This is a genomic window from Herbaspirillum autotrophicum, assembly GCF_001189915.1.
In the GTDB taxonomy this organism is placed as follows: Bacteria; Pseudomonadota; Gammaproteobacteria; order Burkholderiales; family Burkholderiaceae_D; genus Herbaspirillum; species Herbaspirillum autotrophicum.
Genome location: NZ_LFLS01000017.1, coordinates 56,885 through 113,592, shown reverse-complemented (window position 1 = coordinate 113,592; position 56,708 = coordinate 56,885). Strand labels below are relative to the sequence as shown.

At 58.4% G+C, this 56,708-nt stretch carries 55 protein-coding genes and 1 pseudogene (2 of these 56 running past the window's edge); 17 read left to right on the top strand and 39 right to left on the bottom strand.

Annotation, left to right across the window (positions count from 1 at the left end; translation table 11 throughout):
- The 5 genes from AKL27_RS14745 to pdxR form a co-directional block, all read right to left on the bottom strand.
- Positions 1-655 carry the 5' portion of a hypothetical protein gene (locus AKL27_RS14745; protein ID WP_157056931.1) on the bottom strand. The gene continues 290 nt to the left of window position 1, outside the view, so 655 of the gene's 945 nt are visible here — the first part of the coding sequence; the start codon lies at positions 653-655; the stop codon falls past the left edge of the window.
- Between the two features lie 114 nt (positions 656-769).
- A complete protein-coding gene (locus AKL27_RS27190; RefSeq protein WP_198155975.1) occupies positions 770-1,183 on the bottom strand; it encodes a DoxX-like family protein in 414 nt (137 codons plus the stop codon).
- A 14-nt stretch (positions 1,184-1,197) separates the two neighbouring features.
- A complete protein-coding gene (locus AKL27_RS14735) occupies positions 1,198-1,668 on the bottom strand; it encodes a DUF2269 family protein (RefSeq protein WP_050463595.1) in 471 nt (156 codons plus the stop codon).
- A complete protein-coding gene (locus AKL27_RS14730; protein WP_050463594.1) occupies positions 1,665-2,765 on the bottom strand; it encodes a saccharopine dehydrogenase family protein in 1,101 nt (366 codons plus the stop codon). The genes AKL27_RS14735 and AKL27_RS14730 overlap by 4 nt, the downstream gene beginning before the upstream one ends.
- Positions 2,766-3,005: 240 nt before the next feature.
- Positions 3,006-4,451: a MocR-like pyridoxine biosynthesis transcription factor PdxR gene (gene pdxR, locus AKL27_RS14725; protein WP_050463593.1), complete on the bottom strand. Its 1,446-nt coding sequence runs from the start codon at positions 4,449-4,451 to the stop codon at positions 3,006-3,008.
- A gap of 115 nt (positions 4,452-4,566) precedes the next feature.
- Between pdxR and AKL27_RS14720 the strand changes: the two genes are divergently transcribed.
- Entirely contained in the window at positions 4,567-6,309 is a 1,743-nt protein-coding gene (locus tag AKL27_RS14720) for an NAD(P)H dependent flavin oxidoreductase family protein (protein WP_157056929.1), read from the top strand.
- Positions 6,310-6,319: 10 nt separating this feature from the next.
- On the opposite strand, the gene AKL27_RS27755 is transcribed toward AKL27_RS14720, so the two are convergent.
- Together AKL27_RS27755 and yjjJ are read right to left on the bottom strand one after the other, a co-directional pair.
- Positions 6,320-6,511 (bottom strand): hypothetical protein, encoded by a 192-nt coding sequence (locus tag AKL27_RS27755; protein WP_157056928.1) that lies wholly within the window; start codon positions 6,509-6,511, stop codon positions 6,320-6,322.
- Positions 6,508-7,869 carry a type II toxin-antitoxin system HipA family toxin YjjJ gene (gene yjjJ / locus AKL27_RS14715; protein ID WP_050463592.1) on the bottom strand — a complete coding sequence of 454 codons (1,362 nt, stop codon included), beginning with the start codon at positions 7,867-7,869 and terminating at the stop codon, positions 6,508-6,510. The genes AKL27_RS27755 and yjjJ overlap by 4 nt, the downstream gene beginning before the upstream one ends.
- A gap of 452 nt (positions 7,870-8,321) precedes the next feature.
- On the opposite strand from yjjJ, the gene AKL27_RS14710 reads away from it, so the two are divergent.
- Positions 8,322-9,752, top strand: coding sequence for a sensor domain-containing diguanylate cyclase (locus AKL27_RS14710; RefSeq protein WP_232310996.1), 1,431 nt, complete (start codon positions 8,322-8,324; stop codon positions 9,750-9,752).
- 2 nt (positions 9,753-9,754) lie between these two features.
- On the opposite strand, the gene AKL27_RS14705 is transcribed toward AKL27_RS14710, so the two are convergent.
- The 9 genes and pseudogenes from AKL27_RS14705 to AKL27_RS14670 all read right to left on the bottom strand — a co-directional run bounded on the left by AKL27_RS14705 (position 9,755) and on the right by AKL27_RS14670 (position 17,969).
- A complete protein-coding gene (locus AKL27_RS14705; RefSeq protein ID WP_083439056.1) occupies positions 9,755-10,771 on the bottom strand; it encodes an aromatic ring-hydroxylating oxygenase subunit alpha in 1,017 nt (338 codons plus the stop codon).
- On the bottom strand, positions 10,768-11,859 hold the full coding sequence (locus AKL27_RS14700; protein WP_050463591.1) for a GNAT family N-acetyltransferase: 1,092 nt from the start codon (positions 11,857-11,859) through the stop codon (positions 10,768-10,770). The genes AKL27_RS14705 and AKL27_RS14700 overlap by 4 nt, the downstream gene beginning before the upstream one ends.
- Positions 11,850-13,019 carry an ATP-grasp domain-containing protein gene (locus AKL27_RS14695; RefSeq protein WP_050463590.1) on the bottom strand — a complete coding sequence of 390 codons (1,170 nt, stop codon included), beginning with the start codon at positions 13,017-13,019 and terminating at the stop codon, positions 11,850-11,852. The genes AKL27_RS14700 and AKL27_RS14695 overlap by 10 nt, the downstream gene beginning before the upstream one ends.
- Before the next feature lie 142 nt (positions 13,020-13,161).
- The gene (gene egtD, locus AKL27_RS28450) at positions 13,162-14,067 is read right to left on the bottom strand and encodes an L-histidine N(alpha)-methyltransferase (protein ID WP_232310998.1); all 906 of its coding nucleotides are present in this window, start codon (positions 14,065-14,067) and stop codon (positions 13,162-13,164) included.
- Between the two features lie 99 nt (positions 14,068-14,166).
- A pseudogene (gene egtB / locus AKL27_RS28445) lies at positions 14,167-15,387 on the bottom strand (ergothioneine biosynthesis protein EgtB); the annotation flags it as partial.
- A 91-nt stretch (positions 15,388-15,478) separates the two neighbouring features.
- Positions 15,479-15,862: a DUF427 domain-containing protein gene (locus AKL27_RS14685; RefSeq protein ID WP_050463588.1), complete on the bottom strand. Its 384-nt coding sequence runs from the start codon at positions 15,860-15,862 to the stop codon at positions 15,479-15,481.
- Positions 15,863-16,152: 290 nt separating this feature from the next.
- Positions 16,153-16,614, bottom strand: a complete 462-nt coding sequence (locus AKL27_RS14680) for a DUF2846 domain-containing protein (RefSeq protein WP_050463587.1) — start codon at positions 16,612-16,614, stop codon at positions 16,153-16,155.
- Positions 16,607-17,014 carry a hypothetical protein gene (locus AKL27_RS14675; RefSeq protein ID WP_198155973.1) on the bottom strand — a complete coding sequence of 136 codons (408 nt, stop codon included), beginning with the start codon at positions 17,012-17,014 and terminating at the stop codon, positions 16,607-16,609. Before AKL27_RS14675 ends, AKL27_RS14680 begins: the two co-directional genes overlap by 8 nt.
- Positions 17,015-17,381: 367 nt before the next feature.
- Entirely contained in the window at positions 17,382-17,969 is a 588-nt protein-coding gene (locus tag AKL27_RS14670) for a hypothetical protein (protein WP_050463585.1), read from the bottom strand.
- Positions 17,970-18,250: 281 nt separating this feature from the next.
- On the opposite strand from AKL27_RS14670, the gene AKL27_RS14665 reads away from it, so the two are divergent.
- Together AKL27_RS14665 and AKL27_RS14660 are read left to right on the top strand one after the other, a co-directional pair.
- On the top strand, positions 18,251-18,631 hold the full coding sequence (locus AKL27_RS14665) for a hypothetical protein (protein WP_050463584.1): 381 nt from the start codon (positions 18,251-18,253) through the stop codon (positions 18,629-18,631).
- A gap of 92 nt (positions 18,632-18,723) precedes the next feature.
- Complete coding sequence (locus AKL27_RS14660; protein ID WP_050463583.1) at positions 18,724-19,089, top strand: 2OG-Fe(II) oxygenase family protein; 366 nt, start codon at positions 18,724-18,726, stop codon at positions 19,087-19,089.
- On the opposite strand, the gene AKL27_RS14655 is transcribed toward AKL27_RS14660, so the two are convergent.
- Positions 19,086-20,726 (bottom strand): acyl-CoA synthetase, encoded by a 1,641-nt coding sequence (locus AKL27_RS14655; RefSeq protein ID WP_050463582.1) that lies wholly within the window; start codon positions 20,724-20,726, stop codon positions 19,086-19,088. The genes AKL27_RS14660 and AKL27_RS14655 overlap by 4 nt on opposite strands.
- 87 nt (positions 20,727-20,813) lie before the next feature.
- The gene (locus tag AKL27_RS14650) at positions 20,814-21,524 is read right to left on the bottom strand and encodes a TetR/AcrR family transcriptional regulator (RefSeq protein WP_050463581.1); all 711 of its coding nucleotides are present in this window, start codon (positions 21,522-21,524) and stop codon (positions 20,814-20,816) included.
- Positions 21,525-21,740: 216 nt separating this feature from the next.
- On the opposite strand from AKL27_RS14650, the gene AKL27_RS14645 reads away from it, so the two are divergent.
- From AKL27_RS14645 to AKL27_RS14625, 5 genes are all read left to right on the top strand, one after another.
- Positions 21,741-22,955 (top strand): ABC transporter substrate-binding protein, encoded by a 1,215-nt coding sequence (locus AKL27_RS14645; protein ID WP_050463580.1) that lies wholly within the window; start codon positions 21,741-21,743, stop codon positions 22,953-22,955.
- A 99-nt stretch (positions 22,956-23,054) separates the two neighbouring features.
- Positions 23,055-24,662, top strand: coding sequence for a carboxyl transferase domain-containing protein (locus AKL27_RS14640; protein WP_050463579.1), 1,608 nt, complete (start codon positions 23,055-23,057; stop codon positions 24,660-24,662).
- Positions 24,663-24,716: 54 nt separating this feature from the next.
- Positions 24,717-25,511, top strand: coding sequence for an enoyl-CoA hydratase/isomerase family protein (locus AKL27_RS14635; protein WP_050463578.1), 795 nt, complete (start codon positions 24,717-24,719; stop codon positions 25,509-25,511).
- 43 nt (positions 25,512-25,554) lie between these two features.
- On the top strand, positions 25,555-27,564 hold the full coding sequence (locus AKL27_RS14630; RefSeq protein ID WP_050463616.1) for an acetyl/propionyl/methylcrotonyl-CoA carboxylase subunit alpha: 2,010 nt from the start codon (positions 25,555-25,557) through the stop codon (positions 27,562-27,564).
- Positions 27,561-28,235, top strand: a complete 675-nt coding sequence (locus AKL27_RS14625; RefSeq protein WP_050463577.1) for a glutathione S-transferase family protein — start codon at positions 27,561-27,563, stop codon at positions 28,233-28,235. The genes AKL27_RS14630 and AKL27_RS14625 overlap by 4 nt, the downstream gene beginning before the upstream one ends.
- Before the next feature lie 4 nt (positions 28,236-28,239).
- Here the strand turns inward: AKL27_RS14625 and AKL27_RS14620 are convergent, their stop codons facing one another.
- Entirely contained in the window at positions 28,240-28,902 is a 663-nt protein-coding gene (locus tag AKL27_RS14620) for a response regulator transcription factor (protein WP_050463576.1), read from the bottom strand.
- Positions 28,903-29,209: 307 nt separating this feature from the next.
- Here AKL27_RS14620 and AKL27_RS14615 point away from each other — a divergent pair, with 307 nt between their 5' ends.
- Positions 29,210-31,459, top strand: coding sequence for a TonB-dependent receptor (locus AKL27_RS14615; RefSeq protein ID WP_083439063.1), 2,250 nt, complete (start codon positions 29,210-29,212; stop codon positions 31,457-31,459).
- 17 nt (positions 31,460-31,476) lie between these two features.
- Positions 31,477-32,163, top strand: a complete 687-nt coding sequence (locus tag AKL27_RS14610; protein ID WP_050463575.1) for a Fe2+-dependent dioxygenase — start codon at positions 31,477-31,479, stop codon at positions 32,161-32,163.
- Positions 32,164-32,245: 82 nt separating this feature from the next.
- On the opposite strand, the gene hppD is transcribed toward AKL27_RS14610, so the two are convergent.
- Positions 32,246-33,331, bottom strand: a complete 1,086-nt coding sequence (hppD, locus tag AKL27_RS14605; protein WP_050463614.1) for a 4-hydroxyphenylpyruvate dioxygenase — start codon at positions 33,329-33,331, stop codon at positions 32,246-32,248.
- 496 nt (positions 33,332-33,827) lie between these two features.
- On the opposite strand from hppD, the gene AKL27_RS14600 reads away from it, so the two are divergent.
- Positions 33,828-34,697, top strand: a complete 870-nt coding sequence (locus AKL27_RS14600) for a hypothetical protein (protein WP_050463574.1) — start codon at positions 33,828-33,830, stop codon at positions 34,695-34,697.
- A 57-nt stretch (positions 34,698-34,754) separates the two neighbouring features.
- Here the strand turns inward: AKL27_RS14600 and AKL27_RS14595 are convergent, their stop codons facing one another.
- From AKL27_RS14595 to AKL27_RS14550, 10 genes are all read right to left on the bottom strand, one after another.
- Entirely contained in the window at positions 34,755-36,071 is a 1,317-nt protein-coding gene (locus AKL27_RS14595) for an OprD family outer membrane porin (protein ID WP_050463573.1), read from the bottom strand.
- A 389-nt stretch (positions 36,072-36,460) separates the two neighbouring features.
- Positions 36,461-37,804 carry a cytosine deaminase gene (locus AKL27_RS14590; RefSeq protein WP_050463572.1) on the bottom strand — a complete coding sequence of 448 codons (1,344 nt, stop codon included), beginning with the start codon at positions 37,802-37,804 and terminating at the stop codon, positions 36,461-36,463.
- Positions 37,805-37,826: 22 nt separating this feature from the next.
- Positions 37,827-38,801 (bottom strand): PDR/VanB family oxidoreductase, encoded by a 975-nt coding sequence (locus AKL27_RS14585; protein WP_050463571.1) that lies wholly within the window; start codon positions 38,799-38,801, stop codon positions 37,827-37,829.
- Positions 38,798-39,265, bottom strand: a complete 468-nt coding sequence (locus AKL27_RS14580; protein WP_050463613.1) for a RidA family protein — start codon at positions 39,263-39,265, stop codon at positions 38,798-38,800. The genes AKL27_RS14585 and AKL27_RS14580 overlap by 4 nt, the downstream gene beginning before the upstream one ends.
- 87 nt (positions 39,266-39,352) lie before the next feature.
- Positions 39,353-40,375 carry an ABC transporter substrate-binding protein gene (locus tag AKL27_RS14575; protein ID WP_050463570.1) on the bottom strand — a complete coding sequence of 341 codons (1,023 nt, stop codon included), beginning with the start codon at positions 40,373-40,375 and terminating at the stop codon, positions 39,353-39,355.
- Positions 40,376-40,408: 33 nt separating this feature from the next.
- A complete protein-coding gene (locus AKL27_RS14570; protein ID WP_050463569.1) occupies positions 40,409-41,776 on the bottom strand; it encodes an FAD-binding oxidoreductase in 1,368 nt (455 codons plus the stop codon).
- A gap of 59 nt (positions 41,777-41,835) precedes the next feature.
- On the bottom strand, positions 41,836-42,702 hold the full coding sequence (locus AKL27_RS14565) for an ABC transporter permease (RefSeq protein ID WP_083439055.1): 867 nt from the start codon (positions 42,700-42,702) through the stop codon (positions 41,836-41,838).
- A gap of 9 nt (positions 42,703-42,711) precedes the next feature.
- Positions 42,712-43,500, bottom strand: a complete 789-nt coding sequence (locus AKL27_RS14560; protein ID WP_050463568.1) for an ABC transporter ATP-binding protein — start codon at positions 43,498-43,500, stop codon at positions 42,712-42,714.
- A gap of 37 nt (positions 43,501-43,537) precedes the next feature.
- Complete coding sequence (locus AKL27_RS14555) at positions 43,538-44,353, bottom strand: creatininase family protein (RefSeq protein ID WP_050463567.1); 816 nt, start codon at positions 44,351-44,353, stop codon at positions 43,538-43,540.
- A gap of 258 nt (positions 44,354-44,611) precedes the next feature.
- Positions 44,612-45,253: a TetR/AcrR family transcriptional regulator gene (locus AKL27_RS14550; protein WP_050463566.1), complete on the bottom strand. Its 642-nt coding sequence runs from the start codon at positions 45,251-45,253 to the stop codon at positions 44,612-44,614.
- Positions 45,254-45,329: 76 nt separating this feature from the next.
- Between AKL27_RS14550 and AKL27_RS28160 the strand changes: the two genes are divergently transcribed.
- Positions 45,330-45,632 (top strand): hypothetical protein, encoded by a 303-nt coding sequence (locus tag AKL27_RS28160; protein WP_198155972.1) that lies wholly within the window; start codon positions 45,330-45,332, stop codon positions 45,630-45,632.
- A complete protein-coding gene (locus tag AKL27_RS14545; RefSeq protein ID WP_157056927.1) occupies positions 45,556-46,143 on the top strand; it encodes a phospholipase D family nuclease in 588 nt (195 codons plus the stop codon). The genes AKL27_RS28160 and AKL27_RS14545 overlap by 77 nt, the downstream gene beginning before the upstream one ends.
- Positions 46,144-46,177: 34 nt before the next feature.
- Here the strand turns inward: AKL27_RS14545 and AKL27_RS14540 are convergent, their stop codons facing one another.
- Positions 46,178-47,614 (bottom strand): sensor histidine kinase, encoded by a 1,437-nt coding sequence (locus AKL27_RS14540; RefSeq protein ID WP_198155971.1) that lies wholly within the window; start codon positions 47,612-47,614, stop codon positions 46,178-46,180.
- On the bottom strand, positions 47,611-48,294 hold the full coding sequence (locus AKL27_RS14535; protein WP_050463564.1) for a response regulator: 684 nt from the start codon (positions 48,292-48,294) through the stop codon (positions 47,611-47,613). The genes AKL27_RS14540 and AKL27_RS14535 overlap by 4 nt, the downstream gene beginning before the upstream one ends.
- A 382-nt stretch (positions 48,295-48,676) precedes the next feature.
- On the opposite strand from AKL27_RS14535, the gene AKL27_RS14530 reads away from it, so the two are divergent.
- A complete protein-coding gene (locus tag AKL27_RS14530) occupies positions 48,677-49,810 on the top strand; it encodes an SDR family oxidoreductase (RefSeq protein WP_083439062.1) in 1,134 nt (377 codons plus the stop codon).
- 405 nt (positions 49,811-50,215) lie between these two features.
- Entirely contained in the window at positions 50,216-50,428 is a 213-nt protein-coding gene (locus tag AKL27_RS14525) for a DUF2970 domain-containing protein (protein ID WP_050463562.1), read from the top strand.
- Here AKL27_RS14525 and AKL27_RS14520 read toward each other — a convergent pair.
- Genes AKL27_RS14520 through AKL27_RS14500 form a run of 5 tightly spaced genes read right to left on the bottom strand, consistent with a single transcriptional unit; the run spans position 50,409 to position 54,545 of the window.
- On the bottom strand, positions 50,409-51,038 hold the full coding sequence (locus AKL27_RS14520) for a hypothetical protein (RefSeq protein ID WP_157056926.1): 630 nt from the start codon (positions 51,036-51,038) through the stop codon (positions 50,409-50,411). The genes AKL27_RS14525 and AKL27_RS14520 overlap by 20 nt on opposite strands.
- A gap of 14 nt (positions 51,039-51,052) precedes the next feature.
- The gene (locus AKL27_RS14515; RefSeq protein ID WP_050463560.1) at positions 51,053-51,688 is read right to left on the bottom strand and encodes an SCO family protein; all 636 of its coding nucleotides are present in this window, start codon (positions 51,686-51,688) and stop codon (positions 51,053-51,055) included.
- 7 nt (positions 51,689-51,695) lie between these two features.
- Positions 51,696-52,295 carry a c-type cytochrome gene (locus AKL27_RS14510; RefSeq protein WP_050463559.1) on the bottom strand — a complete coding sequence of 200 codons (600 nt, stop codon included), beginning with the start codon at positions 52,293-52,295 and terminating at the stop codon, positions 51,696-51,698.
- Entirely contained in the window at positions 52,276-52,920 is a 645-nt protein-coding gene (locus AKL27_RS14505; RefSeq protein ID WP_050463558.1) for a cbb3-type cytochrome c oxidase subunit II, read from the bottom strand. The genes AKL27_RS14510 and AKL27_RS14505 overlap by 20 nt, the downstream gene beginning before the upstream one ends.
- A gap of 2 nt (positions 52,921-52,922) precedes the next feature.
- Positions 52,923-54,545: a cbb3-type cytochrome c oxidase subunit I gene (locus tag AKL27_RS14500; protein WP_050463557.1), complete on the bottom strand. Its 1,623-nt coding sequence runs from the start codon at positions 54,543-54,545 to the stop codon at positions 52,923-52,925.
- 289 nt (positions 54,546-54,834) lie between these two features.
- Between AKL27_RS14500 and AKL27_RS14495 the strand changes: the two genes are divergently transcribed.
- The gene (locus AKL27_RS14495) at positions 54,835-56,247 is read left to right on the top strand and encodes an aminotransferase-like domain-containing protein (protein WP_050463556.1); all 1,413 of its coding nucleotides are present in this window, start codon (positions 54,835-54,837) and stop codon (positions 56,245-56,247) included.
- An 11-nt stretch (positions 56,248-56,258) separates the two neighbouring features.
- On the opposite strand, the gene AKL27_RS14490 is transcribed toward AKL27_RS14495, so the two are convergent.
- Positions 56,259-56,522, bottom strand: coding sequence for a hypothetical protein (locus tag AKL27_RS14490; RefSeq protein WP_050463555.1), 264 nt, complete (start codon positions 56,520-56,522; stop codon positions 56,259-56,261).
- A 53-nt stretch (positions 56,523-56,575) separates the two neighbouring features.
- Positions 56,576-56,708, bottom strand: the 3' portion of a protein-coding gene (locus AKL27_RS14485; RefSeq protein ID WP_050463554.1) for a hypothetical protein. The gene runs 122 nt beyond the window's last position; 133 of the gene's 255 nt are visible here — the last part of the coding sequence; the start codon falls outside the window, past its right edge — the gene reads right to left on this strand; it ends in the stop codon at positions 56,576-56,578.

The following is a 56,708-nucleotide window of genomic DNA, read 5'->3' as shown; positions in this document are numbered from 1 at the left end:
TGCTGAGCAGGGTGGCGACTTGTTGCGGTACATCCGCTCCTTTGTCGGCAAGCCGGCCGCCACTCAGTGTGAGGGATCGCAATGACGAGAAAGGCTTCTCCTGCAATCGCTGTAGCTGGGAGAGTTTGATGTCGATCGTAGCGGTCACTGACGGCGGATCGAAGATTGCGGCAGCACCGGATCGGAATCGCCCGAGTGCACTGACATTTGACCAGATGGTGTCAGTCGTTCCTTGCGGCGTGATATCCAGACTGTGGAGCTTTCCTTTGGCCTGACCAAAGAAGACGAGCGCATCGTCCAATTCATTTCCATTTGATACCGAGATGTCGAAATGAAGTTGGTTACCTTCTGCATACGCTTGCCGGCATGTCAATTTCAAATTCAATTTGGTCGCGACATCGAGGCCATCTGCAATCTTGTTTCGCAGCTCGATCGGAAGCGAATAAAAGGGGACGCGCAGGTCGATCTTGGCCTCGCTGTTCTGCAACGGGTGGCGACTTGCGCCTTGTCCCGCAACCGACCCCGGCAAATGAGGTGCGCCGGTTCTCTGCGGTGCGGCCGAAGTCGTGGAGGAATGTTGCGCAGGTGTTTCTTCCGCCGCAGGAGAGAAATGCACATTATCTGCGGAAGATTGGTGGGGACTGATGTAAGTCATGCGTCGCTCTTGGAAATGATTTTCTTGCTGATAAGTGGCATCAAGAAGATTCTGGTTCCCGCGCTGTGCCGGACGTACTTGTGCTTCCGGGGTGAAAATTGCGTGGTTTTATTCTCAGTGCTTGCCTGAAATCAAATCCGGGTGTCGCTCCAACACGATGAGATAGTTCAGGCACGCCAGCACGGCGATGTTCTTGCTCAGCGGGCCGAACGGGTGAAGCAGGAATTCCGGTAGCCACACAGCAATGGCAATTGAATAAAAGACGATGATGACGCACTGTAGTTGCCACAGCCGGCGCGATGGAAAAATGGCGGAGGCAATGCCCATGCACAGATCAAGCAAGCATGCCGCGGCGAGTATCCATTGCGTGTGCCAGGTGAAACCGAGCAATCGCAACCATTCGAGTGAGATGGTTTGCGGGTAAAAGAACCATGAGGTGATCGCCGTCCAACACCAGATGCAGGCGATGCCTGGCCGCATGGTCCAATAGAGCCGTCGCAGATTGCGGGAAAAATTCCTGTCTTCCATTGGCGCTTGTGAGGTCAGAGTGTCGGTTTGTAAACCATCAGCCAGTACACCGCAATCAACGCTGCGAAAGCCGGAATGCCTAGCCAGAACCATGCCCGTGCATATTGCCAATATTGCGCTGGCAGCGCGGTCTGATCCCGATCGGCGCTGCGCGCCAGATTGCGCATGCGGATCTGGAGTACGACGACCGGCAGCCAGCAACAGCCGGCCACGATATACAGCAGCACGGCATACAGCACCCAGCCGTTCCACAGCGGGTAACCGGCCAGATATACCAGCGCAAGTCCGGTCAGCGGTTGCACGATCACCGCCGGCGTCGTGAAGATCCAATCGGCAAGAACAGTACGCTCAGTCACGATACGAATGGCGCGAATGTCACCGCTGCGATCAGTAATCCATTTGAAAAATGCAATCCCGATGCCAGTGCCGAACAAGATGTTGGCGCTGATGATGTGCAGCCATTTGATGAACAGATAGCCGCTCATGCCGGCACCTCGAGGACGTCAAGGTGTGCTATCGCAGCCAGGTAATCTTCTGCACTGATCACACCCATACAGGGCTTTGCTCCGGCCTCGAATTTTTCTCCGGCGGCGAGTTTTCTTGCCAGTGCAATCGATGCGCCGCAGGGAATGTGAGGGCCATGATTGCTGGCGGCCAGCAAATGCCATGTCAGTTCCAGCGGCTTGCCGTCGATGCCAACACCGCGCATCGACACAAACATGCCACCCTTGTCGCTGACCCAGGGTTCCAGCCACTGGCTGATGGTGTGTAACGGTTTGGCCAGCGGTACCAGGCTGGCCAGCAGGCCACAGCGCACCAGTTGAGATGCGGCCCAGACGAACGCATGTCCCGGCATGCTGGCGAATCCGGCATGAAAAGTGACCGTATGCACACCCGGGTAGCGCTGCGCAAACAGCTGCAGGTCGGGAACGTCACAACTTCCCAGCAGGCGGGCGCCGACCGGTTCCGGGAATACATGGCGCTGTGTGTCGAGCCAGCCATATACTTGGGTCCGGCGGCCATTCTGCAGCCGCAGAAATGCTTTTCCGCAATAGCCAAAGACACCACGCATGGTGGCGAGACCGGGAGCGCGCGCGCCCGATGCGATGCCGTGACGGATGGATTGCAGCTGGCTGAAGCGATGGAGATAGCGATCTGCCACTGCGGATGAAAGTGCCGGCAGCGAACTTGCTCCGCTCGTGACAAAAACCTCTTGTTCACGGGCGATATCATCAAGTTGCGTAATGCCGGCGACAAAGTCTCTGCCGTCGGCGAGATCAATATAGTTGGCACCGGCGGCAATTGCCGCGCGGGCGACGCCGTAGTCTTGCCCCTGAAATGGTCCGGCGGTGTGAATGACGGTATCGACTTTCCATTGCGCAAAGCGTTGTGCCAGATCGCCGGCATTGGCGTCAATCGCCAGTCCCTGATCGGAGCACAAGCCCAGACTGTTGGCCATGGCTTGCGCTTGACCCGCATTGCGTCCGGCGATCAGCAGATGAATGTTGTTGTCGGCAGCGAGTGCTGCACAGATGCGGCCGCCAAAAAAACCGTAACCGCCCAGAACCAGAATTGTGTGCATGTGGTCATCGTTTTAGCGTGAGAAAAATGACAGCGATATGTCGCAAGACTTTGCTGTCGGGGCCATCATAGCTGATGGCGGACATGACGGCGATCACAAGCTGCGGTGCACTGATCTGTCAGATGAATTTGTGGTCGAATGTCTATCTGTTTTTAGAAATCTTTCTAATGACCCGGAAAATTCGATGCCCGATATTTTTTTGGCAGCCCTCGGTTTGAGCGGCTCTCGCCGGCGTTCTCGTCAACGTTTCGGCCGGGCGTTTGCCAGTAGCAGACCGAAGCGCCGCAGGCGCTCTTCCTCCACAGCGCTGTAGCCGATCACGACGCCCGGTGGCAGCACCGTTTTGCGACAGAAATCAGCCAGTGCCTGCACGCCGACGCCGGCCCGCTTGCCTGCTTCGACCACATGCGCCATCTCCCATCCATCTGGCAGCCACCACAACAAATGAAAGCCGGCATGCTCGCCACTGATGCGCAGAGTGTCGGTCGCCGCCGCCTGCTGTAGCGCCTGCAGCAACACGTCGCGCCGGCGTGCATAGACGCCGCGCGCCTTGCGTACGTGGCGCGCAAAACCGCCGTCGTCAAGGAAGCGCGTCAGCGTCATCTGTTCGATCACGCTGTTCGCCCGCCCGGCCATGCGCTGGGCCTCGATGAACGCCGGTACCAAGGTTTTCGGCACGACCGCGTAGCCGATGCGCAACGCATTGAACATGCTCTTGTTGAAGCTGCCGCAGTGGATGACGCGATCGGCGTTGTCCATGCTTTTCAATGCGGCGAGCGGGGCGCCGTCGTAATTGAATTCGCTGTCGTAGTCGTCTTCCACGATCCAGGCACCGCTCTGTTCCGCCCAATCCAGCAGTTCCAGCCGGCGCGATACCGGCATGGTGATGCCCGTGGGTGATTGATGGGCGGGCGTGACGTAGACCAGCTTCACGCCTCGCTGGCGGCGCGCCTGTGCCGTCGCAAAGCCGTGGGTGTCGATGGGCAGCGGCATCACATGCGGCGTGTACTGGCCGAAGATCGGCACGGCATTGAGATAGCCGGGATCTTCAATCAATACCTTGTCCTGCGGTTTCAGCAAGATGCGCCCGCAGAGATTGAGCGCATCCCGGATACCTGAAAGAACGATGACCTGATGGGGATCGCAGCGGATATCGCGCGCCGCTCCGAGATAACGCGCAATCTGTTCGCGCAGCGGCGGCCAACCCTGGAACTGGTCGCTTCCGAGCTGCGCGGGCGTGATTTGTCGTGTGCTGGCGGCCAGGCCCTTATTCCAGCTTGCCAGCGGAAACAGCGATGCGTCGGCAGTGCGCGACGAGAACGGCGATCCGGTCTGATCCTGCCCCAAGGGTGTCGGCACCGGTTTTGCCGAAGCCTCTTGGTGCGGCTGCCCGCGGCGAAAGAACTTGTCCGGAATCACCGCCGCAACATAGGTGCCGGAGCCTACCGTCCCCGCGGTGTAGCCTTCGCTGCGCAACTGATCGTAAGCGGCCTCGACGGTGGAGCGCGAGACGCACCAGCGCTGTGCCAGGCTGCGCGTGGACGGCAGGCGTACGCCGGACAACAGCGCTCCCTTGAGAATGCGCTCGCGAATCTGGCGGTAGACCCAGGATTGCTTGGACTCTCCTGCGCCAGGTGGATCGAGGGGCAGGTCCAGGCTGGCTTCTTGGCGCTTGGCATCAGACATTGATTGATTCATGAAGTGGCTTGCTTGTATTTTGAAAAATGGCTCTATCCGACAGGCCATTCTATCGTTAAATTGCATGTCATGGCCCATCGGGGCCCGCCACTGAGAGAACACCATGCAAGAATTGGCTGCATCCACTTACACCGTCACCCTCGATACGGATACCTTCGCCACGAGTGACCAGACGTCCATTTTGGACGCGGCGCTGGCGCAAGGCATTGCGGTGCCATTTTCCTGTCAGCGTGGCGAATGCGGTTCATGCAGAGCCACCGTGCGCGAAGGCTGCTTCGCGTCCATTACTCCACCGAACGAGCGCACGTATGTGACCGCCGGCGATGAATTGCTGATGTGCCAATGTCGTGCGGCGAGCGACCTGACGCTCACGTTTCCGCATTGGCAGGCGCCGGCTCGTCCGCCCGGGATGCACAGCGTACGCGTGATATCGCGGCTGCCATTGGCGCAGGATGTGACGCAGCTGATCGTTGAACTGCAAGATGCAGAGTCATTCGAATACCTGCCGGGGCAGCATGTGCAGTTGCTGTTCGATGGCGGCAGCCACCGCTGCTTTTCCATTGCCAATACCCCGGGCGCGGCCGGACCCGTGCGGCTGGAGTTTCATATCCGTCGCCAGCCCGGAGGCGCCTTTACGGACGGCATCCTGCCACGGCTTGCGGCGGGCGATGCGCTGATGCTGGAAGGTCCGCTCGGCACCTGCGTCTGGCCGCAAGACGGCGGCAGCGAAGAGGTGGAGCATCTGGTATTGCTGGCCACGGGTACCGGCTTTGCGGGCGTGTTTCCGATCCTGATGGCGGCGCTCGATAGCCGGCGCATGAAGACAGTGACCTTGTACTGGGGCGGCCGGACCTCGGAAGACTGCTATGCCGCGCCATTGCTCGATGCACTGCAAGGCAAGCATGCCGGTTTGCGCTGGCATGCCGCGCTGTCGGACCAAGCAGACACAGCGGCCGATCCGCAACGGTGCCGTCACGTGCAGGAACTGGCCATTGCCGCCGGCCATGACTGGACGCGCAGCGTGGTGTATGCCTGCGGCAATCCGGCAATGGTGCGTGCAGCGCGCGGGCAACTCGTCGCGGCGGGGCTGCCGCAAGCGCGCTTCCTGTCCGAGGCATTTCTGCCGTCCGCCACGGATATCAATACCAGCCCGCCGCAGCATGAGGTTCACGCATGGGAACGCGTGGGCCAGCGCTTCACGATGGCCGGTATCCTCGACGCGCGTCAGCGCTCAATGGCCGCAGTGGCGGAAATCGCCGCCTTGCTGCGGCCTGGCATGAATACCCGCGAAGCCATCACCGTGGCGGACGCCCATTTGCGTCAGATGGGCGCGTCGAACAACTGGCATCCGACCTATGTGCGGTTCGGCATCGATACACAATCACCGGCGGTGCAGCCTACGGATTTTCAGCGCGTGCTGCAGCAAGACGACGTGTTCGTGGTGGACATCGGCCCGGTCTGGGATGGCTACGAAGGCGACTATGGCGACACCTTCGTCATGGGTACCGAAGCGGCGGGCGAACGCTGCGCTCAGGCCGCGCGCGATGTGTTCCGCCGTACCCGGCTCGACTGGCTGGCCGGCGCCAGCGGCGCCGCGCTGTATGATCGCGCCGACGCCTACGCCCGCGAGTATGGTTGTGCGCTCGTGCGGGAAATCCCGGGTCACCGCGTGGCAGATTTTCCGCACGCGCTGTACGGCAAGCAGAAACTGGCTGATGCCGACTTTGTGCCGGGCAACGGTATCTGGGTGCTGGAAATTCAGGTACGCGATCTGACGCTGCCGGTAGGTGCCTTTTATGAGGACGTGCTGCTGCACGACAACGCAATCAACCCGCAGCAACCCTGACGTCCCGTTGTCAGTCGATGGTCAGCGCGCTGCCGGTTTTTCCAGCGGCAGCGAGCTGATCAGATGCACCGTCAAAAAGATCACCGCCCGATATCAGAATTGTCTGCATGTTTGAATGTGGAGCAAAAGGCAATGATGGGCAGAGGGCCGCAAACTTCCGGCGCGCGTTGCTGCGCGGGAAACCATGATCAGGCTTCTTCAATCACGTTGCGCAATCAACAGTCGTTCCACGATGCCGGCATTGATGCCGCAGATGGCGCGAAATGCATCACTGATGCGCGCATCTTGTGCAGCCCGGCGCCAGAACACCAGTGCAGCGTCGGCAGCGCGCAGCCAGTCGCTGCGCTGTTTTGGCAAAGGCAAGGCCGGGGCAAATTTGCGGATGCTCAATTCGACTCCGCCTTGTGGCGCGTACTGCATCGGTAGCATGTCATAGGCGGGCGCCAGCGTCAGTCCCGGCAGGAATGCCAGGTTGCCATCGTGCATATCGGTATTGGCAATCAGGTGGCCGAAATGCGCAAGCAGATTGATCTGTTGCGCAGTCTCTTCCGCAATGTATTCTGCTTTCAATAATGCCTGTGCACCGTCCGACCACGGACCGGTCAATCCGAACAAGGCGGCATTCAACTCCAGCCAGGAGCATACGCCGGAGCGGCCGAATTCACCGTGGCGGTCAAAGCGGTCGACTTCATAAAAAGTGCGGCCATGCATTTGATAAATGCGGCTTTGCGCGGCACTGAGTTTGAGCGTATCGGCAATGGTGGCCAGCGCCAGATGTTCACACACCAGCAAATCCGACCAGCGCTGTTCCTGTGGTGAGCCGTCAGCGCCGGAGAATTTGACGATGACGTGCGCCGGTTTGCCATGTATCAACCGATGCACGGTAAATTTGGGAAACTCGCCGGCCGCCGATGAATCTGCGATGCCGAAGTTCAACGCTTGCAGTGCCCGCTGCGGATAGATCGTCGAGATTTCATCGTCGGACAGAAAATGGCTGCCGTTTTGCTGTTCTTGCAGAAAGCGGCGCAGCGCCTGTTCACCGAGAATGTAATCGCCGGGCTGGTCCCAGCCAAGCAGGCTCAATGCATGCAATACATCATCTTCGTTCCAGCGTTGCACATCCTGATCCATTTGCAGGATGGCAGCGAATTGGTGCGCGAAGTTGCGTCCGAGAAAACCTTGCGGCCGCATGTCGCCAAAAAAATAAGGCAAGCTGCGGAACCAGCCATCCGTCATCTCGTCATCCAGCGGCCACGGACATGTTTCCGTGAAACTCAGTGCGCAGCCCTCCGGGTAAACCGGTTCCAGCAAGCCGGCTTCATGCGCGCGACCTAAGGCATCAATGCGATACAGTGGAAGCGGGTTCGGATTGCCTCGAATGGCGCGCCGCGCCGCATATGCAGTGCGGCGTGCACGGCCGCGTGAAATGACCTGACCGTCCAATTCCGCAATCGCCCGCATCAATGACGGCCGGCTCACCCCGAGACGGCGCAACAGTTCGCCAGCTTGTTGCCGGTGCCAGGTACGCAGTGTTTCAAGGATGGTTTGAGCAATTGTCATGTAACGATAGTTTATTTGATATTTCGACGAATCATTATAGGCATATAAACTTGTCAGTGTGTATTTCGTGTAACTATTTATGTAACGATTCACGGATTTTGAAAAGCATCACTGGTGTCGGCTTACGCGGTGCAAGGCCTGCTGCGACCGGCTGCAAGAATGCGCGCTGCTCACACGAGTTTTGGCCAGACAGACAATGCGAAATTCACTTCCCGGCATCGCTGGCATTTGTCACGCTGATGTTGTCTTTCCCCTACGTTGTTCAATGGAAATATGTTTAAAGCTGAGCTTTTATGCGTTAATTCGCCTGTCGACAGTTTGAGTTGCAAATAAACGCGGGCGTCGACGTGTCAGCATGATACGGAGTCTGGATCACCGTACCGGGGTGTTGTTGCAAAGATAGGATTCGAAAAATTAAACGCTTACAAAAAGTTCTGCGGGGGAGTGGCGTCTTGCTGGCCGCCATGATGTTTGGTTTGTGCAGCTGGGTGCTTTACAAAAGCCATGACGAAGCGCGGCACTATGCTCTTGAAACGTCACAAAATCTGACTTTGATCGCGCAGCGCGATATCGCCAGAAATCTGGAGATATTGTCGTTGTCGCTGGATACGCTCGCGGATCGCTATCAACATTCCTTGTTGCGGCAACTGTCGCGGGATCAACGCCATTCATTCTTGTTCGGCAGCACGCTCGGGGCGCAGCATATCGTCGTCATGGCAGTATTGGATGCGCAGGGCAAGGTGGTGGTCTCGTCGCGGCAGGGCGCGCAGCTGGGCAAGGATTACGGCGACCGTGCTTACTTTACCGTGCAACGGGATACGTTCGATCACGGTCTGTATATCTCTAAACCGATCAACGCCAAGCTTGATACCGATTTGCAAGTACTGGTGTTGTCGAAGCGCATGTCCAGCGCCGACGGCACATTCACGGGCGTGGTGTTGATGGCGCTCGATCTGAACTATTTCCGCGACCTGTTCAGCGGCCTGGCGCTGGGAAGTGAGGGCGTGATGTCGCTCTATTCGCGCGATGGCGTGGTATATATGCGGCTGCCGTTTGCCGAATCCGTCATTGGCCGCGATATCAGCAAGAGCAGCGGCTTCCAGCAAATTGCGCCGTTGATTCAACAAGACAGCGGCAGCTTTTTTTTGCGCGGAGTGAATGATGGTATCCGCCGCTTATATGCATTCCGGGAAATTCCCGGTACAGAGCTGGTGCTGTTTGTCGGTCGTTCGGAGCAGGATATCTATCGCCACTGGACTGAAATCCTGTACACCATCGTCAGCTTGATGGTTTTGTTTTCGCTGGTCTGCCTGTTGCTGTTCCGCGTATTGAAAAAAGAATTGCGCAAACGTTTTGAAGCCGAACAGAAGTTGCATCAGTTGACCCGTATTGATGGCCTCACCGGCTTGCTCAATCGACGCGCGCTCGATGACGCTTTGCGCAGCATCTGGAGCAGCTGCAATCGCAGCAGCCAAGGTGTATTTTCGATCCTGTTTATCGATGTCGATCATTTCAAGTTGTATAACGACACCTATGGACATCAGAAAGGGGATGATGCATTGACTGCCGTCGCCACATGTTTCGCCGGTGAATTGCCGCGCAACTCCGATGTTGCTGCGCGTTACGGCGGCGAGGAATTCATTGCCGTGCTGGGCGAAACGGATGCGCCCGGGGCGTTGCAGGTGGCGGAGAAAATCCGGCGTGCGATTGCGGAGATGGCATTGCCGCATGCCAGCAGTGCGCACGGCATCGTTACCGTCAGTATTGGCGTGGCGACTTATAACCGTCAACGGTACGGCGATATCGATGCCTTGCTGAAGGCCGCCGATGCCGCCTTATATCAAGCCAAAGGCGGTGGCCGCAACACTATCCGGCAAGCCTGATTTCATAAGCAGATCGTAAAATCCTTGTCCGCCAGTTTGTGCTCAGGGATATCTTCGTTGTCCCATATCTTTTCCAGATGCGGACGCACAAAGTCGAGCATGGTCGATGCGCCCCGCGTCGGCGGGAAGCGCGACTTGTTGCGCGCTTGTGCTTCCAGAATGCGCTGATCCTGGCGCGCTACTTTCTTCAGAAATGGAAACACCAGCAAGCGCACTGCCCACGCCGGCGCCCACCGTTTTTCGATGTGCAGGCTGGTGAATACATGGGTCTGCTCATGGCTCGCAGGCGTGAAGTGCAGGGTGATGTGAATCGCACTGCCGTTTTGATAGCGGTATTCGATGCGGGCCGAACCAGCGCCGGCAAAGATCGCTCGTTCTGAAATGCGCGGCGACTCAAACAATCGGTACAGCAAACCGCTTTGTTCAGTTTGCCCCAGATAGTTGACGATAAAACCGTCCGGGGTACGCCGCAGGCTGACCTGTATCGGCTTTCTGACGCCATCGCAGCGTACCAGCCCCGGATGGACAGTGTGCGTATGCAGCGGATCAAGAAAGTTTTCGATGGCATCGACCACCGGTGCCTGCCAGCGGGTTTGCCAGAAAAATTGTGCCGCATCGGGAATTGCGGCACTCATGACTTCCGGTGGTTCGGCATCACCGCCGGCCGCCAGCCGGACCCAGATCAGGCCGTTCATTTCACGCAGTGCGACGGTTCTGACGCGGACCACCGGTAATGTTGCCGCAGGTGCCAGTCCCGGAATGTTGCTGCATTTGCCATCGCCGTCAAAGGTCCAACCGTGATATGGGCATTGAATGCCGTGGCTGGTGATGCAGCCATCCGACAGTGCCGCTTGCCGGTGCGGGCAACGGTCTTCCATCGCAAATACGCTGCCGTCGGCCATGCGTCCCAGTACCAGGGCCTGCCGCAATACCGTGACGGCCAGCGGTCGTTGGCGCACATTCTCCGAACGTGCTGCGACAAACCATTTGCCGTATATGGATGGCAGCCATTCACTCATAATTCAAACCGTTTCATGACGGGGACGCCGATGCCGGTCAGCAGCTTTTGCAGGACGGCCAGCGGGGTGCGTCGATACGCTGGCAGATGCTGCGTCAGCACCGCACTGTATTCGATTTCCGGGCGACCGCCGCGCAGCCGTTTGAAGCTGGCAGCGCCGGCGCTCAGGTTGACGCTGGCGTGGTCGCGGATGGCGAGGTCAAACACGCATGCCATGGCCAGCCGATACAGGCCGAGTGCCTGCGGCAGTGTGGTGTTGTAGCCGACGATGGGCGCGGTCAGCGTACGACCTTGGCGGAAGATGCCGACCACCGTCTGGATTTCACCGTCCTGATCCTTGAAGCCATGAAACTCCAGCAAGCCGGCGGCGTGCCATGTCTGCAGAAAGCGCGCGGTGTATTGCGGATTGAGCAGTGAGTATTTTTGCAGATACAAGGCACGGTACAGCGCTTCGATGCGTTCGAAATCATCGGCGCCGAAATCGGCCGGCAGCATTCTGATCAACGGTGTTTTCTGCAACAACTGCAGATCGCGTTGCAGGTTGGCGTGCGTGCCGTCAGCCAGATTGTCAAACAGATAGACCTGCCGGCTCGGAATCAGGCTGAAACCCTGTTCTGCCAGTGCCGTCAGCCAATCCTGATTGTGATGGGCATTCAGGGAACGCAACCACAGCGCATGTTGCGGCCAGCGCTGGCGGGCTTCATCTATCGCGGCACGGAGTGCGGCGTGCTCCAGCGGCGGATACAGATTGGTGCTCAGCATCCAGTTATTCAGTGCCACCGCCTGATCGACGCGCGCCATGCCGAGTGCGTAACCGTAAGCCCGGCATAGCAAGCGCAACGGGGCCGCCAACAATGCCGGCAGGTAGCGCTGTAATTCTTCGATTGCGTAATCGCAGTAAGTGCTGCGCGGGGAACAGACCCAGGCGTTGTCCGCTTCCGCGTGATTGACCGTGACCGGCAACGTCAGGCCGCCATGGCGCAACAATTCGACTTGCGTACGCAGATTGCTGATGAACGGTCGCGTATCAGCATTGGCATGCAAGGTATGGAAGCGCTCTGCGCGTTGCGCAAGAATGCTCAGGCCCATGCCAGTTCCTCGCCATCCCATTCGATATCGCTGGTGGCCGCTTCCCGCAAAGTACAACCACGGCGCAGTGCCGTAGTGGTGAAACTGGTCATGTCCACCAACGCGCCGAGGATCGGCATGGCATCGCTGCCGATGCGCAAGACATCATCGGCGCGAGCGGCATCGCTGCACCAGCCGGCAAACTGGCCGCGCCGCAGCGCCTGCAGCAAGCCGGCGCTGCGCATTACCGGTGCAATCATGCGCGCCCGCGAGTTACTTGGGACGACGCATTGGTCAGCGCTGCCGGTAAAGGCCGCAGGCAGCGCATCCTGCATGGCAAACAAATGCACGCCGCTGATGGCGCGCGGGTTGCACTCCAGCACCCGCGGATGCTGACCGTCGGCGGCGATCCAGTCGAAAGAAATCTGGCCAGTGAATTGCAACTGTTGTACCAGCGTCGCTACGAATGTCTGAATCGCCGATGGTGCCTGCTGCCCGACCTGCTGATCAAAGTAGTAACTGGCACTGGTATGCAGGCGGTAAGCGGGGCGATACACCGCATGCGCCAGCAAGCGGCCCTGATCCGCGATGCTGTATGAACACAGCTCGATGCCGGCGCAGTATTCCTGCGCCACCCAGCGTCCCATTGGCGGCAGTTCCGCGGCCTGCGAAGGCATGCCTTGCGGGTAAATCCGCACATGCACGCCGAAGCGGGAAAATTCCGGTTTCAATACCAGTGGTTTGCCGGCAGCCCATTCGCGCGCCTGTGCCAGACTGCTCACCAGCGTACTGGCCGGCGGTTGACCACCGGCGGTGCGCGCCAGACTTTGAAATTCCCATTTGCTGTGCAACTGCCGCAAGATCTCGAAATCGCTGACGGCGACCCGGCAAGAGGATGGCAACGCAGAGCGATAGCGCGACAGAAAAAATACTTCTTCGCAGGTCGGGATCACCAGGTCAATGGCGTGGCGGTCGATGGCCTGACGCAGATCGGTAATGAACTGCGCCGGATCAAAGCGCGGCGATGCCAGTTTGATGCTGGTGGTGACCGCCTGCGACCAGCCGGACAGACGACAGGAAATGCTGTCGCCGACGCAGACGGTCCAGCCCTGATGCGCGAAACGTCGGGCATGATCCAGCGCGACCGGGGCTCTGGCGCCGAGAATGAGTACCTTGGGCATGTTGTTCTTGTTTGCAAGAATGAATGAAGTCGGGCAATCATACCTCTTGGCAGGCTACGCCGGTATGCCACAGGCATTCTTTGACAAGCGGGTGATGCAACCGATACCGGCAGTATTACGTCGTACTGCCGGACACCGGAAATCACTCCGGCAACGGTTTGAATTCGAAGATGCCGAATTGCGGCGCTGCCGATAGCCATTGTCGCTGGAGTTGCCAGCCGGCTTGCGCCGCCAGCAGGGTAATGGAAGCGCTGGTGAATTTATGCGAATTTTCGGTATGCAGGCGTTCTCCGGCCTTGAAATGAAAACGTTGTCCGGCCACCTGCACGTCTTGCTCGATGCGGCTGACCAGATGCATTTCCATGCGTTGCGCGCCGGCGTTCCACAGCGCCAGATGATCGAAGGCATCGAGCTGGAAGTTGCCATCGAGTTCACGATTGATGCGTGCCAGCAGATTTTTATTGAAGCGCGCAGTGACCCCGGCGGCATCGTCGTAGGCGGCGACCAGCGTAGCCTCATCCTTGACGATGTCGGCGCCGAGAATCAAGGCCGCATCCGGGCCCAGCAATTGGCGCGCCGAGCGCAGAAATGCCACTGCCTGCGGCGGACTGAAGTTGCCGATGGTGGAGCCGGGAAAAAATCCCAGCAAAGGTTGTCCGTGCACGGCGGCGGGCAAATGCAGCGGTTGGGTGAAATCGCCGGCCAGCGGCAAAACCCGCAGGGACGGATAGTGACGTTGCAGTCGCAAGGCCGCATTCTCGAGTGCGTCCTGACTGATGTCGATTGGAATGTAGGTGTGGATTTGAGGCGCCGCATCCAGCAACAGACGGGTTTTGTCACTGGCGCCGCTGCCGAATTCGATCAGTGCCGTGCGGGCCGGGATGGTGGCGGCGATATCGGCCGCGATTGATTGCAGCAGTGCGGTTTCAGTACGGGTTGGATAATATTCCGGCAGCGTACAGATTTCTTCGAACAGCGCAGAGCCGATATCGTCATAGAAATACTTGGGCGACAAGGTTTTGGGGTTTTGCGCCAGACCGGTCAGCACATCGTTTCTGAAATCCTGATTGCCATCGCTTGCGGTCTTGCCATTGCTGCCGGTGATCAGCGTCCCGCGTAAGCGGCGGCGTGGCTGCTGGTCGTCACTGATATCGCGCGCCAGTCGCACGCCGGCCATGGCCCAGCGCCGGTCGGGATAAAAGAAATTGCGATAGGTGTGGCGCGTATGGCCCGCTGGCGTGATCGCCGCGCCGCCGCGCAACACCATTTGATTGATCATGAATTTGCCATTGTATTCACCGGTGGCGTCGGCTGCCGGGTGATAACCGGGATAGGACGAATAGGCACTTTGCGTCCATTGCCAGGCGCTGGCCTCGGCTTGCTCCAGCACGCTGGCGGCAGCTGCGGTTTCCCATTCGGCTTCGGTCGGCAGGCGGGCACCGGCCCAACAGGCATAGGCACAGGCTTCGTAGTAACTGACATGGGTTACCGCCACATCGGGTGCCAGTGCCTGCATGCCGCTCAATGTCAGATGTTGCCAGCCCTGTGCCGTCTGTTCCCAATACAGCGGTGCTTGCCACTGTTCATTGCAGACCGTGGCCCAGCCATCGGACAACCATAACCCGGGCCGGCGGTAGCCACCGTCCGCCATGAATTCCAGCCACTCGCCATTGGTTACCAGGCGGTCGGCGATCAGGTGGGCATTGAGCCAGCACTTGTGGCGCGGTCCTTCATTGTCGAAGGCAAACGTGTTGCGCCGGTGATCGTGGCCGATCTCGGTCAGGCCGGCAGCGCGGTCGATGAAACGCGCGCGGCGGCCCCCCTTGAGTTGCGGCCAGGCCGGATCAAAAGCCGGCTTCAGCGGCGACTTGCTGAACAGATGCAGGATGTCCATGCGCATCAGTTCCTGATGCTGTTCTTCGTGTGCCATGCCGAGTTCAATCAGGTCCCGGTGCTGGTCTGCGGCGGGTGAATCCAGCAATTGCTGCATGTGCCGGTCCACATGACATCGGTACGCCAGCACTTCGGTAATACAGGGCCGTGTCAGCAGTCCGCGCTGTGGTCGCGGATGACGGGCGCCGATAGTGTCGTAATAAGAGTTGAACAGATACCCATAATCCGGATGGAAGACTGGATACCCCGGCACAAACGCCTGCAACAGAAAGGTTTCAAAAAACCAGGTGGTATGCGCCAGATGCCATTTGGTCGGGCTGGCATCCGGCATGGATTGCACCACCATGTCTTCGGCCGTCAGCGCGGCGGCGATGGCATCGCTGTGGCTGCGCAGCTGCCGGTAGCGTTGCAGCAAACCGTCGCGGGCCGCGGGCGGCGGTTCGGCTATTTGCCGTGCCTGTACCGCGTGCAACATCGGTACAGCAGGACGCAGGGCTTTATCGGAGAGGGGGGCGGAAGTATCGTTGAGGGTATCGGTGCGCATGATCTATAGCCGGGAGGAAGGTTCAGATGCGGGAGGACTGCTTGACCAGATCGACGCGATCCGGGTAGAAGGCGATGTGATTCTGTATGAGGGCTACACTCTCATACGGCGTTTCATATGTCCAGCCGACGTTGTCTGTCAGACGTCCTGCCACCGATGCACTGTAATAATTGCAGTCGCCCTTGTAGGGACAGTAGGAAGTGTGGGTATTTCGTTGCAGAAATGCCATGTCCACATCCCGGCGCGGAATGTAATAAACCACCGGATAAGCGGCCTCGCGCAAGGCCAGGGCATTTTGTGTGGCGGCAATCACCTGGCCGGCGATGCTGACCACGATACGCGACGTGACGGGTTCAATGTGAATCGGATGGCTGGCATCCGGGATTCTGGCGGGGCTGGGCATCATGCTTTCCTTTGGGTGGAAGTGATACGTGCTTTGCTGCCGGTGTGGCTAGTGAGTGATTCGCTTGAGGTCGGAAAGTTCGCTTGCGGCAACAAGGGTGCTGACAGCGGCAGGCTGAGATGGAAAATATGAGTCTACAACCAGATGCAGGATCAGGCGCGGATATTTGAGATGTTGGTCATCCGCATGGGCGAGGAGGAAATGTAGAGTTTTTGCAAAACCACTCGACCAGTCGTTACTGCAATGTGACGACTGGTCGCGGCTTCAAGGTGCCGATGCGACGCCAATTGACATTACTTCGCTTGCTTGGCGGGAAGAGCCTTGCCGGTATAGCTCAGTTCAGGCAATTCTTTCACTGCTGCTTCAGGCGTTTCGAGGCTGGGTACGATTCTGCCCGCCAACAGTCCAAGCGATGGTGAGGTACGCACATACTTGATTTCGCCTGCGTCCAGAACAAAACTCACGGTCTTGTCGGTTTCGGTCGAGGTGGCTGCACTGTACTGACCGGCGGGGCGGTCAACAAAGAAGAAACCACCCGGTTGCGAAGTGCCGACGACCTGATCGTTCAAACGAATATCGGGTTGTATGGCTGCGCCAAACATTGAGGAAGAACGGAAAAAATAAACGCGTCCCTGATCGGTCTGGAGGGTTGGAATCGAACTCGAAACTTCGGTGTATTTCGGACCGTTTGCACAACCGGTCAATACCACAGCGAATGCGGCGACAGCAACTAACGAGGCGAGTGTTCTATTCATTTTTTACATTTCCTATGGCGAGAATTACAGGGGTGGATAAGGCAGAGTAATTGGATTCGCCAGGCAAATAAAACCCGACCAGCCGGGTGCCGGAAAGGACGAGATAGGCTTCATGCACTTGTCGCCCCTCGATCGTGAATATGGTTTTGACCGGACGGAATACATCGCCTTGTGCAATGGTGCCCGTGTAGCGCCAGATTGAGTCGGCGGGGATCTTGCGTTCGTAGGCAGTATCCAGCGTGACAGTCGCAGCCTGTTCTATGCGTATCTGACGCGGAGCGGTTTCCGATTTTGGTGGCGACAGACTGACCGGGGTAGTTTTGATGGAAACTGCACAGCCATTCAACACGGATACGGCGGCGAGCATGCACAGGAAATGCACAACATTGATTCTTTTCATTTTTATTAAGGAGTCAGACTCCCGTTCCCCGCAAATAATTGATTATTTTTCGAATTTATCTTGTTTCTGATTCTGCGTTTTCAGGAATATATATGATTCCCAAATGGGGAGATGGAATTTTTTTTTGCGGTCGGACGGATAGATGTTTTTGTTGTAAATCTGAATGTGAGGAAGGATTTTTCAAAGGCAGAGTGTGTGATCGGCCTGAACAATAACACCCTGATTTTTTTACGTATTTTGATGCCGTGTCCGGCAACGGGACCGCGCACCATGCAAGTTCTGAAAATATATTTTCAGAGTTTGTATCTTTGTCATTCAGATGTCAGGAATGCGTGTTTTTTTTGTGGCCGGTGCAGCGCTGCTGCCATCATTTTGCCGCCATCTGACATTTGCCCTGAAAGTTCGAACCGCTCCACGTCAATTTCGAGCTCGGCAAATAGTAGGGATCCTTGCAGGCGATATACACCGAGGTTCGTTCATCGTTGAGCAGGTATTGGCTGCCACCCGGTGCCAGGCCTTGGCCGCCGGTCAGGCGCATCTGACATTCATCGCGGCCGGACTTGACATTGCAGAACGTGATGTCGATCTTGAACGAGCACTGATTGCGCCAGCGATTTTTGGTGGCGCGACTTGGATTGGCTTGCGTCACCAGGCAATGATTGACGTTTTCGGAATAGACAAACGGATCCTTGCTGCCGCCACCGTTATTTCCAGCCTGCGGATAGGTAGTTGCCGGCGGCGTATAACGCTGGGTCGTGTTCACCGGCGTGACGTAATTGTTGCTGTCACTATTGGTCGCCGGCGGCACATAGGTTTGCTTGCCTTTGCCGCTCGCCGCCAGTACCGCACTCAGGGTATTGATCCACGAAGTGTCCTGGCCCTGACCATTGGCACCGCAACCGTTGAGTGATATTGCTGTCGCCAGAGTGGCGATCAAAGACCAGATTGTTTTCATTTTCCGCACCCGCCATTTTGTTTTTCAGTGCTTCCCGCTTTGCACGGGAGTGGAAATTCCAGCGTCGGGCGAATGCGATGCGCCTCATCCGTTCATATGAGGGAGGCCAATTTTTTTGATCGGGAAATTGTCAAAAAGAAATTTCATGACAGCGTGAAGACGGCTTTGTCAGCCCCTGTTCAGTTGTCTGTCAGCGGTGTAACAAATGAATACAGCGTGACAAAATTTCCGGTGGTGGCGCTATATTCAATCATCATCATTACCGCTTTCAGGAAACGATCATGTTGACCCTGCGACTTTGCGTATCATCGATTCTTGCCGGAAAGAGACCGGATTTGCCGATGCCGGGCGTGCCCGGGAAAAAAGTGGTCAGCCGCTTGCCGCCGCCACCCGACAAGGAAGAGGAATTGCCGAGTCCGCGTGCCGGAGTGGTCTGGAGTCGAGGTTACTGGGCTTTTCAGGGCGGCTGGTTTGTCTGGCGCGGCGGCCATTGGGAACTGAGCCGGCCCGGTCATGCTTATGTCGCGCCGCACTGGATGCCAACCGGCAGCGGCTGGCAATTTCATGCTGCCAGCTGGCTGCCGCAGTCCGATCCCACGGCCGCGCCGTCGCAGGATGATCGCACTGAAACTGCCTATGACCCGCTGGCGGCGTTTCGCTAACCTTGGCTGACCGGTACGGACGCATCTGCGCTGTCGTGCCGGCCATGCCATTTCATGGCAATATGCGCCTCAGTACACTCTGAGGGCAGCCGATGTTCAAGGCAGTGAAAAATTATTTCAGCACAGCGTGGCGCTGGCAGCGCGGACGACAGCAAAGCGGTTACGACAAGATGCTGTTGCTGACGGCGCACTGGCCGCTCAGATTCGATTCTTATCTGATTCGTTATCCGATTGGCGCCGCCATACCTCCGCATCGTGACCGCGTGGTCAGCGGCCGTCATTACCGGCTCAACATCGTCGTGCGCAAATCACCGGGCGGCGGCGAGTTTGTCTGTGCCGCCCCGATATTTTCGAGTGCCCGCATCAAGCTGTTCCGTCCTGATATTGCCGAGCACAGCGTCACGCGGGTTGAAGGCGGCCCGCGTTACGTGTTGTCGATTGGTTGGGTATTGGGTTAAGTGCCTGCATTCTCCGCGTCGCGCAATGTGCGACGCATGATCTTGCCGGTCGGTGTCGAAGGCAGGGCATCGAGGAAGGCAATTTCGCGCGGGTATTCATGTGCCGCCAGATGCGTGCGTACATGTTCCTGAATTGCCGCGACCAGTTCCGCTGAGTCAGCGAAACCCTCATTGAGGACGATGAAGGCTTTGACGATTTCGGTGCGGTGCGCATCCTTTTTACCGATCACTGCCGCAATCTTGACTGCCGGATGCTTGAGCAGGCATTCCTCGATTGGTCCCGGGCCGATACGATAGCCGGCACTGGTAATCACGTCGTCATCCCGGCCGACATAGCGGAAATAACCTTCGTCATCGCACTGGCCAAGATCGCCGGTGAGCAGATAGCCGCCGGCAAACTTGTCGGCGCTGGCGGCCGGATTGTTCCAGTAACCGAGAAACATCACCGGGTCGGGTGACTTGATGGCAATGTTGCCGGTGACGCCGGCCGCCACCGGAACGCCATGTTCATCCACAATCGCGACCGCATGGCCGGGTACCGCGCGCCCCATGGTGCCGGCTTTGCGCGGAAACAGACTGGCACAGCCGGAGACCACGATATTGCATTCGGTCTGGCCATAGAATTCATTGATGGTCACGCCCAATGCTTGCTGACCCCAATGGATCAATTCATCACCGAGACTTTCACCGCCGCTGGCCACCGAGCGCAGGTTGTATTGCCATTGTTTTTTCGGATCAGCTACGGTGCGCAGAATTTTCAGTGCAGTCGGCGGGAAGAAAATGTTTTTGACCTGATGCCGGGCAATCAGCCCGAACACCGCAGTCGGTTCGAATTTTTCAAAACGGCGTGCCAGTACCGGTACGCCGTGATACAGCGCCGGCAACAATACATCCAGCAAGCCGCCGATCCAGGCCCAGTCGGCCGGGGTCCACATCAAGTCATCCGGCTGCGGGAAAAAATCATGCGAAATTTCGACGCCGGGCAGGTGCCCCAGCAAGACCCGGTGCGCATGCAGTGCGCCTTTGGGTTTGCCGGTGGTGCCGGAGGTATAGATGATGACGGCCGGATCATCGGCCAGCGTGTCGACCGGCGTGAAGTCGGCCGGCAGCGACTGCAGGCGATCCCAGAATGGTTGGCAGTTTTCGGGGCAGGCTGCACCGGACTCGCGCTCGATGCAAAACACCGCTTGCAGTTCCGGCAACGCGTTGCGAATGCCGCGGATTTTCTGTTCGCCTTCGCTATCGGTGATCAGCAGGCGGGCACCGCTGTCGCTCAGGCGGAATTGCAGTGCGTCCGGGCCAAACAGCGAAAACAGTGGAATGGTAATGGCGCCGATCTTGTAGGCGGCCAGATGGGCGATTACGGTTTCCACACATTGCGGCAGGAAGATGCCGAGACGGTCACCGCGCCTGATGCCTGATGCCAGCCACAAATGCGCGACCTGATTCGACAGCGCTTTCAGTTGATCGAAGGTATAGGTAGTGACGACGCCGTTGCGGTCTTCACTGATGATGGCGCGGCGGCCGGAGCCATCGGCCCAGCGGTCGCAACTGGCGACGCCGATGTTGAAGTACTCAGGAATCGGCCAACTGAATGTGGCCTGTTGCTCGGCGTATGAATTTTCCTTCTGCAGCATATTGTCTCCTCGCAAACTGTTCTTTGATGTTGCCGTGCGCTCTCGGGAGCGTCTGATGGCAAGATGGGTATCGGGGCTGAAGGATGTTCAGCTGTCGCCGGCGCTTTCCGCGCGGCGCATGGCGTCGGCTACTTCATTGTGAAAGCGCCGCAGGGTATTGATTTCCACATCGGGCGGAGCGAACGCGCTCCAGATCAGATCGCTGACCTGGCGCGCCGCCAGATCCAGATCAGGATCGATCCCGGTGACAATGCATTCCCACATGATATGTTCCATCGAACCGTACACCATGTCGCGCAGCAGCCGCAAGGGCATGTCTTGCCGGATTTCGCCAGCGGCCTGCGCCAGCGACAGCACACTCATGAGCGGGGCGGTGTAGCGCCGCTGCAGTGCCGCAATCAATTCGGAAAAGCCGGTGTCGGGGCTGCGGCCTTCACTGAGCACCAGCGCACACAATCCCTTGCCATCGCGAATCAGCACATTCAAATGCTTGTGAATGATGTAACCCAGTTGCGGCCGTGTGCCTTGCAGCAAGGGAACTTCGTGTTCCAGCTCTTCACTGATCTCGCCATACCAGTCGCTGATGACTTGCATGCACAGCTCGCGCTTGCTGCCGAAGTAGGTAAAGATGGTGGCTTCCGAGATGCCCAGACGCTGGGCAATATCGAGTGTCGTGCTCTTTTCATACCCATTTTCGGAAAACACGATGCGGGCCGTGCTCAACACTGCCTCGACGCGTTTTTGCGAACGCGGGGTGAGCGTGCCACGACGTTCCTGGAAAGCAAGAATGGTTGACATTTTTATTGAATTTGAGTGTTACTTAAAAATATATTCGAATCCTAGCACTTATTTGCGCCATAATAAAAATAACTTCTGAAATACTTGAGTGATACTTAAAAAATCTGCGGGATGGTTATCGCGATTTGAGGCCTGCTTGTTTTTGGAGGGTACTGGAATTGTCAGGGCGCTGCGGCGCACCTGTTTTTCAATGGCTTGATCATGCTGGAGACAATGATGAAATTACAATTAAAAAAACTTGCCGGGGCTGCTGTTGCCATCGGTGCTTTTGGATTCGCTACACCGTCGTTCGCGCAGATTTCCGGTGACGTCATCAAGATTGGTCTGATTACGGACATGTCGGGCGTGTTTTCCGATATTTCTGGCAAGGGCCACGTGGAAGCCATCAAGATGGCGATTGCCGATTTCGGCGGCACGCTCAATGGCAAGAAGATCGAATTGATATTCGGCGATCATCTCAACAAAGCCGACATCGCCGCCAGCAAGGCGCGCGAATGGATCGACCGCGAAGGCGTCGATATTTTGATGTCGGGCGCCAGCTCGGCAGCCGATCTGGCGATTGCCAAGGTTGCCGCCGAAAAGAAAAAAGTGTTCATCGTCATCGCCACCGGTACGGCGCGACTGACCAATGAAGACTGCAATCCCTACACCATTCATTACGGTTACGACACTGTAGCCATGGCCAAGTCCACCGGCTCGGCAGTGGTCAAGCAGGGTGGCAAGTCATGGTATTTCCTGACCGCCGATTACGCCTTCGGCCAATCGCTGGAACAAGATACCAGCAAGGTCATCAAGGAAGCCGGCGGCAAGGTGCTCGGTGCTGTCAAACACCCGCTCGGCGCTTCGGACTTTTCGTCGTTCGTGACGCAAGCGCAGGCTTCCAAGGCGCAAATTCTTGGTCTGGCCAATGCCACTGCAGATACGATCAACGCCATCAAGGCGGCCAATGAATTTGGTTTGACCAAGACCATGAAGCTGGCTGGTCTGGTGATGTTCGTTACCGATATCCATTCGCTGGGACTGGGTTTGACGCAGGGCATGTATCTGAGCGACAACTGGTACTGGGATCAGGATCCGGAATCGCGCAAGTGGTCGCGCCGTTATTTCGAAGTCATGAAAAAAATGCCGACCGGCAATCAGGCCGCCGGTTACTCGGCAACCATGCAATACCTCAATGCGGTCAAGGCTGTTGGCAGTGATGATGCCGACCGCGTCATCCCGCAAATGAAGAAGACCAGGATCAACGACATGTATCTGAAGAACGCGACCATCCGCGATGATGGTCGCGTGATGTACGACATGTATCTGATGCAGGTCAAGACGCCGGCGGAATCGAAGTATCCATGGGATTACGTCAAGATCGTCGAGAAAGTCTCGGCTGAACATGCATTCACCACCAAGGCTGAATCGACCTGTTCGCTCTGGAAGTAAAGCCATGACGTGGTTCGGTGATGGCGTCAGTCATTGCCGGACCACGGATTGCAACATCACGACAAAAAAAGAATTCTGGGCAGGGTTAAGGACATTACGATGCAAGTCATTCAGTCACAATTGAATCCGCGTGGGGACGAGTTCCGCGCCAACGCAGCACATATGCGCAAGCTGGTTGCCGATCTGCGCGAAAAGACCGCCACCATTGCGCGCGGCGGCAGTGACGCGGCGCGGCAAAAACATATTGCGCGCGGCAAGTTGCTGCCGCGTGAGCGGATTGAACATCTGATTGATCCCGGTTCGCCGTTTCTCGAAATCGGCGCTCTGGCCGCATATGGCATGTACGACGATGAAGCACCATCGGCCGGCGTCATCGCCGGCATCGGCCGGGTCGAAGGGCAGGCTTGCCTGATCATCGCCAACGACGCCACGGTCAAGGGCGGCACGTATTATCCGATGACCGTCAAGAAGCATTTGCGGGCGCAGGAAATCGCCGAGCAAAACAATTTGCCATGCATTTATCTGGTCGATTCCGGCGGCGGTTATCTGCCGCGTCAGGATGAAGTGTTTCCCGACCGTGATCACTTCGGCCGCATTTTTTACAACCAGGCCAATATGTCGGCCAAGGGCATTCCGCAGATTGCCGTGGTGATGGGGTCATGTACTGCCGGTGGTGCATACGTGCCGGCCATGAGCGATGAAACCATCATCGTGCGCGATCAGGGCACCATCTTTTTGGCCGGACCACCGCTGGTCAAGGCTGCCACCGGTGAAGTCGTCAGTGCCGAAGATCTCGGCGGCGGAGATGTGCATACGCGTATTTCGGGGGTGGCCGATCATCTGGCCGACAACGACAGCCACGCCTTGTTTCTGGCACGTCGTATCGCCGCCGGTTTCAACCGTCGCCAGCAGGAAAGCGTCAAGCTGGCCACCGTGGAAGACCCCTTGTACGATCCGGAAGAAATCTACGGCGTGATTCCGACCGATACCCGCAAGCCGTATGATGTGCGCGAGATCATCGCACGCGTGGTGGACGGTTCCCGTTTCGATGAATTCAAGGCACGCTATGGCGGCACGCTGGTCACCGGGTTTGCCAACTTGTACGGCATGCCGGTCGGCATCGTTGCCAACAACGGCATTTTGTTCGGCGAGTCGGCGCTCAAGGGGGCGCACTTTATCGAACTGTGCGCGCAGCGCGGCGTGCCACTGGTATTTTTGCAAAACATCAGCGGCTTCATGGTGGGCCGCAAATATGAAAACGATGGCATCGCCAAGCACGGCGCCAAAATGGTGACGGCAGTCGCGACTGCACAAGTGCCCAAGCTGACGATGGTGATCGGCGGTTCCTACGGCGCCGGCAACTATGGCATGTGTGGCCGTTCTTACAGCCCGCGCTTCATGCATATGTGGCCCAATTCGCGCATCAGCGTGATGGGTGGCGAACAGGCCGCGAGTGTCCTGGCGACGGTGAAACGCGATGGTATCGAAAGTCGCGGCGGCAGTTGGGGGGCGGAAGAAGAGCAGGCATTCAAGACGCCGATCCGCGATCAGTTCGAAACCCAGGGTCATCCCTACTATGCCAGTGCCCGTCTGTGGGATGATGGCATCATTGATCCGGCACAGGCGCGGCGCGTATTGGGTTTGTCGCTGGCGGCCAGTCTGCATGCGCCGATTGCGCCGACACGTTTCGGCGTGTTCCGGATGTAAGCTGTCGTTACCTTGCGCTGTATCGTTCCTATTCACATTCATCACTGAGCAATCATGAACTACGACACTATAGAAATCGAACGTCAGCATGACGGTCAGGCCGCCTGGATCTGGATGAACCGGCCGGCCTTGCATAACGCCTTCGATGAAACCCTGATTGCGGAATTGACGCAGGCGCTGCTAACGCTCGACGCCGATGCTTCGGTGCGCGCCATCGTGCTGGCCGGGCGCGGTAAAAGTTTTTCCGCTGGCGCTGATCTGAATGCCATGAAGCGCCAGGGCGCAGCTTCCAGTGAAGACAATCTGGCGGATGCGCGGCGTCTGGCCGAACTGTTCCGGGTATTGTCGGAATGTGCCACGCCGACCGTGGCGCGCGTCCATGGTGCTGCAATGGGCGGTGGCATGGGACTGGCAGCGGCTTGCGATATCTGCATTGCTTCCAGCCAGGCTTCCTTTGCGACTTCCGAAGTCAAACTCGGATTGATTCCCGCCGTGATCAGTCCCTATGTCGTGCGCGCCATTGGCGAACGCCAGGCCTACCGTTATTTTCAAACCGCCGAGCGCATCGATGCCGCGCGTGCGCGCGAGATCGGACTGGCCCACGAAAGCGTGGCGCCGGAACAGCTGGATCAGCAAGTGCAGGCCGTCATCGATGCCATCCTGAGCGGCGGCCCGGCCGCGCAGGCGGCTTCGACCGCGTTGATCCGGCACGTCGCCAATCAGACCGTGGATGCGGCACTGATCGACGATACCGCGCACCGCATCGCCAGCTTGCGTTCCTTGCCGGAAGCGAAAGAAGGGTTGTCGGCTTTCCTCGACAAGCGCAAGCCGCGGTGGAATGGCCAGTAACAACTGTCAGCAGCACGCATACAAGATCAAACAGGAGAAACGCATGTTCAGCAAAATATTGATCGCCAATCGCGGCGAAATCGCCTGCCGCATCATCAAGACCGCACGCCGTATGGGCATCGCTACCGTGGCGGTCTATTCCGCAGCCGATGCCAATGCGCGCCATGTGCGACTGGCCGATGAAGCCGTGCAAATCGGCGGCGCTGAAGCCAAGGATTCCTATCTGGTAGCCGAGCGCATCTTGCAGGCAGCACTGGCGACCGGTGCGCAGGCGGTCCATCCCGGTTATGGCTTTCTGTCGGAAAACGACGTGTTCGCCGATGCCTGCGCCGCCGCCGGCGTGGTCTTCATTGGCCCGCCTGCGCAAGCGATTCGCGCCATGGGTTCCAAGTCTGCCGCCAAGGCATTGATGGAAAAAACCGGCGTGCCACTGACGCCGGGTTACCACGGTGACCGTCAGGAACCGGATTTTCTGGCCGAACAGGCGGCGCGCATCGGTTATCCGGTGTTGATCAAGGCCAGTGCCGGTGGTGGCGGCAAGGGCATGCGCCGGGTCGATGCCGCAGCCGACTTTGAAGCGGCGCTGACCTCATGCCGGCGCGAAGCCATCAATGCCTTCGGCGACGATCATGTGCTGGTGGAAAAATATGTGCTCAAGCCGCGCCATATCGAAATTCAGGTATTCGGCGATACGCACGGTAATTACGTCTATTTGTTTGAACGCGATTGCTCGGTGCAGCGCCGTCATCAAAAAGTATTGGAAGAAGCACCGGCCCCTGGCATGCAGCCGGAGCGGCGGGCGGCGATGGGTGAGGCGGCGGTGAATGCGGCACGTGCCGTCGCGTATGTCGGCGCGGGTACGGTGGAGTTCATTGCCAATCAGGATGGCAGTTTCTATTTCATGGAAATGAATACCCGTCTGCAGGTGGAGCATCCGGTCACGGAAATGATCACCGGCCTCGATCTGGTGGAATGGCAATTGCGTGTCGCTGCCGGGCAGCCGCTGCCGCTGGCGCAAGATCAGTTGCGGATTCACGGCCACGCCATCGAAGCGCGTATTTATGCCGAAGATCCGGACAAGGGTTTCTTGCCATCCATCGGGCATTTGCATCACCTGTCGCCGCCAGTGGCATCGGAACACGTGCGTGTCGATACCGGCGTCGAGCAGGGTGACGACATCACCCCGTTCTACGATCCGATGATCGCCAAGCTGATTGTCTGGGATCACGACCGGCCGAGCGCGCTGGCGCGCATGCGCAAGGCGCTGGGCGAATATCAGGTAGTCGGCGTCACCAGCAATATTGAATTTCTCGGCCGCCTGACCACCTGCGCGTCGTTTGCCAATGCCGATCTCGATACCGGCCTGATCGAACGCGAACACGACAATCTGTTCCCGTCACCGGCGGCGTTGCCGGAAAACGCATGGTTGCTGGCGGCAGTGGCCGAGTTGCTGACCGAAGCCCGGCATGCGCGTGGTACCGAAACGGCAGCCGAACGCGGCTCGCCGTGGCTGGCGCTGGATGGCTGGCGTCTCAATGCCAGCAGTCAACGTCTCCTGACTTTCGCGCAGGGCGAGCACAAGCAAGTGATCGGGGTGACAGCGCAGTCCGGCGGCTGGGAATTGTCGCTCGGCGAACACAAGGTCTCGGCGCGCGGTCAGTTGCTGGGACATGGTCAATTGCAGGTGCAGCTCGGTGAGCGTCGCACCAAGGCCACGGTGGTCGCCAGCGGCGAGCGGCGTCAGGTTTTTGTCGATGGTCATGGTTATGCGTTGCAGCGGGTGCCGTTGCTGGATGTCGGCGGCGGTGCGGCCGAGCAGGCCGGCGGTTTGCGTTCGCCAATGCCGGGCAAGATCGTGGCCCTGCTGGTAGCACCGGGCAGCAGCGTCGAAGAAGGCACGCCATTGCTGGTGATGGAAGCGATGAAGATGGAGCACACCATCACGGCACCGGCACGCGGCGTGGTCAAGGCATTTTGCTGCGCGGCAGGGGATCAGGTCACCGATGGCATCGAGCTGGTCGAGTTCGAAGCAGAAAGCGTCGAAACCGCATGATCACGCTCTATCACTGCGTCAGTGCGCGCTCGTTCCGTCCGCTGTGGATGCTGGAAGAATTGGGCCAGCCGTATGAATTGAAGATGCTGCCGTTTCCGCCGCGCGCGCTGGACCGTTCTTATCTGGCGATCAATCCGCTCGGCACCGTGCCGGCCTTGTTTGATGGCGCTACCCGCATGACCGAATCGGCTGCCATGTGCCAGTACCTGGCAGCCAAGGCGGCCCCGGGCACGCTGGACGTCAGCGTCGATGAGCCGGATTTTGGCGCCTATCTCAACTACCTGCACTTCGGCGAAGCAACCCTGACCTTTCCGCAGACACTGGTGTTGCGCTATGGCCGCTTTGAACCGGCCGAACGCCGTTCGCCGCAAGTGGCGGAAGATTACAGCAAATGGTTTTTATCGCGTCTGCGCTCATTGGAACCGTTGCTGGCGGCGCAGGAATTCTTGTGTGCCGGACGCTTCACCGCGGCCGATGTCTCGGTGGCATATGCCTTGTTACTGGCGCAACATCTGGGACTGGATGCCAAATTTACGCCGGCCGTAGCGGCCTATTGGCAACGGATGCAGGCGCGTCCCGGTTTTCAGCGCGCATTGGCGGCGCAACAGCAGGCTGCAGCACAACAGGGAATTTCGGTATTGCCGGCGCCGGATGCCTTGCCGCCGGACTGAAGTCTCATTCCACTTCCAGCATGTAGCCGAAGCCGCGTATGGTGCGAATGACAACGCCGGCGCCGGCGATCTTGAGGCGGATGCGAGACACGTACACTTCGATGGCGTTGGGCGTGACTTCTTCGCCCCACGGTACGATGGCGTCGAGAATTTGTTGTTTCGACACGACGCGGGTAGTGTGTTGCATCAGGTATTCCAGCAGCGACCATTCGCGCACGGAAAAATCGACATGGAGGTCGTGAATCGTGGCGCGCTTGCCGCGCAGGTCGAGACATAGCCCACCGACCCGCAATTGCTCGACTTGCGGATTGCTGCGCCGGATCAGGGCCTTGATGCGCGCCACCAGTTCCGGTGTCGCAAACGGTTTGATCAGATAGTCGTCGGCGCCCAGATCGAGGCCGTGCACGCGGTCGGAGATGGTGTCGCGGGCGGTCAGCAGAATCACCGGAATATTGCTGCTGCGGCCACGCAGCCGGCGGATCACTTCAAAACCATCGATTCCGGGCAAGCCGATATCGAGCACCAGAACCCCGATACCGTTGCGTTGCAGCAGGGCATCGGCATCAATGCCATTGTGTACCGTATCGACTTCCATTCCGTGGGTTTTCAGAACACGGGACAGACCATCGGCCAGTACCAGATTATCTTCCGCCAGAAGTACGCGCATAGCTCACTCATGATGGCATCCGGCGTCGCATTTGTCCGGACGGGAAGGTTTGATTTTCTTGCTGCGCGACCTTTGTTGCTGATTGTAGCGTTCTGGTAACTAATTCGTATTTATTTTTTATTGTCAGCGGTTTGTCAGCACCCGGTCAGCGAATTGAAAGATGTGACAGGTAGTCTGGCGGATAACAAAAAAACATTGTGTTTCTGCAATGTCTGCACATCCGCAACCGCCAGCCAAGGGCCTTCGCGCCATCGTAGCCAGCCAAAAAATCTGCTTCCCTGAGGCCAACTTTTTCGCTGACTATCACATGAACCGTCTTACTCCTCTTGCTGCCGCGCTGGTCGCGGTATTTGCCGCGCCGTTGCCGGCCCTGGCCCAACAAGCTGCCGGTACCAACAGCAGCACCGGCACCACCTCCCAACAGTCCGCGCTCAAAGATGTCGTGGTCGAGGGTGAGCGTGATCGCGATTTCAGTACTGCGACCACCTCCTTGTCCAAACTGCCGCAGGATTTGCATGACGTGCCGCAATCGGTGGTGATCGTCAACAAAGCGCTGATGCAATCGCAGGGCGCCACCTCGCTGGCCGATGCCTTGCGCAATGTGTCCGGCATCACCTTGGGTGGTGCCGAAGGCGGGCAAATCGGCAACAACATCAACCTCAACGGTTTTTCCGCGCGTACCGATATTTATCTGGATGGCTTCCGTGATCGCGGGCAATATTATCGCGACACCTTTGCGCTGGATGAAGTGGAAGTGTTGATGGGACCGTCGTCGATGTTGTTCGGGCGTGGTTCAACCGGCGGCGTGATCAATCAGGTCACCAAGAAAGCCAATCTGAAACAGGCGACTGAAGTGTCCGCGTCGGTCACCAGCAATGGCCTGGTACGGACCACGGTTGATCACAATCAACCCTTGTCGGATACCTCTGCCGTGCGCATTTCGGCGATGGCGCAAGATGGTGCGGCGACGACCCGCAACCAGACCAATGTGCAGGATTTCGGCCTCGCCGGTTCTTACGTCACCGGGCTGGGAACGCCGCTTGAAATTACGCTGTCGGCGCTGGTGCAGCACAATCATGATCAGCCCGATTACGGCGTGCCGGCCCTCAATGGCCATCCGGTCAATGTTGATCGCAACACCGCCTACGGTCTCAATTCCGACCGTACCAATCAGGACGTGGTTGCGCTCGGCGCCGGCGTCAAATACAAGATCACGCCGGATGTGACCTTGCGCAATCAGACCCAATTCAATTACGTCCATACCAATGCCGTGGAAACCGCACCGAACACGCTTGGCACGGTGTCGGGTGCCGGCTTTGCGGTGTTGCCGGTAACCGGGGTCAGCAACCTGCCGCTGGGCAGTCTGTTCGTGCGGGCACAAAGTCATGACCGCGATATTCGCGATTACTCGATTTTCAATCAGACCGAACTGGCGGCCAAGGTCACTGCCGGCGGCATCAAACACGATCTGCTGTTCGGCGTCGAAGTCGGGCACGATGGCTACGACAATCAAGCCTACTATCGCAATGGCAGTTGCAATGGCGTGGCACTGACCGGCGCGTCGTCACCGACCAGCGGCTATGTCGACTGCATCCCGGCGATCAATCCGGTCTACAGCGCCGCCGGCAGCAGCGCGGTGAGCCAGGCCGGCAATCATGCCAATGGTTCGGCCAATACCATTGCCACCTATGCCAACGACACCATGGAGCTGAGCAAGCAATTCAAGCTGGTGACCGGCTTGCGCTTTGACCGGTATGTGGCCAGCGTCAGCAACTCGATCAATTCGTTGAATACGCCGACCGTGGCGAAAAATACCACCATCGCTGCCGCCGACCAAACCATCAATTTCTGGAGCGTGCGTCTGGGCGGCATCTGGCAACCAACAGCGGCGCAATCGTATTATCTGTCGTACGGCACTTCGTTTGATCCGTCGCTGGAACAATTGGTCGGCACCTCCGGCCAGCAAAATCTGGCACCGGAAAAGAACCGTTCGTATGAACTTGGCGGCAAGTGGGATCTGGCTGACAGTCTGGCGCTGAATGCCGCGATTTTCCAGATCACCAAGGAAAATGCGCGCAGCCAGGTGAGCACCGGCGTCTATGTGCTGGATGGCACGGTGCGCGTCAACGGCGCCCGCGCCGGCGCTACCGGTCGCATCAACAAGAAGTGGCAAGTCGCGGCCAGCTACACTTACCTCAACGCTCAGGTGATTCAGGCATCGGCGGTCGATGGCACGCTCGGCATGACGCCGGTCAACACGCCGCGCAACACGCTGACTACCTGGACTACCTATGAAGTGGCGCCGCACTGGGAACTCGGCGGTGGTGCCACCTACATGTCGCAACGCTTCGCCAATCCGACCAACACCGTGCAGGTCGGCGGCTATACCCGCTGGGATGCGACGCTGGCCTATACCCAGCCAAAATATGATGTGCGGCTGAACCTGTTCAACCTGACCAACAAAATGTATTACGATGCACTGATTCAATCCGATGGCGGACGCTCGGTGCCGGGTACCGGCCGTACCGCAATGCTGTCGGTCAACTATCGTATGTAATGTGACGGAAACCACCCATGCTGATTGCCATCCCGAAAGTACTCGACGCCACGCAACTGGATGCGGTGCGTCAATTGCTGGAGCAGGCCGGACCGGCATGGGTGGACGGGCGTATCACGGCCGGTTATCAGGGCGCCGGCGTCAAGTTCAATCAGCAGATCGATGAACGTTCGCAGGTGGCGCAGCAATGTCAGGAAATCATCCTGAGTGCGCTCGAGCGGCATCCGCGCTTCATCAGCGCGGCGTTGCCGAATCTGGTGTATCCGCCGATGTTCAATCGCTATGGCGAAGGCATGACGTTCGGCGCACACGTCGACGGCAGCGTGCGGATTCATCCGCACAATGGCCGCAAGTTTCGCACCGATGTGTCGGCCACGTTGTTTTTGTCGCCGGCCTCATCTTACGATGGCGGCGAATTGCAGATCGATGACACTTACGGTTCGCACAGCGTCAGGCTGGAAGCCGGCGATATGGTGATCTATCCTTCCACCAGTCTGCATCAGGTCACGCCGGTCACGCGCGGCGTGCGTACCGCCTGTTTTTTCTGGGTACAAAGTCTGGTGCGCGATGATGGTCAGCGCAGCATGTTGTTCGACATGGACAACGCGATTCAAAAACTCAACCAGACCAACGCCGACGAGATTGCGCGGCGCACACTGATCGGTTGTTATCACAATCTGTTGCGGCAATGGAGCGATACCTGAACGCGCATCAGTTGCGCGCATAAGGCACACTGGACACCGGGGCCGCCGGTAATTGCCGCCAGACCCGGATAGTGTGGCCGCATCAGGCTGCCGGCGTCGCCTGCAAGACGCCGCGCCGCACCTGATCACGTTCGATCGATTCGAACAGCGCCTTGAAATTGCCTTCGCCAAAACCGTCATCGCCCTTGCGCTGAATGAATTCGAAGAACACCGGACCCAGCACCGTATTCGAAAAAATCTGCAACAGCAGGCGCTGGCCATTTTCACCGGTGGTGCCGTCGAGCAGAATGCCGCGCGCCTGCAACTCGGCGGTCGGTTCACCGTGGCCCGGCAAACGGCCTTCCAGCATTTCGTAGTAAGTCGCCGGCGGCGCCGTCATCATCGGTACTCCGGAAGCGCGCAACTGGTCGAGCGTGCTGATCAGATCATCGGTGTACAACGCAATATGCTGAATCCCTTCGCCATTGAACTGCATCAGGAATTCTTCAATCTGGCCCGAGCCGCGCGACGATTCTTCGTTGAGCGGAATGCGGATCATGCCGTCCGGCGCGGTCATGGCCTTGGATGTCAGACCGGTATATTCACCCTTGATGTCGAAGTAACGGATTTCGCGGAAGTTGAACAGTTTCTCGTAGAACGCCGCCCAGTAACTCATGCGGCCACGGTAGACGTTATGCGTCAAATGGTCGATCAGCTTGAGGCCCGCGCCTTGGGGATGACGATCAACGCCTTCGAAGAATTCGAAATCGATGTCATAGATCGACTTGCCTTCTTCATAGCGGTCGATCAGGTACAACGGCGCGCCGCCGATGCCCTTGATTGCCGGCAGATGCAATTCCATCGGCCCGGTCGGAATTTCCAGCGGCTGCGCACCCAGTTCCAGTGCCCGGGCATAAGCCTGATGCGCATTCTTGACGCGGAACGCCATGCCACAGGCAGACGGCCCGTGTTCGGCAGCGAAGTAAGAGGCGAGGCTGCGCGGTTCGTTGTTGACGATGAAATTGATGGCGCCCTGACGGTACAGCACCACGTCTTTGGAGCGGTGTTTGGCGATCTTGCTGAACCCCATGCTTTCAAATACCGGTTCCAGCACGTTCGGCTGCGGCGACGCGAATTCGACGAATTCAAAGCCGATCAGGCCCATGGGATTATCAAAAAGGTCAGACATGATGCGTGCTCCTGGATCAATTTTATTGTTGCGCCGCGCATTGCTGCGCAGCGGTCGGCGGTTGGCTTGAAATTGCGATGTCACTGATTGGAGTTTAGTGCGTATTTGTAGATTATTGTGCGCGTTATTGTGTTTGTTAGTTAATTTTTATGCGCAAATAATATGATTTGTTGTGTTTTTGTGCGTAAATATCATTCAAGCGCGCCGCCGATATGCATCGCGTTGCAGGCAGCAATGCGCATCGCAAGGCCGGCTGCGGATGCGGTGATGCACGGGAATGCCGATACTTGTCATTTTGATTATTTTCATCGACGGCTGCCTTGCTTGCGTTTCCTGTAGCCACTACCTATACTCGCGGGCATATTTGGGGCCGGCTGCAGCATCGTACTGCGGCAGCAATCAGTGATAAACAATACAGGCCGGATGCATGGCGAATTTGAAGCGAGCAATACTTATTTCCGTTCTGGGATGTTGGTCATGGCCGGCGCATGCCGAGGTGAAACACCTCATCAGTGCCGAACTGGCGGTGCCGGTACCAGCCGAATTCGGGCTGCAATTCCAGGGCAAGCTGCAAGGCAAGGTCAAAAGCGTCCGTCTCGATTCGCCCTGCAACAATCTTGGCGGCGGCGAGTGCGGTGCCGCCAACCGCTTGCAGCAAGTGATCACTTATGACGACCAGCAGCGCTTGTCGACGGTGCGCCAGACCGCGACCTTCACTTCTCAGGGGCCGTCATTTCAAAAAACCGAGATGGTGTTGTTTACCTACGATGAACAGGCTCGCTATCCGAAGGAATTGTTCCGCCAGTACGAAGACGGCGCAATCGTGATGAGCACCTACGAGCGCGACCGGTTCGGCAATATCCGTACGATTCGCCAGGGCGACGTGTTGTATCGCTATGCCCTCAACAGCAGCGCCGACGGCAGCGATACGGCAGAGCTGGTGCGTGAAGGGCCGGCCCCCGCGCAGGCCGGTGTGCGACGGGTATTCAAGGGCGGCCGCGAAATCAGACGCATCAGAACCGGCAATGCCAGCACCGAGATCGCCGGCATCGATGCCGCACTCAATACGTTTGCGCGGGGCCAGACCGAAGCCGATATCGTCTGGGGTTTTCATCCCGGCGGCAATCTGGCCAAGCAAGCCACCGCGCAGGAAATCCTGTATTTCAGTGATGACCCCCGACTGTTGCCGCAAGCCAGGCGGCTGCGTGCCGGCGCCGGCAGTGATGGTCCCTATGTCGCCAGTTTCTGGCGCAACTACCAGACCGATGCCCGCGGCAATTGGGTCATGCGCGAGCGTTGTGACAACAGTGCGGCCGATGCCGCGCCGGTGTGCGTCAATGAAATTCGCGAGATTGCCTATTTTTGATATATCGGGATGATGCGTCATTGCTGACGCATCATCCCGGATCGCAAGGGGCCGGATTTAAAACGCGTATTCCACCGCCAGCCGGTTTTGCCAGTAGTTGCGGCTTTGGCCCGGTTGCGATTGCAAGGCAATGAAATTGGTGACGGTCAGATTCTTGAGTGCGCCGCCCGGTTTGTAAATCGCATACGCCAGATATTCGGACTGACGAATGCTGTCCGCAGCAGCGCTGCTCTTCAAATCCATATACGAATAGCGACCGCCGATGAACCACTGCGCGTTGAGGGCACCGTTCACATCGAAGGCATAGGCGTTGCCGGCGCCCAGATCTTGCGTGCTCGACAGGAACGGTTGAGCGTACAGCGGACCGGAACCGACATAGTGAGCATACGGCGTGACCAGTGCGCCGTTGCCGTAGGAAGTGCTGTCCGGTACGATGCGGTCATAGCCGAGACTGGCGGTGATGGAATTCTTTTTGGCTCCGACCTGCACACCATAGACCCGGCTGCGGATATTGCCCAGCATTTCACGACCGCTGCCGTTTTCATAAAACAGTTGGGCGCCGATGAAGGGTTTGATGTCGCCTTCCTTTTGCGCTACCTGGCCTTCCAGATACGTCAGGTTGGCGTAGTCGAGATAAGTCATGTTCCACGCCTGACCTTTCAATATCACTGAGTCGAGTGCCCAGCTACGCTCGCCGCCCACGCCCCAGAACCCGCTGGTTTCCTGAGTACCGATCAGGGAGCCATAGTCGATCTTGCTGTTGTAGGTAGTTTGCCGGGTAAACGTATTGTCGATATACGACTTGTAGCGATACATGCGGAATGCCGTGACGTAATTGTCGGCATCACCGTAACGCGCGGTGACACCCTGGAACAGTTGCGGTGCCATGCGCCAGTCATAGGTGCCGGCGAACGGAACTTCCAGTTGTTGGTTGCCGAGCGTGATATCGAATTTTTCGTGTTGCCATTTCAAATAGGCCTCGCCCATGGCGGTGACGTTCGGTCCCAGATAGCCGTCGACTTTGGCCGGATCGCTGGCATGGCCGATGCCGCGCTGGATGAAACCGCTGACGCCGGCGGAAAAGCCATTGAAGGTGGCGGTCGTGAAACCGAGCTTGCCGCCATAGCTGACGGTGTCTTGATCAATCGATGAAAAGAAGTTGTTGTGAGTAGAAAAGTAAATCATGCGCACATTGCCGCCGACTTTTCCTTTGCTGAACATCTCCGCGAAGGTGGCCGCCTGATTGTCGCCGGCACTGTTGTCTGTGGCGGCATCGGCGGCCTGCGCCAGCAACGGCTGGCAAGTGCCGGCGGCGATGGCGGCCGCGATGATGAACGGGGTTGTTGCGGGTACCTTCAAACTGAATTTTTTCATATCCGTGGCGTCCTGATTGAATTGGGGCTGGCCCGGCCAGCGTCTGCTGCGCTGTGCTCAGGCAGCATGCATGCTGCGTCGGGCAGCTTGCATGCGGGCTGGTCTCCTGATTTCCGCGGCTTGGCCGCACCTGCTTCTGTTGCCGGTTGCACTCCTGTTCTGATGGTGTTGATCAAACATCAGGGCGCAGGCAGCCGGCGCCGCGATGCGATCACGGCGGCCATGGTGCGGCAGCGCACTGACACGAAGAAGACGCCGATGCGAAAGGAGATGCGGCCGTCAGCGGCGCGCAAGAATCCCCCGGCGCGGCATGCAGCCGCGCACAACATGGAGACGGTGTCGGGGTGGGGCAGGTGGCGCTCAGGGGCCGTGAATCAGCGTACTCGGCATCATGGATCCAGTTCGCGGTAGTCCGGCAACACGCCGGTGTGAAATTGGCCGTTGCGAATCAGGCGACGGTCACTTTGAGGGCGGGCACAGGCTTCGGCGCTGTCGCGCGCGCGCAGCACCACCAGTTCTGCCGGGCAGCCTGGCCGCAACACGCCATCCCACGCCAAATGCATCGCCTGCGCTGGTGTGCTGGTAATGGCATGACTCCAGCGCAATGCCGGGTCGGACAGGTGTGCCGCATAAGCAGCCAGCGTCAGTGCCTGCCACGGATCGAGATCACCGAACGGGAAAAATGGATCGCGGTTGTTATCCGAGCCCAGCGCCACTGGAATGTTGCGGGCCGCAATTTCATGTATCGGCATCAGGCCACGCAAGCGTGGCGTGCGCGCAGTGCCGGCAATGTGCGGCAAGCGCATGCGGTCTTGCAGGTGCAGATTGGTTTGCGGCAGGCTGACCAGCGTGATGCCGGTGGCCGCCAGCAAATCGAGAATTTCATTGCGGCGATGCTCTGGCGCAATTGCCAGGGCACAGCAATGGCCGCAGACGATACGCTTGCCATTGCCGTATTTTTTTGCCAGCGCGGCGATAGCGAAAATGCCTTCGGTGTTGTCGAGCAAGTGTTCGTCGACATGAAAATCGAGCGCCAGATCATATTGCAATGCCAGCCGGAACAAGCGATCCAGCACTTGTGGCGAACCAGCGCCAGGATACACGAAAGCGCCCAGTGCACCGCCACTGGCGGCCACGGTACGGGCGATGCGCTCGCTGACATCGGAGTCGGCATGCAGTGCCAGCGTGTTCAGGGCACTGAACTGAAGCGCGATCTTGTCGCGCCATTCGGTGCGCAATTCACTGATCACTTCCCACGCCAGCGGCGTCTCGGGCGCCGTCCAGTCGATATGCGTGCGCAATGCGCGGGTGCCGTAAGCGTAAGCGCTGCGCAATGAAAATTCCATGCGTTGCCGCAGATCGTCGCGGGTCCAGCGGTGCTGATCGCTGCCGGCGGCATCAATGGCTTCCAGCAACGAACATTCGAGCGCATTCAGGCGCGGGCCGATATGGCTTTTATCCAGGTGAGTATGCACATCAACCCAACCCGAAAAAATCAATCCCTGCTGCACATCGAGCACCGGTGCATTGCATTCGGCGGCCGTTGGTGCGCGCCCGGCGAAGGCGGCGATCTTGCCGTCCTCGATATACAGCGCCAGTTCGGCCACGGCGCTGCCGCCAACGGCATGGCGCACCTGCAACGCTGGTTCCAGCAAGGCCAGCGGCACGCGCGCCCGATCCAGCCAGTAAGCGCTGGCAGTCAAAGCGGCGGGCCAGGTCGGACACGTCGGCATGGTTTTCCCCGGGCTGATGCGGTCAGAGGTCCAGCACCAGACGACCAGTGCGGGAGCGGGCGCAGCATAGTGCTACCTTGCTGTCGCGTTCTTTCTTGCTGAGACAGTAATCGCGATGTTCCGGCAGGCCCTCGAGATAGGGCGTGACACAGGTACCGCAGACACCTTGTTCGCATGAGGTCAGAATATCGATGCCGTTATCCAGCAACACCTGCGCAATGCTGTCGCTGCTGCCGACAGTGAATACCTGACCGCTGCTGGCAATGCTGACTTCGAATGGCCGGTCGCCGTCTTCATGCAATACCGCGGCGGCAGAAAAATATTCCAGATGCACTTGTTCTTCAGGCCATGCCGAGGCGGCGGCGCGTACCGCGTCCATGAAACCTTGCGGGCCGCACATGTACAAATGGGTGCCGGGTGTCGCTGCTGCCAGCAATGCAGTCAGGTCAATACGGGCCTGCACATCATCAATGCCGGCATTGTCGAAGTGATAGCGAATGCGATCACGCCAGGGCGCCTCACGCAACTGCGCGGCAAACGCCAGATGATCCGGTGAACGGGCAAAGCAGCACAACAGAAAGTCTTTGCCGTCTTGCCACAGCGCCCGCGCCATGGCCAGCATCGGCGTCAAACCGATACCGCCGGCCAGCAACAGATGTGCAGTGGCATCGGCAGTCAGCGCGAAGTTGTTGCGCGGTGCACTGATCTGCAGCACGTCGCCGGCCTTTACCTGTTCATGCAGCCAGCGCGAACCGCCGCGCCCGGGATTTTCCCGTTTGACGCCGAGTACATAGCGCTGCCGTTCCGAGGGCGCATTGCATAACGAGTATTGGCGCACTCCATGCAGACCGGTGGCGACGTCAATATGCGCACCAGCCGTGAATGGCGGCAATGCAACATCTGTCAGCGGCGTCAGTTCGAACGACGAGATCTCATCGGTCTGGCGCGTAATGACGCTGACCCGGACCGACAGTGGTGTATGCAGATCAACACTCATGCGAAACTCCCGGTTGCTTGCGGCAAATAGGCGGTGGCTTCCACCTCGACCAGAATGCTGGCCGCCGGCAACATGGCCGGGACTTCCACCACCGTCGACACCGGCGGGTCATTCGGAAAAAAGCTGTTGCGCACCCGGCTGTATTGCGGGTAGTCGCGCAGATCGCGGAAATACTGCACCAGTTTGAAGACATCGTTCATGCTGCCACCGGCCTGTTCCAGCGTGCTGCGGATGCGATCCAGCACATACCAGGATTGCGCCCGGATCGGACCTTCGCGGATATCCACTGAAAATTCGCCGGTGCGCCCCAACTGGTGCGCGACGTCATCCGGAATATCGGCATACCCCTGCACGATGCGGCCGGCATCGGGATTGACGGCAATGATGCCGGACAAGAATATGAAATCGCCGCGTCGCTTGAAGGCAGCGTAACGTGCGAGTGGTTTGGCGATGGCTTCACTCATCTGATTCTCCTGCTTTTGTGATTCATGGAATGCATTGTTGCGTTTGCCGCCTGCTGTCCGTGGCATGGCAGCAGGCCCGACACTGGCTTATTGCTTGCTCAGCTTTTTCTTCAGATCCAGCCCCAGTCCTTTGTTGACGAAGCGGGTATCGATCACCAGATTCAGATCGACGTCCTGTTGCTTGTACAAACCGCTCTTGACCATTTTTTCGTAAAAGTCATTGATGCGCGCCTGACTCATGGTGCCAATCCCCTTTTCCAGGGCATCACCGGAATCGAGCAAACCGATTTCACGAATCTTGGCGACTTCGCGATCGATCTTTTCATCGGTCATTTCCGGATTGGCTTTCTTGATCAGGGCATAGGCAGCAGTGTGGTCGCCATACATGAAGTTGTACCAGCCGATGATCGATGCTTCGACAAACCGGCGCACCACATCGGGTTTGTTCTTGGTCATGTCGGCGCGGGTTTCGATGCCGTTGGCATACGTGCTCCAACCGGCATCAGCCAACAGGAACACTTGCGGTTTGACGCCGGCGGCTTCGGCATAAATCGGTTCGGCATTGACGAACACTTGCTGCACCACTGCTTTGTCGGCCAGGAATTGCGCCAGGCTGTAGTTGTACGGGCGCAGTTGCTCATCCCTGAAGCCGTGCGTTTTCTTCATCCATTGCCAGCCGGCGAACTGCATGTCCTTGCCGATCAGAATGGTCTTGGCGCGGGTCAGGTCGTTGAAGTTTTTGTAGCCGGCATCGGCATGCGCCATCAATCCTTGCGGATCTTTCTGGAACATCGCTGCGACCCACACTGTCGGCACCCGGTTCTTGATATTGTCGAAAGCTTGCAGCAGATTGCCGCCCATCAGGAAATCCAGTTTTCCGGCTGACAGCAGCGGGCGATTGTTGACTTGCGGACCGCCTTGCTGGATATCGACTTCCAGACCGTACCTGGCATAGGTGCCGTCAGCCACGGCCTGATAGTAGCCGCCGTGACTGCCCTGGGCACGCCAGTTGGTACCGAAACTGACCTTGTCCAGCGCCAGTGCCGGAGTGCTTGCTGCGGCCGAGAAAAATACGCTTGCTGCCAACACCACGTGTTTCAACTTGATCATGCGGGTCTCCTGATTTTATAAGGTGTGCTGCACTCAGTTCTGACGGGCCATGCTCTGATCCCAGCCGCGTGTCTTGCCGGGATTGAGCAAGCCATACGGATCGGCCAGTTTTTTGAATTCGATTTGCAAATCGTCGATTTCCTTGATGCCGCCATCTTCAATGGTGACCACGTGCGGATCGAAGATGGCGCAGCCGTTCTGTTCCAGATACGCCATCACTTCATACAAGCGCTCGGCAGTGCTGAAGCGCACCAGCGGAATGCCGAAGCATTGATAGGCATCCGACTGTCGGGCAAATTCGTGATGCCAATAGACTTCATCGCCGAAATGTTCAGCAAAACGCTGGCACAGGTCGGGGTCGAGCGGCGATGGCATGGCATATTGCAAATAGGTGCGTTGCTTGTCGACCTTGATGGCATGCAGCGTGGTGTGGTTGTAGGCGCACTCGTAGGCCGGCGGCAATTCTTGCTGTTCCAGTTCCGTCGCGCTCATGCACAGCGATTCGCGACCACCGTGTGCCAGCGCCAGCTGGCGATAGGCGGTCAGCGATTGCGGTGCGACCATGGCAAACACGGCGTCGCGGTCAGCCGGGAAATGTTCGCCCAGCAATTCTTCGTAATACGGCGCGAAATTGCGGTCGACCGAGGTCAGCAAAAACAGATCGAGTTCCGGTGTGCTGGCTGCTTTGCAAAAACGCAGGGCATCGGTGTAGTGGTCGAACAGCATGATGTTGTGCTGCCAGTCGAACGCGGGTTTGATGCACAGTTCCAGTTCGGTGATGATGCCGTTGGTGCCGTAGGCGTGATGCACTTTTTGAATGTCGGCGCCGAGCAACTCGATGATGCGCGGTTCCGGCTCCACCGTGACGACGCGGATTGCCGTGACATTACCGGCATCTTTCAAGGCGCCATTGCGGATCGAGCCGACGCCGAGCGAGCCGCCGGCGATGAAGCCGCCGATGGTGGCAATGCGCAATGTCGACGGGAACATCAGCAATTCCTGTCCTTGCTCCTGCACCGCTTCCAAAACCTTGGCGATACGGGCACCGGTTTGCACCCGCACCGAACCGGGACGGATGGCGAGCACCTGATTCAGTTCGGTCGTATCCAGAATCACGCCGCCGGCCAGCGGCACGCACTGGCCGTAATTGCCGGTGCCGGCACCGCGAATCGTCAGCGGAACACGCCAGCGCGCGACTGCCGCCGCCACCCGGATCACTTCAGCTTCAGTGCGTGGCATTACCACCAGATCACCGACGCAATCTTTCAATTGCTCATTCAGAATCGGGCTGTACCAGAAAAAGTCCTTTGATTTGGCGCGCACCTGATTGCCATTGAGCAAAATCCTGATGCCATCCAATTCTGCCGCAAAGCGGCTCCAGTCGATTTCTCGCTTGGTCATGCTGTTTCTCCTTGTGGGTGATGCCTTGTTGATACCCTATTTATGACTTGGGAGGGCGCTTACATTTCGCCGCTCAGTTCGCTTTCATGCCAGCCGCTCAATACCAGTTTGGAAATCCAGTTGAACAGCAGGAAGATGGCGATGCCGCATACCGATACCAGCACCAGTCCGGCAAACATTTTGGGAATTTCATTGCGGAAGCTGGCTTCCAGAATGCGTGACGCCAGACCGGTTTCACGACCGGCAGCGCCGGCGGTGAATTCCGCCACCACGGCACCGATCAGGGCCAGGCCGCCGGCCACTTTGAGACCGGCCAGAAAGTAGGGTAGCGCGCTCGGAATCAACAGATAGCGCAGGCGCTGCCACGGCGTGGCGCGGTACAGAGAAAACAGATCGGACAGATTGCGGTCGGCGCTGCGCAAGCCGATCACGGTATTCGACAAGATCGGAAAGAAGGCCACGATCCAGGCGCAGATCAGCAATGCCGAAAACGTGCTGTCGCAATAGATCAGGATCAGCGGCGCGATGGCGATCACCGGCGTCACTTGCAGGATCACCGCAAATGGAAACAGACTGATTTCAACCCAACGCGACATGGCGAACAACATTGCCAGCAAGACGCCGCCGACCACCGCCAGGGCCAGCGACAGGAAAGTCAGCTTGAGGGTGAACAGCAAGGCTGCGAACAGCGAGTCCCAGTTTTCGAGCAGCGTGCGCAAGACCACGCTGGGTGCCGGAATGATGTAGTCCGGCACATGATTGATGCGCACCAGCAATTCCCACAAACCGATGGCCAGCAGCACCAGCACCGAGGGCACCACGATGCGCAGCAGTTTGTTGTTGCGGGCGCGGCGCGCTGCAGCCTGTGCCAGTTCTTGACTATTGTCGGCCAGACCGACCGCTTGCGTGTTGACGATGGTATTCATGCTATCTCCTTAGTGGTCGGCCAAATCGGTATCCATGGTGCGTTGCAGGGCGGCTGACGCGGTGCGACACAAGTCCATGTAATAGGCCGACTCACGGAAGGAGGCGTCACGTACCGGCGGCGCATCGACCGTGATTTCCTGAATCACCCGGCCCGGGCGCGGTGCCATGACGACCACGCGGTTGGACAGGTAAATCGATTCGTAGACACTGTGGGTGACGAAGATCACGGTGAACTGATGTTCGCGCCACAGACGCAGCACATCGTTGTTCAATTTCAGGCGGGTCATTTCGTCGAGCGCGGCAAATGGTTCATCCATCAGCAGTAGTCTGGGCCGGGTCACCATGGCACGGGCAATCGATACGCGCATCTTCATGCCGCCCGAAAGCTCGCGCGGATAAACATCGGCAAAACGGTTCAGGCCGACCATGGCCAATGCTTCGAGCACTCGCGGACGCGCTTCTTCAAGAGACATGCCGCGCATCTTGAGCGGCAGGTAGACATTCTTGAATACTGACGACCAGGGCATCAGCGTGGGTTCCTGGAAGACGAAGCTGATATCGCCGCTGCTGTTGTCGCTGTGATTGTGGTGTTGCGCATTCCATTCGATGGTGCCGCCGGAAATCGGCGACAGACCCGCAATCATGCGCAGTGCGGTACTTTTGCCGCAACCGGACGGGCCGAGAAAACTGATGAAATCGTGTTGTCCGACATCCAGCGTCATGCCGCTCAGGGCGATGGTGCCGTTGGCATATTTTTTATGGATGTTCTTGAGTCTGATGAGATTGGGTTGTTCCATGCCTGTCTCCTGTCTTTTTATGGGGGCGGCGCTGAACTCAGCACCAGGCTGGCTCATTGGCCAGCATGCTGAGCGGAGCCTGATCGATTTCCGCCAACAGTTCGACGAAGCGCACGGCGACATGTTCTGTCAGCGCATCGCCCTTGGCCTTGGTGGCAATCGAGGCATCGCCGCAGGCACCGTTCGGATTCATGTCATGGATTTGCCAGCCGATCTTGCCGCACGAGCGCAGTGACAGGTGGCGGTAGCGTTGCTCCATGTCTTCGGTCAGTGCGCTGAATTTTTCAGCATGTTGCATCGCCACCAACGCGGGGCGCATGCTCAGCATCAATGAGGTTTCGACATCGCCGGCGTGAATACCGTGCTGCATTTCATGGTCGGAAAACATCGCTTCGGGTTCACCAAAGCCGTACCAGTTGGAAGCCACTACCAGCATGCCGAAGCGTTGCCGCAAATCGCGGGCAACGATATCCATGATGGACATCTGGCCGCCATGACTGTTGAACAGCACCAGCTTCTTGACACCCGAGGCGGCGACACAGGCGCCGATTTCCATCCAGTTGCGGATCAGGGTTTCGGCCGACAGCGTCAGCGTGCCGGGATAACGCGCATGTTCATTGCTTTTGCCAATCGCCTGCGTCGGCAAAAAGACCGCCGGCAGAGTGGCCGGCAGATGACGGATCACGGCACTGACCATGCCATCGATGACGCTGGTGTCGACCGACAGCGGTAAATGCGGTCCATGCTGTTCGGTTGCGCCCACTGGCAAAACGGCGATCAGTTTGTCGCGCTCCAGTGCGGCAAACTCCTTGCTGGTGTATTCAGCCCAATAACGCTTGGTGAATCCTGTCATGTTGTCTCCTTTGAATGGACGGCTATCCTGTATCGGATGCATATATTTTTTTGTGTCTGGCGAGTGTAATGCAAAAATTGACCGATTGGTTAAACCGATTGATAAATTGTTTAAAAGCCGTACTGGTGGCGGCTTTTAGGTGTTGTTTTTAATTATTTTTTGGTTGTGCGCTGCGGCAGAGCGATGCTGTTTCCTGTGCTCGCCGGAGACTGCTTTTGGATGCCGGATTCTGGCCCGGAAGCAAATGCAGGAAGATTTTCAGTCAGCCGCCAGCGGGGGGATGCCGCAGCCGATCAGGATGAATTCGGTGAGCTCGGTAATGACGTGTTCGCGATCAAGTTGTTCGCCGTCCTTGAGCCGCATCATATAGCGCACCTGGGCATCGAAATCGGCGAAATGCTGGGTGACCGACCAGATGTGCATCATCAGCAACAGCGGGTCGAGCCTGCGCATCAAGCCGTCGCCCATCCATTTTTCAATGCAGGCCACGGCTTGCGTGTTGCGCTGCCGCGAACGCGTCAGCAAGGGCGTCAGCACGGTTGCGCCTTGCATCACTTCGCGCGCGTAAATGCGCGACAGCAGTGGCTGTTCGAATGAAAACAAGAGTTTTTTACGGATGTAATCGGTCAGCACGGCGCGTGGTCCGAGATCGACATCGCTCAGCGAAAATACCTTGATCCAGTCCTCGATGACTTGCTTGAGGACTTCTTCGTACAACTGATCCTTGCCGACGATGTAATAGTGCAATTGCGCTTTGGACAGGCCGGCGCGCTCAGCGATGGCCTGGGTCGATGTGGCAGGGAAGCCGTTTTCGGAAAATTCGACAATTGCCGCCTGCATGATGTCGGCCATGATTTCGTCGCGCGAACGCTTGTTTTTGCTTTCGACCTGCTTGACCACGTGTGCGTCCTTTTTATAATGACCGGCGTTTCCGGTGATTCTAATGCGGCAATGGCCGTTTGGGGGAAAACCGACCGTGACTGGTTGGCTTGCGTGGTGTCGATTTTACATTCCCGGCGGCGCTGTGGCTGATTTGCTCAACGGTTGGCTGGTCGCCTGCCGCGAAAGTGACCGCCTCTGGTCGTCCGGCAACGATGGCGTGCATGGTGTTGACGGCACCTCAGAACCTGATTTCACTGGGCCTGACTTGCGAGCGCCTGCCGGTCAGCAAAAGGTATTCGCCGGCGGCTATAATACGCGCCATGAAATTGATACTCCTCGTTTTGCCACTGGCAATTTTCGCCTCATCGGCAGCAGCCAAAAACAGCAAGCTGATTGATGAACTCGCCAACTCGATCCATTCCTTCACCGATGTGGCGCCCGCCGACCAACGCGTCGACAGCGCATTTTCGCCGGATGGCGGCAGTGAGCGGCTGATCCTGAAAGTGATCAACGCCGCGCAGCAACAGATTCGTCTGGCTGCCTATTCCTTCACGTCGCCGGGTGTGGTCAAAGCATTGATTGCCGCCAAAAAGCGCGGTGTCGATGTGGCCGTGCTGGCGGATGACAAAGGCAACCGGCGTCCTGCCAGTATTGCCGCATTCAATCTGCTGGTGAATGCGGATATCCCGGTGCGCCTGATTGCAAAGTATGCGATCCATCACGACAAATACATCATTGCCGATCAGCGCCATGTGCAGACCGGCAGTTTCAACTACAGTCAGGCAGCGGCGCGTTCAAACAGCGAGAATGTACTGGTGCTCTGGAATAATCCGGAGCTGGCAGCGTCCTATCTGCGCCACTGGCAATCACGCTGGGCACAGGGAACGACGTTCAGTTCGACGTATTGAGGCGGCGCTGGCTGGTGGTCGCGGACCGGGAATGTCATATGGTGCGTCGTTGCCGGTGATCCGCCAGCGGCAGCGTGACCACGACCTGCAAGCCGCTGCCATCTGCACCATCTTCCAGCGTGATCTGACCCCCGTGCTGCACTACCACCGATCTGGCAATCGCCAGGCCGAGACCGCTGCCGTTCTGGGTTTGATCGGTGATGCGGAAGAAGCGGTCGAACACGCGTTCTCGTAACGAGACCGGAATACCGGGGCCCTGATCAATGATGCGCAATTCGGCGCTGCCGGTGGTGGCCGGCTGACCGCGTTGTGCCGGCAGGCGACGCAATTGAGCGCTCACGCTGCCTTGCGCCGGGCTGTACTTGATGGCGTTCTCCACCAGATTGTCAATCAGCGACACCAGATTTTCCGGTCTGCCGAGGATGATCACATCGGCATCGGCATGCAATTCGAGTTCCACCCGACGGGCATTGGCCAGCGGCGACAGAATTGCCAGCCGGTCTTGCAGCAATTGATCCAGCACGACTTTCTCGGCGCCCGGTTGGGCACTGGTATCGCTGCGCATCAGCAACAACAGTTGCGCCACCAGCCGGGTGGCGCGATTGCTGCTGCTGACGATGCCGCTGAGCAAGGCACGCTGATTGTCATCGGCAGTCTGACTTTGCAACGCTTCGACATTGACTCGCATGGCTGCCAGCGGCGTGCGCAATTCGTGGGCGGCGTCGGCAATGAAGGCCCGTTCGCGCGCGGCGCTTTCATCTACGCTGTGCAACAAGGTATTGATGCTGTCGACCATGGCACTGAGTTCTTCGTGCTCGGGCCGGAACGACAGCGGCGCCAGATTGTGCGGTCCGCGTGTTGCGACTTCCTGCACCACCCGCCGCCACGGACGCAGCGCGACCCGGATCGACAACCATGCCGGCAGCAACAGAAACGGCAGGCTGATGATCAGCGGGATCAGATAATAGCCGCGGGAGTTGAATGTGACGAACACGTTCCAGGAGTCGGCCGGGATGACAATCGTGGCGCGGGCGTCGGTGGTGGCCGATTTGATGGTCCGATAACGCCAGCGCGAACCGTTGATGGTGGTGGTCTGGATGGTGTCGAGAATTTCGGTATTGATGCCGGACGGCGTGTTTTCGGATTGATACAGCAGCTTGCCGTGGCCCGAGACGATCAGCGAGGAACTGTCGTCAAGGATTTCCTTGTCGCCGTATTCGTCGCGCAAGGTGAGGTCGATGATATGCAAGATCTTGCGTTGTCCTGACGGCTCTTCAGTCGCATTTTCCGCTACGCTGAGCAGCGTCTGGTAAATCCGGGAGGCATTGAGCAGGCCGGCGCTGCGGCCGCTTTCATAAACCACGTAGCCGATAAACAGACTCCATAACAGTGTCAGTAACAGCATTTGTGCGATCAGTACGCGCCGTACCAGCGTTGGTCGCCGTACCCGTTGCCACCATCTTGTCATCATTTTTTTGCGTTCCCGGATTCGGCCTGCTGGTCAATCACATAACCGACTCCGCGCACGGTGCGGATATAGCCGTCGCCGATCTTGCGGCGCAGGTTGGTCATGTGCACATCCAGGGTATTGCTGGCGTTGCTCTGGCCGCCCGGCAAGGCCTGCTCTTCCAGGATGCGGCGGGTGACGACGCGGTCGGTACGCATCAGCAGCGTTTTGAGCAAGGTGTATTCGCTGGCGGTTAACTCTACCGGGCGACCCTGTACGCTCACGCGGCGGGTCGGTGCATGCAGCGACAAGCCGCGCAATTCCATGGTTTCGCCATCAAAGCCGAAACTGCGGCGCGCCAGCGCCCGCACGCGTGACAGCAACTCCGCCAGCACGAAGGGCTTGACCAGATAGTCATCGGCGCCGCTGTCGAGCCCGCGCAGCCGGTCTTCGACCGAATCGCGGGCGCTCAGGATGATGACCGGCATGGCCAGGCGCTCACGCCGCAACCGGCTCAGCAAGTGCAAGCCGTCACCATCCGGCAATGCCAGATCGAGCAGCACCAGATCACAGGTATCGGAATCCAGATGGCGGGCGGCGTCGTCCAGCTGGCGCACCCAGACGACATCGATGCCTTGATCGCTCAAGGCGATGCGGACACCGTTGCCGAGATCAAGGTCATCTTCGATCAGCAATATTTTCATGGAAATTCTTTCAGGAATGCATTTCACCGCGAGATGAAATGCGGTCCGGTTTTATCAGTTGCGCTATTAGAACACCCTATTGTGAAGAAAGGCTGAAGAGCATGACGGTGGCGGATCTTCAGCAAAAATTCAGGTAAACCCAAGCTGTTCTTCATGCCGCACGCGGATACTGATTGAGTGCGATGCCTGCCGGTGCAGGGCATCGCCGGTACAGGAGTCTGACGTGAAAAATTATTGTTTTGATAAATATTGTCGGATTGGTAAAAACATGGCGCTGACCGCCGGCGTTGTGGCGGGGACGACATTGCTGGCAATCGGCATGCTGATCGTGATTGGCATGCTGTATCTGCCACCGGTAAATTTGAATTGAATGAGTGAAGCAATGGATGATTTGATCATGGTGACCGGTGCTACCGGATTTCTCGGTGGTGCGCTGGTAGTGGAGGCAATCCGACGCGGCATGGCGTCGCGTTTGCTGTTATTGGTACGGGCCGATGATCCGCGTCTGGGTTGGGCCAGGCTGAGCGGCAATTTGCGCTTGCTTGGCGCCAGTGACGCGGAGTTGGCGCAACTGGGCTGGCAACAGGTGTTGTTTGCCGATCTCAATGCGTTGACGCAGGTCGCTGATGACGGGCGTCTGGCGCAAGTGGCGGTAGTGATTCATTGCGCTGCGCTGGCTACGTTTTCGGAGCACCCGGGGTTGGAAAAGATCAATGTCGATGGCACGCTGGAGTTGGCGGCATTGGTGCATGACCGGCCACGGCTGCGGCGGTTTCTGTATGTCGGCACCGCCATGGCGTGCGGGCGGCGCGCCGATCCGCAGCACGGTATCGCTGAATCCATGGCGTTGCCGCTGGCGCCTGAGTCGCACCTGGTGCCGTATACCCGCAGCAAGGCACTGGCCGAATCGATGTTGCGCAAGCGTTTCCCTTCGCTGCCGCTGGTGGTGGCGCGGCCGTCCATCATCGTTGGTCATACCGTGCTCGGGTGTGCACCGTCGCAAAGCATCTTCTGGGTGTTTCAGGTGTGGCAATCGCTGCGCGTACTGACCGCCAAACTGGATGATCGCATCGATGTGGTGCCGGTGGACTGGTGCGCGGCAGCGTTGCTGCATCTGGCGCTGAAGCCGGCGCTGGCGCATGCGGTTTATCATTTGTCGGGCGGGGAATCCGGCAGCCGTTCGTTTCGCCAGATCGGCCGCGCACTGGCTGCTGCCGACATCAGCGATGAAGGCCGGCAGGCGGCGGAGATCGGGTACGAATATATCAGCGTCGATGAAATACGTTTGCTGGTGCCGTGCATCCGCAGCCGCATTCCCGATTGCAATCCGCGTTTGCTGGTGCGGGCGCTGGCGCTGTACGGCGAGTTCGCGCGACTGGCCTATGTATTTCATAACCAGCATCTGCAAGAGGAAGGAATGTCGCCGGCACCGCCGCTGACGGACTATATCGGGGCGTGCGTCAGCAGCACCCGGCATATTTCCATTTCCAGCCAGATGAAATGGGATTTCAAGTAGGAGGGGGTCGCAGCGTCTTGCTCGCTTGCCGGGATGTCGCATCGCTGGTGCCGTGTTTGATGAACAACCAAATAATGAGGCGACGGCGACCACGATCAGGCCGGTAATGGCGAGTTGCAGGTTCCTGAGCCAGATGGCACCGGCCAGCATCAGGATTCCCATCGCCAGCGGAAGCCATATGCCGAGTACGGTCAGTAGCAGCGAAAATATTTTCTTCATGGATATAGTCGGGCACCGGGCCAAGGATGAGGTGACTGACGATTTTGCATGAAATTTTCTCTGCTCCGGTTCTTTTTTGTGATTTTGATCCGGTCATGGTGGCGCGACATGTTGTACCCTATGGCAGATGACTGGCGCCGCAACGTGGTGGCGCCGGCATCCTTTTGATCTGGAGAAAGGGACGCCATGAGCGCTTCAAAACCGGGCGATTCTGAAAAAAGATCGTTTTTCGCCACCCTGCAGGCTGTTTTCTGGTCGTTCGTCGGCTTGCGCCGCCGTGCCGATTATGAAAAAGACGCAACCTCCTTCAATCCTTTTTACGTCATCGGCGCCGGCCTGATCGGTGTCGCATTGTTCATTGCCGTTCTGATCGTGATCGTCAAGATGGTGGTGCCTTAACGCCTTGCCGCGTGTTCACTGCCAGTGATTCTTCCCGCGTCAGTTTCAGCATCGCCAGCAATAACCATATCCCCAATATCAGCGAAGCCAGCAGCACCAGACCGGTGCCGGCGCTTTGCTGTTGTTCGTCCAGATAAACGCTGCACAGTTGCTGTGGCGCAGTCTGATACAGCATGCCTGCGGTGATGCTCATCCAGGCCCAGTTGACGATAAAAAATCCCTGCAATATCACGCCCGCGCGTCGCCACCACAGGCCGGTCAGGAATCCTGCCAGCAATACGCTCAGGAATTTCATCAGGTTATAGCGCGGCGAGAGCACGGCATTGTCGAGCGCGATTGGCAGCATCCAGAAACTGCTGATGAGTAACGCCGTCAGCAGCGCGGGCAAGCTGGCAGCCGCCGGCACCCGCAGCGCCCTGCTGCGGCCGGCAATCTTGTGCGGCGGGCGCAATGCCGCTGCGAACAGCCAGCCGCATGCAAACAGCAGCGGCAACTCCAGCACCATATGTCGTCCCATGCCGGCTTCCAGCCAGGGCTGCAACAGCACGATGGCGGCCAGCATGAGTGCGGGCCAGCAAGCGGACAGAGAGGAGTGGCGAGGAGTGGTCATATGGCCGGTCTGCGTTATTGTTCTGCGTTCAGCGCCAGCCAGACTTGTTCGGCCTGATCGATATCCCATGCGCGATTGAGTCTCGCTTTGGCATCGGTGGTGAACAGTGCGGCGTTATGCACATAGTCGCCGCGGCCATCGGGCAGCACGACAATGTCAAACAGCTTGAGCAGGCGCGGCAGATCGTCCGCATTGGCGACCGTGGCGAAATGCCACAGCGCCGGATCAACCCGCATCTTTTGCGCATAGGCGCGCATGACCTGCGGCGTGTCGCGTTGCGGATCGAAACTGATAGTCAGCAGCCGCATGGGATGTGGCGGAGGTTGTCGCTGCCATTGCGCTTGCAGATAAGACTGGCCGCCGACGGTGCTGCGGCAAATCGTCAGGCACTGGGTGTAGATCAGCGTGATGACGCTGGTGGCATCGGTGCCGACCAGGGTCGCCAGCGACAGGCGGCGGCCATCGCTGGTTATCATCTGGATTTCCGGTAACGGCCGCGGTGCCCGGGCCAGATCAATACGCCGCGCACCGTCCGACGTGACCGTCTGAAAGCCGCGCGTGACATCGGCAAACAGCAACGTGGCGATGCAGGTAATGATGATGCAAGCAACAGTCGTCAGCCACAGCGGGATCACTTTCAGGCGCGGCATGGCTTACCTATTCAGGATGGGCGGCGACGAAATCCAGCAACTCTTGCGTGCCGTGCCACGGTTGCTTGCGCGCCGCGCCGGCAGTACGGGCGGCAGCGATTTGTGCGCTGCTGACAGCGACTGCGGCATTGCCCCATTGGCTGCGGATATGAGTCAGCACAGCGGCCAGTTCGTCGTCGTTCAATTGTTGTCCGAACGGCGGCATCGCGCCGTCATAGGTGGTGCCGGCGACTTCAATTTTTCCGGTCATGCCATGCAACAGGATATTGGCCGCCACCACCGGGTCGCCGGTTACCCAGCTGGAATTCGCCAAAGGCGGGAACACGCCCGGCAAGCCCTTGCCGCCGGCCTGATGGCAGGCCTGGCAATTGGCCGCAAATACCTGCGCGCCGTCGACGCTGCCGCCGGAGACGGCGGCACCGCCGGCCAGTGCAATCGGATCGCGCCGGTCGCCGAGTTCCACATCACCGCCGAGTTCTTGCACGAAGATATAACAGACGGCCCAGACCACCAGCGCCATCACCAGCGCCAGCACAATCTTGGGTACCGGATTGTGTTGTTCGAACGGGTCGGCGTTTTCGCTGAACTTATTGGGCTTGTTTGGCATCGTCGGCTCCGGATCGGTTGGCAGCGCTTTCGGCTTGTGCCGGCGTCAGTGCCGGATAGGTGTGGTTGAGACCGATCAGGTAGGCCACCAGATCGAGTGCCTCCTGTTTGGCGACGACTACCTGATCGTAGCTGACAGTGCCGGGCGGCAGTGTGACCTGGCGATCACCGGGGCGCAGTTCATTCTTGTTCTTGACTTCGAACATGAACGGGAAGCCGGGCATGATACTGCCGGGAACATAGGCACGCGGCTGAAACAGGTGGCCGAGTTGCCAGTCGACGCTGGGCTGACGCGCACCAATGTTGAACAGATCGGGGCCGGTGCGCATGGTGCCGAGCAAAGGCGGCTGATCATAGTGATAATCGGCTGCCACCGATGGCCGGCCCCAGCCGCGCCGGGCATCGGCACGACCGGCGCCGGTGCTGCTCGGTTGTTGCGTGTGGCAGGCAATACAGCCGTTGGCCATGTATTGCTCGCGGCCGCGCAATTGTTCGCCGGTGTAGGGGGCAAGTGCGGCCGGCGCCGGTACATCCTTGAGTTGCAGGAACGGCACGATGATCATGGCGCAGGTCGCCAGAGACAGCGTCACCATGGCGCCGCCGATGAGTTTGAGTTCGTTTTCCATAATCAGATCGCGCTTGGGATGGCAGAGTGGTCGAGACGGGGCGAGGCACCTGAACGCAGCAGCATGAGACCGACATGCCAGGCAAATACCAGATGGCCGAGGGTCATCAGGGCACCGCCGAGCGTGCGTCCTTGCAACCACGGCAAGGTGACGGCAACCGAATCCATGAACGGCCGGGCCGGATCAAGCAGTGCCATTCCTTGCAGTACGCCGCCGATGCTGAGCGTGATCAGGTAAGTGGCGAAGCCGATGCAGACCAGCCAGAAATGCAGGCTGATCAGACGCGGCGATGGCCATTGCATATCCAGCACGCGCGGCATGACGAAATAGACGCCGCCGAAGATCACCATGGTGACGAAGCCATACATGCCGAGATGCGCATGGGCGACGGTAAAGTGGGTGAAGTGAGTCACTGCGTTGAGCGAGCGCAGTGCTTCCAGCGAGCCTTGCAATGAGGCCAGCGTATACATCACGGCACCGAAGAAAATGAAACGCAGCGTAGGTGAATATTTGAGCGCGCCGAAATGACCCTTGAGTGTCAGATGCTGATTGAGCGAAAAAGCGACTACCGGGATGATCATCATGACGCTCTGGACAATCGACAAGGTGATCAGCCATTGCGGAATCGGACCGCCGATCAGATGGTGGCCGCCAACCTGGCCGTAAAAGAAGGCCAGGGTCCAGAATCCGAGCAGCGACAGATTGTAGGATTGCACCGGCCGGCCGATGACTTTCGGCAGGAAGTAATACACCGCGCCAATCGACAGCGGGGTGTAGAACAGACCGAGTACGTTGTGGCCGAACCACCAGTTCATGGTGGCCTGTTCGACGCCGACGTGGATGCCCGGCACCTTGGCCACGATATACAGAATCGGAAACCAGAACAGCGCCGCGCCGATGTACCAGACGGAAACATACAAGTGGTGCACGGTGCGCCGTTGCAGCGTGAACACCATCGGCAAGCCGATCAGCATGCCGCCGATGGCAAACAGCAAGCCGATTTGCCACGGAATTTCCAGCCATTCCATGCCGGCATTGATGCCATTGGCCAGTGCGCCGAGACCGGCGGCGACGCCGATATTCCACAGCACCGCACCGACGATGGCAAAGCGGCCGCCGGCCAGCGGCGCCCGCAACAGTCGCGGCAACATCCAGATCGCCAGTCCCAGCAAGCCCATCGGCGCCCAGCCGTAGGCGACCGCGTTCAGGTGGATGGTGCGCAGGCGGCCGAAGCTCAGCCAACCGTACTGATTCAGGAAGTCGGGGGAATGCAGTTTGTAGGAACTCAGCAAGCCGGCAAACGAAGCCAGGATCAGCCAGACCACGGCGCTGCCGATCAGGATCATGGCTGGCAACGCGCTGGAGCGGTCGGCGCGGGCGCGTGCTGCCAGTTCATCGGCATCGGGCAGCAGCGCGGCATCGGCCAGATTGCCGACCACATGCTGCAAGGCTTGTTGCTGATTGCCGGCCGGTTCTTCGGAGGTGCCGATTTCACGCGCTGCGAAAATCACGCGGGCGCCGGAGGCCTGAGCATCGAACAGGCCTTTGCGTAAAGACCAGATGAAGGCGAACAGTCCGAGTACGGACAGGACAAAGGTGGCAAGCAGTAGTGCGGTGGGGTTCATGGCTTCCTTGAGGTCATCGCCTGAGGTGCGGGGCCGGAGCGGGCGGTTTGAATTCAGGGTTGAGCTTAGTCTCGATGAATCAGATTTGAAATAATCAGAAACTGGAATAAAAACCAGATCAGATTTTCAATTTATTTCCAAATGGAAAATAAAAATAAAATTTATGCTTTAAATACAGCAATAAAACTGATTTCGTATCTGATCTGTTTAATCTGTTTTAATTTTTCAATTCGATTAATATGCAGATCAGAATGATTTCGGCGAGGTTGCCGCAGGATCAGGAGTCCGCATGAAACGTTACGAAGCGCTGGCGCATGAAATTTCACAGTCTATATTGGATGGCGTGTTGCGTCCGGGTGATCGCTTGCCCTCGGTACGGCAAGCCAGCAGCAGCCGGGAAATCAGTCCGTCGACGGTGTTTCAGGCGTATTACCTGCTGGAAGCGCAGGGCTTGATCCAGGCTCGCGAGCGTTCCGGTTATTACGTTGCCGCCCATGTGCGAACGCTGCCGCCCGAACCGGAAGCTTTGCCGCTGCCGGATCAGGATTCGGTACAGCCGGCGATCAGCGAACGGGTGTTTGAGGTATTGGAAAGCACCATGGCGCGTGACGTGGTGCCGCTCGGATCGGCCTTTCCCAGCCCGCTGTTATTTCCGATGGCGCGGCTGGGGCGCATGATGGCGACCAGTGTGCAGAGTCTTGATCCGTGGAGCACGGTGGACGACCTGACACCCGGCAACGCGCGCTTGCGGCGGCAGATCGCGTTGCGTTATCTGATTGACGGCCTGCATGTGCATACCGACGACATTGTGGTGACCAACGGCGCGCTGGAAGCGCTCAATCTGTGTCTGGCGGCGGTGACGCGCCCCGGCGATGCCGTGCTGATCGAGTCACCGGGTTTTTATGCCGCGCTGCAATCGATTGAACGCAATGGCTTGCAGGCGATTGAAGTGCCGACCCATCCGCGCGAGGGCATGGAACTGGGCGCGCTGGAGCGGGCGCTGGAACGACATCGTCCCAAAGCCTGCTGGCTGATGACCAATTTCCAGAATCCGCTCGGCAGTCTGATGCCGGATGAAAAAAAGCAGGCCATGGTGAAATTGCTGGCGCGCTATCAGGTGCCGCTGATCGAAGATGATGTGTACGGTGAACTGTATTTCGGCGACAAGCGGCCGACCCCGGCCAAGGCCTTCGATACCGAAGGGCTGGTGATGCATTGTTCATCGTTTTCCAAATGTCTGGCACCCGGATACCGCGTCGGCTGGGTGGCGCCCGGTCGTTTCACGCAAGCCGTGGCGAGACACAAGCTGACCACCACGCTGACTACTTCGGCACCGGTGCAAGGAGCGCTGGCCTTGTATCTGGAGAAGGGCGGCTATGACCGGCATCTGCGTCAACTGCGACAGGCACTGGCGCAGCAGCAGGCGGTATTCATTGCAGCGGTGGCGCGTTACTTTCCGGCCGGGACGCGCGCCACCCGGCCCAAGGGCGGCTATTTTCTATGGTTGGAATTGCCGGCCGGCGTCGATGCCTTGCACATTCACAAGCATGCGCTGTCGCATGGCATCAGCGTCGCGCCGGGGCCGATTTTTTCGGCGCAGCCGGGGTTTGCCAATTGCCTGCGACTCAACTACGGTCATCTGTGGGATGACCGTATGGAGAATGCGCTGGCGACACTGGGCCGGATTGTGGCAAGTGCGTAGCGGTGCGATTTTCACTCAAGCGTGCAGGTGATGCTGGCGGCCGGATAACTGCCTTCAAGCATGGCGCGGGCCTCGCCTTCGGTGCGTCGGCCGGCAGTCGTCATCACGACGACGCCGTTGACCGTGGCCTGGCAATACCAGAAGGTCCTGGTTGTCATGAACCATGAGTCGCTGAGATCCCAGTCAGCCCGGGCGGCTCCTGAGGACGACAGACATGCGAGGATGAGTGCGGTGCCGGCACAGCGGTGACGCAGTTGGTTCGGGAATCCGGTCATGATGCTTTCCTTTCCGTCGGTTGCGGGGAATTGTGTTGGGGAAGAGCTCGCCCTCAAGGGGTCTGGCTGCTGCAAAAGGGAATGCGGCGCAACGCACGGCTGTCGCGGGGCGCAATCGCCAGAGCGCGTCGCTGGGCGCGCCAGATGTCGCTGGCGTTGACCATGATATGGAAATCGGGTGTGGAG

Coding starts and splice junctions, on each gene's coding strand:
- AKL27_RS14610 (WP_050463575.1), top strand. CDS start 31,477: ATGCTGATTGCCATCCCGAAAGTACTCGACGCCACGCAACTGGATGCG.
- yjjJ (WP_050463592.1), bottom strand. CDS start 7,869: ATGACAATTGCTCAAACCATCCTTGAAACACTGCGTACCTGGCACCGG.
- AKL27_RS14635 (WP_050463578.1), top strand. CDS start 24,717: ATGAACTACGACACTATAGAAATCGAACGTCAGCATGACGGTCAGGCC.
- AKL27_RS14495 (WP_050463556.1), top strand. CDS start 54,835: ATGAAACGTTACGAAGCGCTGGCGCATGAAATTTCACAGTCTATATTG.
- AKL27_RS14695 (WP_050463590.1), bottom strand. CDS start 13,019: ATGCCCAAGGTACTCATTCTCGGCGCCAGAGCCCCGGTCGCGCTGGAT.
- AKL27_RS14575 (WP_050463570.1), bottom strand. CDS start 40,375: ATGATCAAGTTGAAACACGTGGTGTTGGCAGCAAGCGTATTTTTCTCG.
- AKL27_RS14570 (WP_050463569.1), bottom strand. CDS start 41,776: ATGACCAAGCGAGAAATCGACTGGAGCCGCTTTGCGGCAGAATTGGAT.
- AKL27_RS14720 (WP_157056929.1), top strand. CDS start 4,567: ATGCAAGAATTGGCTGCATCCACTTACACCGTCACCCTCGATACGGAT.
- AKL27_RS14630 (WP_050463616.1), top strand. CDS start 25,555: ATGTTCAGCAAAATATTGATCGCCAATCGCGGCGAAATCGCCTGCCGC.
- AKL27_RS14670 (WP_050463585.1), bottom strand. CDS start 17,969: ATGAAAACAATCTGGTCTTTGATCGCCACTCTGGCGACAGCAATATCA.
- AKL27_RS14520 (WP_157056926.1), bottom strand. CDS start 51,038: ATGACCACTCCTCGCCACTCCTCTCTGTCCGCTTGCTGGCCCGCACTC.
- AKL27_RS14615 (WP_083439063.1), top strand. CDS start 29,210: ATGAACCGTCTTACTCCTCTTGCTGCCGCGCTGGTCGCGGTATTTGCC.
- AKL27_RS14665 (WP_050463584.1), top strand. CDS start 18,251: ATGTTGACCCTGCGACTTTGCGTATCATCGATTCTTGCCGGAAAGAGA.
- AKL27_RS14505 (WP_050463558.1), bottom strand. CDS start 52,920: ATGGAAAACGAACTCAAACTCATCGGCGGCGCCATGGTGACGCTGTCT.
- AKL27_RS14530 (WP_083439062.1), top strand. CDS start 48,677: ATGGATGATTTGATCATGGTGACCGGTGCTACCGGATTTCTCGGTGGT.
- AKL27_RS14515 (WP_050463560.1), bottom strand. CDS start 51,688: ATGCCGCGCCTGAAAGTGATCCCGCTGTGGCTGACGACTGTTGCTTGC.
- AKL27_RS14545 (WP_157056927.1), top strand. CDS start 45,556: ATGAAATTGATACTCCTCGTTTTGCCACTGGCAATTTTCGCCTCATCG.
- AKL27_RS14490 (WP_050463555.1), bottom strand. CDS start 56,522: ATGACCGGATTCCCGAACCAACTGCGTCACCGCTGTGCCGGCACCGCA.
- AKL27_RS14675 (WP_198155973.1), bottom strand. CDS start 17,014: ATGAAAAGAATCAATGTTGTGCATTTCCTGTGCATGCTCGCCGCCGTA.
- AKL27_RS14660 (WP_050463583.1), top strand. CDS start 18,724: ATGTTCAAGGCAGTGAAAAATTATTTCAGCACAGCGTGGCGCTGGCAG.
- AKL27_RS14625 (WP_050463577.1), top strand. CDS start 27,561: ATGATCACGCTCTATCACTGCGTCAGTGCGCGCTCGTTCCGTCCGCTG.
- AKL27_RS14730 (WP_050463594.1), bottom strand. CDS start 2,765: ATGCACACAATTCTGGTTCTGGGCGGTTACGGTTTTTTTGGCGGCCGC.
- AKL27_RS14650 (WP_050463581.1), bottom strand. CDS start 21,524: ATGTCAACCATTCTTGCTTTCCAGGAACGTCGTGGCACGCTCACCCCG.
- AKL27_RS27190 (WP_198155975.1), bottom strand. CDS start 1,183: ATGGAAGACAGGAATTTTTCCCGCAATCTGCGACGGCTCTATTGGACC.
- pdxR (WP_050463593.1), bottom strand. CDS start 4,451: ATGTCTGATGCCAAGCGCCAAGAAGCCAGCCTGGACCTGCCCCTCGAT.
- hppD (WP_050463614.1), bottom strand. CDS start 33,331: ATGTCTGACCTTTTTGATAATCCCATGGGCCTGATCGGCTTTGAATTC.
- AKL27_RS14525 (WP_050463562.1), top strand. CDS start 50,216: ATGAGCGCTTCAAAACCGGGCGATTCTGAAAAAAGATCGTTTTTCGCC.
- AKL27_RS14510 (WP_050463559.1), bottom strand. CDS start 52,295: ATGCCAAACAAGCCCAATAAGTTCAGCGAAAACGCCGACCCGTTCGAA.
- AKL27_RS14500 (WP_050463557.1), bottom strand. CDS start 54,545: ATGAACCCCACCGCACTACTGCTTGCCACCTTTGTCCTGTCCGTACTC.
- AKL27_RS14555 (WP_050463567.1), bottom strand. CDS start 44,353: ATGACAGGATTCACCAAGCGTTATTGGGCTGAATACACCAGCAAGGAG.
- AKL27_RS14590 (WP_050463572.1), bottom strand. CDS start 37,804: ATGCCGACGTGTCCGACCTGGCCCGCCGCTTTGACTGCCAGCGCTTAC.
- AKL27_RS14620 (WP_050463576.1), bottom strand. CDS start 28,902: ATGCGCGTACTTCTGGCGGAAGATAATCTGGTACTGGCCGATGGTCTG.
- AKL27_RS14705 (WP_083439056.1), bottom strand. CDS start 10,771: ATGAGTGAATGGCTGCCATCCATATACGGCAAATGGTTTGTCGCAGCA.
- AKL27_RS14560 (WP_050463568.1), bottom strand. CDS start 43,500: ATGGAACAACCCAATCTCATCAGACTCAAGAACATCCATAAAAAATAT.
- AKL27_RS14540 (WP_198155971.1), bottom strand. CDS start 47,614: ATGATGACAAGATGGTGGCAACGGGTACGGCGACCAACGCTGGTACGG.
- AKL27_RS14585 (WP_050463571.1), bottom strand. CDS start 38,801: ATGAGTGTTGATCTGCATACACCACTGTCGGTCCGGGTCAGCGTCATT.
- AKL27_RS14735 (WP_050463595.1), bottom strand. CDS start 1,668: ATGAGCGGCTATCTGTTCATCAAATGGCTGCACATCATCAGCGCCAAC.
- AKL27_RS14535 (WP_050463564.1), bottom strand. CDS start 48,294: ATGAAAATATTGCTGATCGAAGATGACCTTGATCTCGGCAACGGTGTC.
- AKL27_RS14680 (WP_050463587.1), bottom strand. CDS start 16,614: ATGAATAGAACACTCGCCTCGTTAGTTGCTGTCGCCGCATTCGCTGTG.
- AKL27_RS14655 (WP_050463582.1), bottom strand. CDS start 20,726: ATGCTGCAGAAGGAAAATTCATACGCCGAGCAACAGGCCACATTCAGT.
- AKL27_RS14645 (WP_050463580.1), top strand. CDS start 21,741: ATGAAATTACAATTAAAAAAACTTGCCGGGGCTGCTGTTGCCATCGGT.
- AKL27_RS14580 (WP_050463613.1), bottom strand. CDS start 39,265: ATGAGTGAAGCCATCGCCAAACCACTCGCACGTTACGCTGCCTTCAAG.
- AKL27_RS14595 (WP_050463573.1), bottom strand. CDS start 36,071: ATGAAAAAATTCAGTTTGAAGGTACCCGCAACAACCCCGTTCATCATC.
- AKL27_RS14700 (WP_050463591.1), bottom strand. CDS start 11,859: ATGGGCCTGAGCATTCTTGCGCAACGCGCAGAGCGCTTCCATACCTTG.
- AKL27_RS14565 (WP_083439055.1), bottom strand. CDS start 42,702: ATGAATACCATCGTCAACACGCAAGCGGTCGGTCTGGCCGACAATAGT.
- AKL27_RS14685 (WP_050463588.1), bottom strand. CDS start 15,862: ATGATGCCCAGCCCCGCCAGAATCCCGGATGCCAGCCATCCGATTCAC.
- AKL27_RS14640 (WP_050463579.1), top strand. CDS start 23,055: ATGCAAGTCATTCAGTCACAATTGAATCCGCGTGGGGACGAGTTCCGC.